Genomic DNA, 57,671 nt, shown 5'->3' with positions numbered 1-57,671 from the left:
GCACTTTTCGTCAAATGCAGCATTCGATCATACTCTTGGTGCAGCAAAGAGTTTTGAAATTTCACTTCAACATCAGTAGAACCGTTAACTGAAAGAGCCGCTGAACGCCGTTTAGAATCCTGCCCTGTTCCGGATTTTTTTTGATCAGATACTTGGGAGTCTTCAATATCTACCTGTTGAACCATGAAGGCGCGCAAAATATCCAAATCTCTCGGAAGCAAAACCTTTCCTTTTTGCAATAAAAGACCACCCAGCGGACTATATACGTTGTTAATCAATTTAAACCCAGGTTTTATTTCCGTGATTGAGATATTAGCCATCCTTCATTCTCTCCTCAATTCATACAACTGCGATCCAGAGTCTGCTTCCATTTTCTAGGAAGAAAGTACTAAGACTATCTAACTCCATTATAGTACGCTAACAAAAAAGCTAGCAATGCTATTCTTTGGTAGCACACTAAGTAAAAGAATAGAAAACGGACCTCCTTAAAGGAAGCCCGTTTTGTTACGCTGTGTTTACTCTTCCGTGTTATCGGAATCCGGCTCAACACCGGTATCCTCTTCCGTTAAGGAGTCTTCTGACACTTGACTATCCACGCTAGCATCTTCTGTGTCTTCCGTATCCTCATCCTCACTCTTATCGGAGCGGCATACCGTCGCCACGGAATCTTCATCGCGAATATTGATCAGCTTCACGCCTTGAGTATAACGGCCCATTGTCGAAATGCCCGACATACTCGTACGAATCAGCGTTCCGCTGCTAGTGATGATCATCAAATCTTCGTCGTCCTTAACGACCTTCAAGCTGACCACTTGACCATTCTTATCGGTCACATTAATCGTCTTTATCCCTTTACCGCCCCGGCTTTGGATACGATAATCGGACACTGGAGTCCGTTTGCCATAACCTTTTGCCGTTACGATCAGAATATCACGATCCGGTACAACAACATCCATACTAATCAGCTGATCATCTTCGCCCAAGGTAATCCCTTTAACCCCCGTTGCAGCTCTGCCCATCGACCGAACATCGCTTTCTGGGAACCGGATGGACATCCCCTGTGCCGTACCCATGATAAGTTCTTGGTTCCCATCCGTGAGTTTCACATCAATCAGGGTATCATCCTCACGAAGGTTAACGGCAATCAGGCCGCCTTTGCGAATGTTGATGTAGTCTTCGATCGGCGTTTTCTTCACAATGCCTTGCCGTGTAGCAAAGAACAAATATTTGTCTTCATCAAAACGCTCGACCGGAATGACCGCATTAACGGTTTCCCCTTGCTCGATTTGGATCAGATTAATGATTGGCGTCCCGCGAGCCGTCCGGCCAAGCTCTGGAATCTCATAAGCTTTGAGCCGATATGCTTTACCGCGGTCCGTGAAGAACATTAGATAATGGTGCGTATTCGTGACGAACAAGTGCTCCACGAAGTCATTATCTTTGGTGTCCATCCCGACGACACCGCGTCCGCCGCGTTTTTGGCTGCGGTACGTGGTAACCGGCAAACGTTTAATATAGCCGGTATGCGTAATAGTAATGACGACTTCTTCCTGTGGAATCAAGTCTTCATCCAGGATGCTTTCCTCCCCAACCGTAATTTCTGTACGGCGCGGATCTGCGTATTTTTCGCGGATTTCTTGAAGCTCTTCTCCAATGATATGGAGCACAAGAGATTCGTTAGCCAAAATCTCACGATACTCTGCAATCTTCTGCAGCAGTTCGTTATATTCGTTCTCAATCTTCTCGCGTTCTAATCCGGTCAAGCGGCGCAGTCTCATATCAAGAATAGCCTGAGCCTGCTCTGTGCTTAAGCCGAACCGCGACATCAGTCCATCGCGGGCTTCTTCATCGGATTTCGATGCGCGAATAAGAGCGATAACCTCATCGATATGATCCAAAGCAATACGCAGGCCTTCTAAAATATGCGCGCGAGCTTCTGCTTTTTTCAGATCAAATTCAGTACGCCGACGAATAACTTCAACCTGATGCTGCAAATAATGACTAAGAACTTCTTTCAGAGTCAAAATTTTAGGTTCATTGTTAACGATCGCCAGCATGTTAATTCCAAAAGAGCTTTGCATTGCGGTGTGCTTGTACAAATTGTTCAACACCACATTAGGATTTACGTCACGGCGAAGTTCGATGACGATGCGCATCCCCGTACGGTCTGATTCATCTCGTAAATCGGTAATGCCATCGATTCTCTTCTCCCGTACCAATTCAGCGATTTTCTCAACCAAACGGGCTTTATTGACCATGTATGGGAGCTCTTCGACGATAATGCGAGCCTTATTGTTATGTTCTTCAATGGACGTTCTGGCACGTGTCGTAACCGAACCCCGTCCAGTCGTATATGCTTGCCGGATACCTGTGCGGCCAATGACAAAACCCGCCGTTGGAAAATCCGGACCCTTAATATAATCCATCAATTCCAAAGAGGAAATATCCGGATTCTCGATCAAAGCATGGACCCCATCGATAACTTCCCCTAAATTATGAGGTGGAATGCTGGTAGCCATACCTACGGCAATACCCGACACCCCGTTTACGAGCAGGTTTGGAAAACGCGCCGGAAGCACTAAAGGCTCTTGCTCTTCACCGTCATAGTTCGGCATAAAGTCAATGGTCTCTTTATTGATATCGCGAAGCATCTCCATCGCGATTTTAGATAAACGCGCTTCCGTATACCGCATTGCCGCCGCCGAGTCACCATCAATTGAACCGAAGTTACCGTGTCCATCAACGAGCATATTGCGCATTGAGAAATCCTGAGCCATACGGACCATTGTTTCATACACTGCAGTATCCCCATGGGGATGATACTTACCAATGACTTCGCCGACGATTCTAGCCGATTTCTTATACGGCTTATCCGGATACATCCCCAGTTCAGACATCGCATATAAAATGCGGCGATGCACCGGCTTAAGACCATCCCTTACATCCGGCAAAGCACGGCTGACAATAATGCTCATGGCATAATCCATAAAAGATTCGCGCATCTCAACATTAATGTCCCGATCAACGATTTGCGAGAAATTTTCTTCCGCCATGCTGGACCTCCTTTAATAACTATCCACGCCCCAATGTATGGAAAAAGCCCGTAAAACCGCCACTTTCATTATATTTCTTTCACAAAACCAGCTTAATTAAACGTAGGGCTTTTGTCATCTTCCCCATATGGGCAGCAAAAAAATGGGGATGTGTCCACTCCCATTGAAACGTACGTACATACACTACGGATATAGGCATTATCTCTTTAATAACTGAAAAAGCCTATAAAATCCCCATATTTTATTATTATATCATTGTTTATCTCTTCTGTCCTATGTTTTTCACATCACCTTAATTTGCTTTTGACAAAGATGTGCAGAAAGGAAGGAACCCTAGTTGACGATTCAAAGAATTGCAAGCAAGTGGGAAAAAACGAAAGTCATTAGGCGGAAAGAATCCCTTCGGACCTATATTCCAGATACCCGCAAATATTCCTCTGATCATCTCCGTGAGATGCTGGAGACTTACGAAATGGTATATGTCAAACCGGACCATGGTACTTACGGCAACGGAGTGATGTGCGCCGAATACTGGATGGATGATTTTTTTCCAGATAGCCCCATACAACTAAAGTTAAGATACGGTATTGAATATGAACTGTTTCCAACGATTGAGGAGCTCCACAACGCTATATCTCTAAAAATCGGACAAAAGCCTTATCTCATACAAAAGGGGATCCATCTACTCACTTACCGACGTCGAAAATTCGATATTCGAGCTCTCGTTCAGTGCACTCCAAGCAATACGTGGGAAACAACGGGATTCATCGGCAGAGTGGCGGCACCGCAAAAGGTCATTACAAACTATCATGGAGGCGGCAATGTACTGCCGATTGAAGATTTACTCGGTCCCCATTTAACAGCCAGGGAATTCGCCGCTTTGTACAAAGAAATGAAATTGGTCGGTGTACAGGTCGCCGCACAATTAGCCCGTAAATTTCCTAATCTAAAAGAAATCGGCCTGGACATTGCCATAGATGATCAGCTTCAAATCTGGATTTTGGAAGTTAATACGCTTCCCGCTCTTTTCCCCTTTAAAATGCTGCAAAACAAAGACATCTACAAAAAAATACGACGCTACGCCATCGCTTATGGCCGGCTAAAAGCAAAGACGGCGAAATAGCAAAAAAAGGGTTATTTATCAAGTTCTATTATTTTAACTTCACCCGCAGGCATCATTATACGGATTTCACCACTTGTAACATCGATCGCACCAAAAGGGTCCTGCAAGCCATTCTCTAAAATGGCACTCTTATCACTGTGATCTTCCCTGCAAGTCGTCTCTCCATAAACGGCAGCAATAAGCAGGTGCCTACCCGTCTGAAGGTGAGCTCGCAATGTCGGTATCGCTGTCCGTGGATGCAGTACATTGGTGTTAGCATTCGGATAAATCAGCTCTGCTTGGCTATAACCATACTTACCAAGAACGGCGCTAGCTCCAAACGCATTGATGACCGCCGCTCCACCTTCCGGCAAAATATGTACCGTTTCCTGTTCCCGCCCCAGTCCTAAAGCAAACCCGCCCTCGGCAGCATCAAGCTCTCTCTCCGTCGTAACGAGGTGGATACGCAGATGCCAGGGCAACCCCACTATGATCCAGGTCTGAACACATACATCCATCCAAGGCATCCACCTGGCATAGATTATATTTGTCCCGATACAGGTCTCTTCGTTCTTTCTTCTCACCCGGTACAAGTTATCTCCCTCGCTCAAGGCGAGCATAGAATCAAAGGCGCCTTGTCCGAGCCCCCATTCCGCTCTCGGTACGCTGAATCCGAAGGCGGTCGAATATACGAATTTCTCATATTTTGCGGAGGTGTGCGTATGCTCGTTCGATGTAGGATGCCCGCTGTTAAAGGCTGCGACGTGCCCGGTCTTCTCCTGCCGGCAAATCACGAGATGAGGTGCCTTCTGCACTGTCATTCCCGGTATCGCAGGCAAAGCCTCCTCCTCTGCCTGCCAGAAGGGGTGATTTTCCGGAAAAGTGAGCGGAAGGAAGCTTTTGAGCGCCCAATAAGGCGATCCGGGAGAGTTATAGGTTTCGGCCATGACTAGGTTGGGATAGGCATAACCGACCGTTAATAAACCTCCGGAATCAAAAATCGGCTGTCCAAACCACCAGCGCAAATTACGCAGCACAAGCCCTTTGATGATCCCTGGGGAAAGCACCTGAACCTCGGCGTATGCCAAAGCGCACCAAAACGCCGATTGGGCAAACCGGTAAGTTAGACTTCTCCCGTAGGGCAGCGCGGAGCCGTCCGGCGAAAACCACTGCAGAAACTCCATGGCAAACTTTGCCGCCCGTTCCTTAAACCGGTCTGCGCGCTCCGGGTCTTCTTTTTCCATCAGCTTGGCATAGAGCAGTCCGTAGTAATGCAGCGCAAACGGAACATAATAATCGCTATGGCCTCCCGGTCCGTCACTATACCATCCATCGTCTAAGTAAAATTCGTCGATCCGGTTCAGGTTGCGTTCAAGCTGCTCCTGGTCATAAGGGAGCCCCACTTTGCGAAATCCGACATTCACGAGCACATGAAAAAACAGCCAGTTGCAATCGTGACAAGGGTGATGATTAATTTGGTCTAGCCAAGCGTACAGGTTATGCTTTTCCTGCGCGTTAAGCGGTTGCCAAATCCGCTCCGGAATCCATGCCAGCGCATACCCAAAGACCGCCATTTCTACAAGCCGCTGGTCATAATCGTTCACGGCACCCCAGTATTCCTCATGTTCAGGGTTGGTTCCGTTACGAATGCCTTCCAGGCACATCTCCCAAAGCGATGTCTCGCCCCCTCCCGCCAAAAAGGGTACCATCCCCCAAAAAACGCGTGAAAATCCCTCCATTTCTGCAATCTGAGCGGAATATCCCGCCCCCGCAGCCCCAAGCTGCAAACGAGCACGTCCCTTGCTGTAATGCTCTTTTAGCGGCTCGGTAAGCTGTAGGAAGGCAGCCTGTAGATCCTGTCGATTTTTTAGCGGATTGTTCGAAATGTTTTTCCCGTATGTAGCTATTGCATCCATCGCCTTGACTCCTTCCCGACTGCCAAATTCGCTTACTCCCAATAGAACGGCCCTTTCCCTAGCAGCCGAGCAAGCCCTTCGACATAGAAAAAATCACCATATATCAGCGGAACATCGACATTTTTTCTTTCCGGATAATGCCCCATTCCGTGCAAAAGCAATCCTTCTTGGCTTCCATCGGCCCAAGTTCCGTAATTATGATACAGCGACTCCAGTATACGGTTTGCCCAATTGCGATAAGTGGCAGCTTCCAAAGCATCGACCTTCTGTGCCAGCAGCAACAGACCGCTAGCCGCGCAGGCTCCTGCCGATGTATCCCGGAAATGCCGTACCTCGTAAGGTGCCCGAAAATCCCAATACGGAACATAATCCTCCGGCAGCTGGGCGAGGAAAAAGTGGGCTGCTCGCTTGGCCGCATCAAGATAGGCCTGTTTTTCGGTATGATGATATGCCAGTGTTAGCCCATAGACCGCCCAAGCCGTGCCTCTTGACCATGCAGACTCCGGAGCATAACCTTGCCCTCCAAGACCTTCCACACGTTCACCGGTTTCCGGGTCAAAGCGAACGATGTGATACACCGATCCGTCCGGCCGGATAAAATGCTCCAATACCGTATCCATATGCGCCGATGCAAAATGTTGATACCTGGGATCTCCGCTAACGGCCGATGCCCAAAACAATAGAGGCATGTTCATGCAGCAGTCGATGATGGCAAGCCCGGCATTTTGCTCCCCTTCAGTCCAAGGATTCCAGGCGCGAATGTATCTCCCTTGAAGGTTAAATCGGGCGGCCAAGTAATTGGCAGCTTTTAGCGCACGCACCCGGGACGCCCCCTTACCTAGAAGCTTATAGGCGGCAACACTCGTCAACGTCCACATGAAACCGAGGTCATGATCGAGACGGACGTATCCGTCCAGTACTGCATCCATCTTTTCCTCACATTGCTCTGCAAGCTCCTTAAAGCGTTCATCCCGGCTATCATTGTAAAAAAGCCAAAGCATCCCCGGCCAAAATCAACTCCCCTTGCATAGCTGTGGAAGGCTCAAGCTTCGTTACAATCCGTTCTACCAATCTTTGCGGCAGGAAGCTAAATTGATATTCGTCGCGCAGTTCCAGGATAGGAAGATCCGTCTTGTTCCATATCAGCGATCTCGTCAGCGTCTTTAATCCGGGGCAATCATAGGCAGCAGTTAAATCAAGACGCAGCACGTCAAGCGATTCACCAGGGACAGCCTCCAGAACCACGGCGGCATGCCGCTCCCCTTCTGCTTGGAAATTGCCGTCCACGATTGGTACCGAGTGTCCTTGAGAGCCATTACAATCGAACCGGTAACGTCCGGTTCCAAAATAATCGGCATTATACTCACCGCTGCCTAGGTCCGTAACAAAGGTCTCCCCGTTAAAGGCCAACATAAACTGCCCTATATCGTTATGATTGTGTGGCTCTCCGTTATGACCACCTTTGGCACAAAATCCATATACCCCCTCCGGACTGAGGTGCCTCGATACCATCCATTTCGCATCGGGTAAATAAAAGCTGGTCGGTCCCCAATCTTCCTTCGTTTCGATAAAGTTAATGCGATCTCTCCATAGCAGATTTCGAAAAGCATGCGCCCCGTTTTCGTATTCCATCCGGGATCCGGTCTTGCCAAATATCGAAAAGAGCGAATACGACAATTCCGGAATCCGGTTTTGCAGTAACCGTTCGCCTTCAGCCCGAATCTCGTTTAAATCTTGAGCATAGGCCGGGGATTCCCGGACTGTTTGCCAAAATAGATTTGAGTCCCCTCCCGGATAGTAAAGATGAGCATCTACCGGTTTCATCTTTCCAATCACCGCAATCCATTCTTTTATAAAGCTATCTGCAAAAAGTAACCGCTTACGATATACAACATACCATATTGGAAAATATATTTTTAAAAAGGACTCTCTAAATAAAAAAACCGCCAACGGTGAGCTGCATCCAACGGTTAGATGTTGTCTAACAATGGCGTGCTGTTCACGAATTGGCAGTTTTTTTATCGTGTCGAAGCTAATCTAATTTTCATGTAACCCTAAATATCCAGGTTTTTTACATACTTGGCATGCTCGTGAATAAACTCGCGGCGTGGTTCGACGTTATCGCCCATCAGCGTATCGAAAATAGCATCCGCCTGAATGGCGTCGGAAATCGATACCTGCTGCATAGTGCGGCTTTCCGGGTCCATCGTCGTTTCCCAAAGCTGCTCTGCATTCATTTCGCCTAGACCTTTATACCGTTGAATGTTGAGCTTCACACCTTCGCCAAATTCAGCGAGTATCTCGTCGCGTTCCTTCTCCGATCCGGCATAACGAATTACTTTGTTACGTTCGATTTTGAAGAGCGGCGGCTGAGCAATATAAACATAACCGGCTTCGATAATTTTCCGCATGTAACGGAAGAAGAATGTCAGCAGCAGCGTACGAATATGCGCACCGTCGACGTCGGCATCGGTCATGATGATGACTTTGTGATACCGAGCCTTCGTAATGTCAAACTCTTCACCGATCCCGGTCCCCAGGGCCGTAATAATCGCCCGAATTTCTGCGTTGCCCAGTATACGGTCCAATCTTGCCTTTTCCACGTTCAAAATTTTACCGCGCAGCGGCAAAATCGCTTGGAAGTGGCGATCCCGCCCTTGCTTCGCTGAACCGCCGGCAGAGTCACCTTCGACGATGTACAGTTCGCTGATCGAAGCGTCCTTGGATGAGCAGTCGGCAAGTTTACCCGGCAGAGCGCTGACATCCAGCGCACTTTTACGGCGCGTCAGCTCACGCGCTTTGCGAGCCGCTTCTCGCGCTCTTGAAGCCTGCAGCGATTTTTCCAGAACACGACGCGATACCGCCGGATTTTCCTCCATAAACTCCTGCAGCTTTTCCGCAAACAGCGATTCTACAATCCCGCGTACTTCACTGTTACCCAGCTTGGTTTTCGTTTGACCTTCAAACTGCGGTTCAGGGATTTTCACGGAAATGATCGCCGTTAAGCCTTCACGCACATCATCGCCGGTCAGATTGGAGTCATTATCCTTAATCATGCCGTTTTTACGGGCATAATCGTTAATAATACGGGTCAGTGCACTCTTAAACCCGGATTCATGCGTCCCGCCCTCATGGGTATGAATATTGTTCGCAAACGAAAAAATATTTTCCGTATAGCTGTCGTTATATTGCAGGGAAACCTCGACCTGAATCATGTCCCGCTTGCCTTCAACGTAGATCGGCTGCTCATGGAGCACCTCTCTATTTTGATTCAGAAACTTAACATACTCCCGAATGCCGCCTTCGTAATGAAAAGAGTCCGCTACACCGGTGCGTTCATCGGTCAGGGAAATATTAATACCCTTATTCAGAAAAGCAAGCTCGCGAATCCGCGTTAACAAGGTGTTATAGTCAAACACGGTCGTTTCCGTGAAAATTTCCGGGTCCGGATAAAATCTCGTTTTCGTTCCTGTTTCATCCGAATCTCCAATTTTCCGCACATCGTATTGCGGAGCACCGCGATGATATTCCTGCTGATAAATGTGACCATCCCGTTTAACTTCTACGATAACCTTCGTTGATAGTGCATTCACGACGGATACGCCGACACCATGTAAACCCCCGGACACTTTATATCCGCCTCCGCCAAACTTACCTCCGGCATGAAGCACAGTCATAACAACTTCCAATGTTGACTTTTGCAGCTTCTCATTTAGCCCGACCGGAATCCCCCGGCCGTTATCAATGACGGTTACGCTGTTATCCTCATGAACGATAACATCGATTTTGTTCGAAAAACCGGCGAGCGCTTCGTCTATACTGTTGTCTACGACTTCCCATACCAAATGGTGCAGACCCCGGACGCTGGTAGAACCGATGTACATGCCAGGACGTTTCCGGACTGCTTCCAGGCCTTCAAGCACCTGTATCTGGCTCTCATCATACGTTTGTTCGTTCATCGACAATGCCTTCACCTACTTCTATAGATTCAAATTCCGCTACGGTTAAGAATGGTATCGTTAATAAAATAATGATCTACCCCGCTAAAATGACGTTGGCCTTTTTCTTCAAGGTTGAGGAAGAAATCGGCGAGTAATAAATTTCATTTTGGGTCACCACGATCGATTTAGCTTCTTCCTCTCCAATGCGGACTATCTTTTTTTCTTCCAGTGCGTGGCCGATAAACTGCTTGGAAATTTTCGAGGATTTCTCGATGGTAATATCAAAAATCGCTATCAGTTCTGAAGAGAGAATGACTTTTTCTCCGCCCAAATGAATATACATGCTATACCTCCGCCCTTACCCGTGGACTTGTCCTTCCTGAACATGAAAAATGCTGGCGTTCTGCAGGCGGCTTGCATTGATGCTTTCAATGCCCGTTGCCGTGATGAACGTCTGCACTTTACTTTGAAACGTCTCGATCAACTGGGTTTGACGGTAAGGATCGAGCTCAGACAGCACATCATCCAATAATAGAATCGGATATTCTCCAATCTCCTCATGAATAAGCTCAATCTCCGCCAGCTTTAGCGACAACGCCGTCGTTCTTTGTTGGCCTTGGGAACCATACACCTGTGCTTCATTCCCATTGATAAAAAAGGACATGTCGTCACGATGCGGTCCACAAAGCGTCATACCGCGGCGAATTTCCTGATCTTTCATTTGTGATAACTTTATCATAAATTGCTCGATTAAGACAGCTTCATCTTCCTCATCGGCTTCTCCGAACGATGGCTGATAGGTGAGTTTTAGGGTTTCACCGCCACCGGTAATTCCCCCATGAATATGCTCCGCCCACTTCTGCAATTTTCTTATAAATTGTTTCCTCTTTTTTATGATTTTAACACCGTGCTCTACCAACTGCTCGTTCCATATTTCCAGCATCGTTCCTAGCTCCGGTCCCGCCCCCCAGGACTGCTTCAGCAAATTGTTTCGCTGGAGCAAAACCTTTTGATACTGCTGGAGGTGGAACAAATAGCTAGGCTGAACCTGACCGATCTCCATGTCAAGAAACCGGCGGCGAATCCCCGGTGTTCCCTTAACAATCTCCAAATCTTCTGGAGCGAACATAACGACATTCAGCGCACCGATGAAATCACTGAGCTTCCGCTGCTCCAGCCCATTAAGCTTCGCTTTCTTGCCCTGCGATGTAAGACGAAGCTCCAATTTTACGTTTCCGTACTTTTTCTCAACCTCTGCCGACACCATGGCAAAATCGCTGCCAAAAGAAATAAGCTCCTTATCTTTTCCGGTCCGATGTGATTTAGTGAGTGCCAGAACAAACATGGCTTCCAGCAAGTTTGTCTTGCCTTGGGCGTTACGGCCGATAATCAGATTGACTGAACCGAAAGAATTCAGCGAGAGTGCACCATAGTTCCGGTAGTTTTGCAGCTCTATTTGATTGACATACACGGTACCTTTAGCCCCCCATTTCCTGCCGACCATGACGGCCAGACATGATTGCAAAGCCGTTTAGGGAGCCTATTTTCCGGACACTTGGAAAGAACCTTCACCAGCTACCTCGACGATGTCGCCAGGGTACAGCTTGCGTCCGCGCCGTTCCTCCGGCTCACGATTCACTTTGACGGCCCCATCCTGAATGATCGCTTTGGCCATCCCGCCGGTCGGAACACAATCTGCCAGCTTCAAAAATTGATCCAACTTAATATATTCGCTCGAAATGGAGATTATTTTCATCGGTCGTTATTTCCTTTCAGATCAATTGGTTGTCCGGTATGGCAGAATCAGGTACAGGCTTTGGCTGTCATCAACCGGTTTAATGATGATCGGGCTCATCGCTCCCGTAAAGCCGATATGCAGCTGCTCGCTTTCCACCACTTTTAGCACGTCCAACATATATTTGGAGTTGAAGGAAATCCGCAACGGATCCCCGGTAAACTGGGATACATCGAGCTGCTCCGTTACTTTACCAAGCTCGGAGGAGCTGGAGGAAATTTCAATCGTGCCGTCCTCAAGCGTTTGCAGACGTACAATGTTCGTTTTCTCCTCACGGGACAGCAAGTATGCACGATCAATCGAATCGCTCAATTTTTTCGTGTCAAGTACGAGTTCTGTTTTGTAGCTTGTCGGAATAATTTTAGAAGTATCGGGATAAGTTCCGTCAAGTATACGTGAATAGAACAGAACACGGTCGATTTTGAACAGTACTTGGTTGTCAGCTACTACGATTTCAACGCGCGTATTCTGATCCGGGATAATTTTGCTCAGCTCATTGAGCGTTTTCCCGGAAATAACAATATTGCTAAAACGAACGCCATCGGCATCGTCCAAGCTTGCCGTGCGGCTGGCGAGACGGTGACGGTCGGTGGCAACGAATTTAAATTGGTTATCGCTCAAGTTCCAGAGCACCCCGGTCAAGATCGGAGAGGTTTCATTCGTTGAAATGGAAAACACCGTTTGCCGAATCATCGTCTTGAGCAGATCGCCCGGAATCGAAATCACTTGGTTTTCCTCAATGCTTGGAAGCACTGGAAACTCCTCAGGATCTAGGCCGACCATTTGAATATCGGTCGATCCGGAGCGGATCAGTGTTTGGAAACCGTCTTGGACTTCCATTTCAATTTCTTGGGAAGGAAGCTTTTTAATAATTTCAACGAAAAATTTAGCAGGCAACACTACGCTACCAGGACGCTCGACCTGGACAATCTGCTTCTCCTTATCTTCAGCAGGAATAAAGGCTTGAATGGAAATATCGGTGTCGCTTGCGGTTAACGTCATGCCCTGAAAATTCACATCAAGCTTAATCCCGGTCAAAATCGGAATTGTTGTGCGGCTGGATATCGCTTTGGATACGTGTTGGATCGATTCGTTCAATTCATTTTTTAAAATGCGGATTTTCATAAATTCAACTCCTAAAAGTTTTATGAAGCGTTACTTCTTCGATATTACTTCGCAATAAAACTTACTTCGAAAGCATCTGCTTAGTTTTATGAAGCGTTACTTCTTCGAAATCACATCGCAATAAAACTTGCTTCGTTTATGAAGCGTTGCTTCTTCGATATTCCTAAGCACGCTAGTATAAGGCATCTGCACCTGCAAAATTTAACTTGGCATAAATTTCACTTCGTCAGCATACCATTTTGATAAGTTATCAATTTCATAAATCGTGCGTTTTAAGCGGCCTCTAAGTTTGCTAAAGAGCCGCATGTTTTCTCTAAATAATGATTGCTGCCCGGACCACCGTTTATTAAGATGTGTATATCTTTTAATTAATAGAAGAAGTAGTAGGGGCCCTGAATATGTGGATAACAAAGCAAATAATATGAAATGAAGCCTATCCACATGTGAATATCATGTGCATAGGCTTATGCCTTATTCAGGTTGCACTTTTTATTTTTTCGGTAATGTTACTTACGATTTTGAATAGCTCCTGGTCGGTCTTGAGCTGCTGGGTTATTTTCTCGTGCGCGTGGATCACTGTCGTATGATCTCGGCCACCAAAGGCGTCACCAATCTTCGGAAGTGAAAAGTCCGTTAGCTCTCTAGCTAGATACATCGCAATCTGGCGGGGAAAGGCGATCGCTTTCGTTCGTTTCCTCGCTTTGAAATCGTCCAGCTTCAAATGGTAGTAATCGCCGACCTTCTGCTGGATGTCCTGAATCGTAATCATTTTCGGACGACTGGAAGGAATAATATCCTTGAGCGCCTCCGCGGCCAGGTGGGTCGTTATATCCTGGTTGATCAGCGAGGAGTAGGCCACAACGCGAATGAGCGCCCCCTCGAGCTCACGGATGTTCGTATCGATTTGATTGGCAATATACATCATTGCCTCATTGGGTATATCGAGATTTTCCGCCTTGGCCTTCTTCCGCAAAATGGCGATCCGTGTCTCCAAATCCGGCGGCTGTATGTCGGTAATCAGTCCCCACTCAAACCTCGATCGAAGTCTCTCCTCCAGCGTTGGTATCTCTTTTGGCGGTCTATCACTGGAAATGATGATCTGCTTGCGCTCTTCGTGCAGCGCATTAAATGTATGGAAGAATTCCTCCTGGGTCGACTCTTTCCCGGCGAGAAATTGAATATCGTCAATAAGCAAAATATCAATGTTGCGGTATTTATTACGAAAACTCTCCGCACGGTTGTCACGGATGGAGTTAATAAATTCGTTCGTAAATTTCTCAGAAGAAATGTATACGACCTTGCTGCTGGGGCTGTGTTCTAAAATATAATGGCCGATGGCATGCATCAAATGCGTTTTTCCAAGTCCCACGCCGCCGTATAGAAACAGCGGATTGTATGCCCGAGCCGGCGCCTCGGCGACGGCGAGAGAAGCCGCATGGGCAAAGCGGTTTCCGGAACCGATAACGAATGTGTCAAACGTATATTTAGGATTAAGCATATGGGAAACGCTTTCCTCGGTTTGGACAGGGGCGGGGGGTTCTTTGTAGACCAGTGTTTGCTCGGGCGGGGCGGATTCCTCAATGACAAAGGATACATCCACTTGCTTGCCGAGATATTCGAAAACGGTCGTTGCGACCAGTTTAGTGTAGCGGCTTTCCAGCCATTCAACGGCGAACGTCGTCGGTGCCGAAATGACAATGGCATGATCGGTTAAAGAGACGATCTTCGTGGCTTTAAACCAGGTGTCAAAGCTGGGCTTGCTCAGCTTCGTATTGATAATGGAAAGAATATGCTGCCATATTTCTGAAGTATGGCTGTCCACAGACTGTCACTCCTTTTAAATCTTCCAATTGTGGCTTAAGCCATGCAGAAAGAGTCGAAAAAACATAAATAAAGGGGAATTTTATCCCCATAGTTAAGTTCCGTATAATCATTATAAACAGGGTTAAAACTGAATTGTTCACAATGTTATCCACAGGTTGTTGATAAATAAGACGATAAACTTAGATATTCACAACAAAAAGCAATATAATCATAGCAAAAGAAGCCTTATATTTCAATGCGCAGTCGGTTTTTATCCACAAATTCAATAACTTGTGCATAATTCTCATTCACACCACTACATATTGTTTATAATTTGTTTAAAATTCGACAGCTAGAGTGAAAATCTCAAAAAAATTATGCACAGGTTGTTGTAGGAGGCCGTTTTTTGGCTTGTGCATAACTAAATCTTGAATCTTCACTTATAGCAGGAACCATCATGAATATAATTTTTGCATTTGCCACAATAGAAGCAGCTGCAAAATCGTATTTCAATCTTTTAACTTGGAGGGATCATGATGGTAATGAAGAAACAAGCTCATACGATGGAACTTTCCGGATCTAGTTATGACATCGGATATAGCCTTGGCAATATGGTCAGGGATAATACACAACTTAGAGCTCTGCATACCGCCGGCTTTGACAATTTTGATGAGAGTGAAGCGAAGAAGGCTAGCGAGATGTTTGCACGCTGGTGCCCAGGCCTGACCGATGAACTGCAGGGGTTTGCTGATGCACTTGAGGCATGTCCTGCGAAAATCATTTTTTATGCGATGACTTATCTGCGTCCCCGCTGTAGTCAAATCGCCCTGATGCCGGGGATTACGCGACACGGGAACCCTTTGCTGGCGCGAAGCTATGAATTCAGCCACGAAGCCGAGGATTTTACGCTGGTGAGAACCTCCGTTATCGGAAAATACACTCATCTTGGCACCAGTGTGCTATTTTTTGGGCGAGATGACGGGTTCAATGAGTGCGGGCTTGCCGTAACGATGAGCTCCTGCGGATTCCCGGTGGGGGCGATGCCTTACATGCGCAATCCGAAGTTGGTCGGTCTGCAGTTTTGGGCGGTGATCCGTGCCTTACTGGAGAACTGCAAGGATGTAGCAGAAGCGCTCGTCTTTATGAAGGATATGCCGATTGCTTACAACATGAATTTGATGCTTGTGGATAAGGGCGGCCATGCGGCATTGGTGGAAACGCTTGATGGACGAATGGGTGTGAAGCAAATCGACGCTTCCAGCGCTGAGAAGTTTCTTATTGCTACCAATCATCCTGTAATTCCGGAGCTTGTGCCGTACGAACCGCAGGCGATGCGCAATTCATTAGAGAGATATGAGTTTATCCGGCAATCACTTGAGGGGAAGTGGAGTATTACGGCGGAAGATTTGAAGGAGCTGCTGCTCGGCAAATACCCGGAGGGACTGTGCTGTCACTACTTTGAAGATTTTTTCGGCACCACTAAAAGCATGATCATCGATCCGGCGGGCGGTTCCATCGAGTTGTGCTGGGGCGGACGGAGTGAAAACGGCTGGCACCGTTATAACATTAACGAACCGCTTGCTAATGGCGCTCAGGACATTGAATTGAAGCTGGATAGAGCAAACCCGGCACTTTTCGAGTTTGTGCCTATAGTGTAAGTATAAAGCGGGGGAGGACTACCGTGGACAGTCTGAAGGCGATTGAAAAAGCGATCATGTATATCGAAAACCACCTGAGCGAGGATATCGGCGTGGAGGATGCCGCCAGAGCGGCGGGTTATTCCTACTACCACCTGACTCGGCAATTTACGGCGCTGCTGGGGGAGAGCATCGGCAGCTACATCAAAAAACGCCGGCTGGCAGATGGTGCCCAGAAGCTGCTTTATACCGACAAGCGGGTGATTGATATCGCCCTCGATCACGGTTTTGAATCCAGTGAGGCCTTCAGCCGCGCTTTCAAAGCGATGTACAAAATGAGTCCTCATACTTATCGTAAAAATCGGCTGGATTTGATGATCGGGGCAAAACAGAAAATGGAGCCAGAGCTGCTCAATCATTTAATCCACAACATAACCGTTCATCCGCAAATTGTTGAAATGCCGCAAACGAGGGTTGCTGGTCTACGTGGTCAAACGACGCTGCGTGATAATGTTCTACCTGAATTGTGGCAGCAGTTTAATGCCATATCTCAATCCATTCCTGAAGTGAAGCCGAGAGGGCGGGGGTTTGGAATCTGCGAGGCTTGTCAGGAGGATAACTCGCTGTACATGATGAACAACGATGTGTTGTTTTCAGAGGTGGTAGGGGTGGAGGTGGAGAATTTTGATCGTCTGCCAGAACCCTTTGTGGCGAAGTCTCTCCCTGGCGGACGGTACGCCGTGTTCACCCATACAGGGAGCCTTGCGCGTCTTCCGCGGACCTTTCAATATATATGGGGAACCTGGTTTTTCTCCACGAAAGAGGAGCTCGACGGCAGCCGAGAGGACTTTGAACTCTACGATGAGCGTTTTATCGGCTATCATCATCCCGAGTCGCAGATCGACATCTATATTCCAGTTAAGTGATGATACTATGCTCATTAGGCCCAACCTAAAACGAGTCATATTCGTGCCTGCCGGGCCGTACCCGTTCTAATGTACATCGGCAAGAATATGACTCGCACGGCGGGCCTTTTCTTTGTATGAACATAAGTTGATAAGGGTATTTTTGGACCTTATTTTGGAATTGCACTAAAAATTTAAAAAATAAGGGAATTTTGTGGACTTATTTCTTTAAGGAGATCCCCAAAGTAGCCATTTTTTCGGTTTCACTCCTAAATAGGTACATCAAATTCCCTTATTTACAACGAAAAGCTGCAAAACCACCGAATAGGACCATTTTTTACCCTTATCTTAAGTTTTATCGTTTAACCTTCCGTCAAATGTTTTTGAAACTCGGCAATCGCCTCATATTCCTCTTCCAGCTTGCGCGAAATGCGGATATATATCGGCAGCAGCTGCTTATAAATCGCGGCGTGCTCGGGGGTTGGCGTATGCTCGTAAGTGCCGCCGACCATCTCTTTGACGATGTCAAACGAGTCGATATCCCCCAGGGCGTACAGCCCAAGAACGACGGCCCCCAGACAGGAGCTTTCAAAGCTCTCCGGGATGATAACCTCCTGATCGAAAATATCCGCCATCATTTGCCGCCATAGCGGCGAACGGGCAAAGCCCCCGGTGGCTTTGATTTGGCGGGGACGGCCGATCTGCTCCTCCATCGCCAGCAGCACGGTGTAAAGGTTGTAAATAACACCTTCCAACACGGCGCGGATCATATGCTCCTTCTGATGATGCAGTGTCAGCCCGAAGAAGGAGCCCCGAGCATTCGGATTCCAAAGCGGAGCCCGCTCTCCGGCCAAATATGGGTGGAAAATAAGCCCATCGGCGCCGGGACGCACGCGTTCCCCGATTTTAGTCAGCACGTCGTACGGGCTAATTCCGAGACGTTTCGCCGTTTCTACCTCCGAGGCGGCGAATTCGTCCCGTACCCAGCGAAATATAACGCCGCCATTATTCACCGGCCCGCCGATGACCCAATGTTTATCCGTCAGCGCGTAGCAGAAAATTCGGCCCTTCGGATCGGTTCTAGGCTGATCTACGACGGTGCGGATCGCTCCGCTCGTTCCGATCGTCACGGCAACGACGCCTGGATCGATGGCGCCAACCCCGAGATTCGACAACACTCCGTCGCTCGCCCCGATAACAAACGGGGTAGAGTCTGACAAGCCCATTTCATCGGCATATTTTGGCGACATTCCTTGTAGCACATGCGTGGTCGGTACCAGCTCCGACAGATGATCCCGGGTTATTCCAGCGACTTTCAAGGCTTCCTCGTCCCAATCAAGCTGCTCCAAATTCATCAGTCCCGTGCAGGAGGCGATAGAGTAGTCGATGACATATTGTCCAAACAATTTGTGAAATACGTACTCTTTGATCGATATGAACTTATAAGCCTTCTCGAAAATATCTGAACGGTCATTCCTAAGCCATAGCAGCTTCGTGAGTGGAGACATCGGATGAATCGGCGTCCCGGTTCGTCTGTATATGTCGTGTCCGCCCAGCTCGTTCTTGAGCCGTTCGGACCATTCTGCACTTCGATTGTCCGCCCAGGTGAGACACCGCATAAGCGGCTGGCCGCTGCGATCTATCGGGATCACGCTATGCATCGCAGAGCTGAAGGAGGCGAACCGAACCTGCTCCGGCCGGGTCCCGCTCTCCTTCATGACGTGACGGACTGCAGCAATGACCGCTTCAAAAATTTCTTCAGGGTCCTGCTCGGCAACGGAAGGGGAAGGCGTGTATAAGGGATATTCCTGGTTTGCGTTCGCCATCACCTTGCCGTTTTCATCGAACAAAACTGCCTTGGTGCTCGTCGTTCCAATATCAATGCCTATCATATAAGTATGGGGTTTCATTCTCATACCTTCTCTCTATCGTTTCTCTTTAATTATTCTGTCTTAATATTTAGAAAATAACGCTGAGCATAAGGATCAAAGCCAGCCCGACGACGGACAGGATCGTTTCCATAACGGTCCAGGATTTCAAAGTTTGCGGAACGCTCATGTTGAAGAACTCTTTGACCATCCAAAAGCCGGCGTCGTTAACGTGAGATAGTACGATGGAACCTGCGCCGGTGGCCAGAACAGCGAGCTCAACGTTCGCGCCTGGCGTCATCGCCAGAACAGGAGCGACAATCCCTGCGGCCGTCGTCATTGCGACGGTAGCCGAACCGGTTGCTACGCGGATCAGCGCCGCCACAAGCCAGGCGAACAAAATGACGTTGATGTTTGCACCCGTGGCAACCTGGGCTATGGCGTCGCCTACGCCGCTGCTGATCAGTACTTGCTTGAACGCGCCACCTGCACCGATGATGAGTACAATTGTAGCGATTGGGGCAAGGCATTCGCTAGTGAATTTTGAAATTTCCTGCTTCGTGAATCCGCGGCTGAATCCAAGCGAGAAAAAGGAGAAGACGACGGCGATCAAAAGAGCAATAATTTCATGACCGATAAATTCACAGAATAGCGTTACCGAGCTGGTTGCTTCCGGGTCGATAATGTCGGCAATGGAGCCGGTAAGCATCAGAATGACAGGAAGCAGAATAGTGAACAGGGTAATTCCGAAGCCAGGAAGCTTGCGTTCCCCTTTTACAGCGAATTGCTCAGCCAGCTTGGCTGGCGGTTCAAGTACGATTTTTTTACCGATATATTTCCCGAACAATGGACCTGCAATAATAGCGACAGGCAGTCCGACGAGGAGCGAATATAAAATGGTTTTACCCAGATCGGCCCCATAAGCATCAATAGCGATCATCGGTGCCGGGTGCGGTGGGACAAGTCCGTGTACAGTGGACAATCCGGCAAGAATCGGGATACCGATTTGCAGCAAGGACATTTTCGTTTTCTTGGCGACCGTAAAGACGATCGGAATCAGCAAAATAACACCAACCTCAAAAAATACCGGAATCCCAACAATAAAACCTACGAGCATCATGGCCCAGTGAACTCTTTTTTCACCAAAGCGATTCACCAATGTAGTGGCGATTTGTTCAGCACCGCCGGATTCAGCCATCATCTTGCCCAGCATCGTGCCGAGCCCGATGACGATAGCAATTGTACCTAAAGTTCCACCTAGCCCGCCTGTAATAGATTTAACGACATCCAGGGGCTTCATGCCGGCAAACAGGCCAAGCATTAAAGCCGAAATCAAAAGGGTGACGAACGGATTCCATTTATATTTAGAAATCAGGACTACGAGAAAGACGATGGTAAGCAGCGTCCACAACAACAGTGTAGCATTATGGCTCATACCAAACAGTGTATCCACTTTATTTCCCCCTTAGATAAAAGCATAAGATGAATTTGCAACGCTTTCATAAGTGCATTTACTTAAAATCAGCCTTATTGTGACCAGTTTTGAAAATGTCTTTGATGTATACTTGTCGACAACAAAGAGAAAACAAACTTTTGCCCCAGCTTTTAAAAAAACAACCCATCATTGCAAGGAGCAAAAATCTATAGCGTCAACCTGCGTATTACTTAGGAATACTCGTATGGAGCGTGCGATGCGAATCGGCGAAGTATTCTTCAACGTTATGCAAAATGATATCATTATTTCTTGATTCCAAGCCTCGAAGCAGCTTGCGATGCTTATTGACGACGTATTTTATTTTTTGTTCGCCTTGGGACAGTACATCGTTGGTTGTAATAAGCATGACGGTCATCACAATTTGACGAATACTGGTCCACAGATGCAAAATTCTCGTATGCTTCGCCTCTGTAATGATGGATTCGTGAAAACACAAATCCTGATAGGCAAACTCCACTATATCGTGGTATTTACCGGCCAGCTCCATTTTGTCGACGATCTGCTCAAGCTGTGAAATCAGCTCAACCGGATCGGCGGCGACCCGCTGCCAGGCAAAGCTCTCAATGAGGTACCGGACATCGTAAAGTTCCTCAATATCTTGAAGACTGAGCCCGTTTACGACGGCTCCCATCCGTTGCAGTGTGATCAGGCCTTCGCCGGATAACGTTTTCAAAGCCTCTCGCACCGGGGAGCGGCTCGTTCCAAAATCCGCTGCGATGCGATTTTCGGACAGAACTACGCCCGGCTTAATAGTTCCATTTATAATTTGCAGCCGAAGTTCGGCGGCTATCGATTCACCTAAAGAACTACCTTTTAACCATGAAGATGGATACTGCATATCACTTGACCCCTATCCAGGAAATTCATTTACTATGAACATTTAGTTGTTGTAAATACTTAGATCATAGCATGAATCACTTTGGATTGGTAAGAGCGCAGCTTACTTTGTGGCTTGGACCGCATGTCCTCCAAATTCATTCCGCAAGGCGGCCACAACCTTCCCGTGGAACGTATCTTCCTCTAATGAACGATATCGCATGAATAGAGACATTGCGATTACAGGAGCGTTTGCCTGCAAATCGAGTGCGGTTTCTACGGTCCATTTGCCTTCACCGGATGAATTCATTACCCCGCGAATACTATCCAGTTTAGGGTCTTTGGAGAACGCATTTTGCATCAGATCCATGAGCCAGCCGCGAATGACCGAGCCGTTCGACCATACCTGGGCCACATGCTCAAAGTCGTAATCAAACGGACTTTTATCCAGCAGCTCGAAGCCTTCGGCAATGGACTGCATCATGCCGTACTCAATGCCGTTATGGACCATTTTTAGAAAATGTCCACTTCCTTGTTTTCCTGCATATAAATATCCATTATCAACGGCAATGTCACGGAAAAGTGGCTCGATGTGCTTGAATACTGCTTCATCGCCGCCGATCATAAAGCAGCCGCCTTGTTCGGCGCCGTCTACGCCCCCGGAGGTACCTACATCGAAAAACTGTATTCCCTGGGAGGACAACTGCTCACCAAGGGTAATCGAGTTTTTGTAATGGGAGTTGCCTCCGTCGATGATAATGTCTCCTTTATCCAGCAGTGGGGTTAGGCTATTAACCACGGACTGCAGGGCCTTACCCGCAGGAACCATAATCCAAATGATGCGCGGTTTCTCCAGCGCACTGACCAGCTCTTCCAAACTATAGGCAGCGGCAGCCCCCTGTTTAGCAGCATCGTCAATAAGTTCCCGGTTCATATCGTGGGCAACGACCTCATGCCCATGGTTCAGCAGATTTAAAGCGAGATTAAAACCCATTTTTCCGAGCCCAATCATGCCAAGTTTCATGGAAAACTGCACCTCTTTTCTCTACAAGTATACTTGTATACAACTTTCATTTCCCAATATACTCCGTTTCCATATCTCTGTAAACATTTTTCTTGTAAGCGCTTATCGGAAATTAACTTGCTACATCTAAATAGTTTTCCACATGTGTATAACTTATTATGCGAAGAATTTAGGGAGAAAGGACTGTGGAAAACTAGTTTTTGATCGCGGAGGGATGTGGACTGTGTATAAGTAAAAAGAGGAGAAAAGATATGCCAGGTTCAGTTGACTTTTTGAAGGGGTTATGATTTAATGTAAAAAGGCATTTTCTGTGGATATGAAAATGGTGAATAGACAGTGATTCCTTTAAGGGGGTGCAATAAATGAAACCGACTTTTAAACCGAACGTGAGCAAACGCAAAAAGGTTCATGGTTTCCGTAAAAGAATGAGCACGAAAAACGGCCGCAAGGTGCTCGCTGCTCGTCGTCTCAAAGGCAGAAAAGTATTGAGTGCGTAAAGCGTGCGTAAAGACCACTGCGGTGGTCTTTTTTTGTTACCAGCGGTAAAAGTAAGTATCTGTTTGCATGTTGGTTAATAATAATGGGAAAGTGTGCCCTTTGAAATAAAACAAGGAAGTTGACTAAGGAGATTGCTCGTGCACAAGAAACTTCGTTTAAGAAACCGAGCCGACTTCAACCGGATTTACCGGTTCGGAAAGTCTTTTGCCAACCGTCAGCTTGTCGTCTATTGGTCCAATAAGCCTGATATTGAACGGTTTCGGCTGGGGGTGTCCGCCAGTAAAAAGATTGGGAACGCCGTCGTCCGCAACCGGATGCGCCGAATGCTTAAAGAAATTGTTCGACTGCATGAGGCGGAAATTAGGGACCATGTGGATCTGATTTTAATTGTACGAAATGGTGCCGTCGGAATGCCCTATAAAGAGCTCGAAAAAAGCGTGCTTCATGTCCTGCGGAAAGCCGCGCTGCTAAGGTCTTCCGGGAGATAGGTGGTCTTGTTTCTTTGTCCCTTTAATTATGTTATGATTTACGATGAATGGATAGGTTAAGAGAGGGGTTTTGAAGTGTCGCGAATGATGACGAACAGAAGAAGGTGGCTTCTTCTCATAATGGCGATCGGGCTGGTAGTTTTATTGGCCGGATGCGGAACGCAGAGCACGAATTTGGCCACCACAACAGAAAGCATGAGAACAAGTAACTCGTGGTGGACAGCTAATGTAGTTTATTATTTCTCACTGGCGCTGGATACATTTGCTGATTGGTTTGGCGGGGCTTATGGTTTAGCCATTCTAATCATGGTGCTTATCGTGCGTACTTTGATCCTGCCGTTGACACTCAAGCAGGTCAAGAGTTCAAAGGCAATGCAAGCAATTCAACCTGAGCTTAATAAAATTAGAGAACAATATAAGGATAACCCGGAAAAACAACAGCAGGAAACGATGAAGCTGTTCCAGGAAAACAAGGTCAATCCAATGGCTGGATGTTTCCCGCTTATTATTCAAATGCCGGTGTTCATCGCCTTGTATAACTCAATTTATCATAATGCGGCGATCCGTGACCATTCATTCCTGTGGTTGCAGCTCGGTGAACCGGACAAGCTGTTTATTTTGCCGGCGATCGCGGCTTTAACAACGTTCATTCAAACGAAAATGATGTCTAGCATGAACCCATCCGGCATGCAAGGGCCAATGCAGTTCATGATGTTTGTTTATCCAATTTTGATTTTCATTATGGCATACAACTTCCCTGCCGCTTTGCCGTTGTACTGGATTTTCAGTAACCTGTACACGATTGGGCAGAACTACTTTATTTACCGCAAGAAAGAACCGGTTGCAGGGGTAGTAAACGGTGGACCAGGCGGTTCGTCTGGTAAATCGAAGCGGGGCGGTTCGAATTTAAAAGCCGGTCATCCCGGTAAAGGCGCCAAGGAGGCCAAAAAATCGAAATGAATAAAATTGTGACGTCGGGAAAAACCATTGAAGATGCTGTAAAACAAGGATTGGCCAAGCTCGGCACCACCGAGGATAAAGTTGCCGTGAATGTGTTGGAGCAGCCGTCAAAAGGATTCCTGGGGCTGATTGGGGTGAAGGAAGCAAAGGTAGAGCTTACCTTGCTTGAGGAGCCTGTGTCGGTTCCATCTCCGAAGGGGAGTGCTTTGGAATCCCGTATGCCTTCTCCGACTGAGGAGAAGGAGGAATACGGGGGGAAAGCCCCCTATGAAGAGGCGGCGTCATTTGTACGGGACGTCGGTGAAAACATGGGCCTCCATGTCGATGTTGAGGTGGTTCATGGGAAAGACCACACCGTATTAAACATTTCAGGTAATGATTTAGGGCTTATGATTGGGCGGAGAGGACAGACTCTCGATGCTTTGCAATATTTGGCGAATATTATCGCTAACCGTTATTCCGACAGCTTCATCCGAATCGTTCTGGACGCTGAAAATTTCCGCGAACGTCGGAAGAAGACATTGGAGGATCTCGCCGTACGGTTGGCCGGACGGGTCGTTCGTACACGTAAAGAGGTTACTCTTGAACCCATGTCGCCGCAGGAGCGCAAAGTGATTCATTCCAAACTTCAGGATCATCCGGAGGTTAAGACGTATAGTAAGGGCGAGGAGCCGAACCGGCGGGTCGTTATTTCACTGAAGCAAAGCAAATGAATGGAGACGCAATGACGTTTCTTCGGCAGTTGCCGGGGGAGGTTGTTGCGTTTTTTGTATCTCATCCCTCCCAAACCCTCCCTTACCGTAAGGGAGGGCCCCAAAGGGCCTGCCGCCCTTTGGAATCCCGCAAACTGGATTAACGTAGGATGGAGAGAGGCGCTCCTGCCGCTGTCCCCTTCGGGGATGCGCTTGGGCTACGTGCGGGGAACGCTTTTCCCCCTTCGGGTACGTCTTTCTTTTGGAGCACCTGGGTAACCTGAAAACATGCTGGGGACACTGCTGCTTTCGAAGGTATATAGCTGAGTGCGATGTTGGAGTCGCTTGTCGCCCCTTCGGGGCACGCTTTACTTTTTGCTCTCTCTACTTTGTGCATTTGGAGTTACTTCGTGCAAGGAGGACGCTGTTCCCTTCGGGAATGCGCTCGGCGTGGAGCGGGGCAAGGGCAATTCGTAAATAATTATTCAAAATAGATTAAAGAACAACGGTGTGAGGTGAGACTATATGTTAAGCGATACGATCGCAGCCATATCTACGGCGGTAGGTGAAAGCGGGATTGCGGTGATCCGTGTGAGCGGGCCGGAGTCAATTGGAGAGGTGGGGCGGTTGTTTCGCTCCAGAACGGCGCTGAACGATGCGGAGAGTCATACGGTGCATTACGGGTTTATTGTGGACCCGGAGTCGAATGAGAAGCTGGAAGAGGTGCTGGTGACGGTTTTTCGGGCGCCACGGTCGTTTACGACGGAGGATGTTGTAGAGATTAGCACGCACGGCGGGATTATTTCGGTGAAGCGGGTGATGGATTTGCTGCTTCAGCAGCCGGGGATTCGGCTGGCGGAGCCGGGAGAGTTTACGAAGCGAGCGTTTTTGAACGGGCGGATCGATTTGTCGCAGGCTGAGGCGGTGATTGACCTGATTCGGTCGAAGTCGGATCGGGCGTTTTCGGTAGCGCTGAAGCAGGTGGAAGGGGATTTGTCGCGGAGAATAAACAAGCTTCGTCATACGCTGGTGGAGACGCTGGCGCATATCGAAGTGAATATCGATTATCCGGAGCATGATGTAGAGTCGATGACGATGGATTTTATTAAGCGCAAATGCTCGGAGGTTTCTGAGGGGATCGATGGGCTGCTGAAGACGGCGAATCAGGGAAAAATACTGCGTGAAGGCATTACCACGGCGATTGTAGGACGGCCGAATGTTGGCAAATCATCGCTGATGAATGCCCTGGCCCGGGAAAATAAAGCGATCGTCACGGACATTCCCGGTACGACGCGGGATGTGATTGAGGAATACGTGACGATCAATAATATTCCGCTGAAGCTGCTGGATACAGCGGGGATTCGTGAGACGATGGATGTCGTCGAACGAATCGGGGTGGAACGCTCGAAGGCCGCGGTAAATGAAGCGGACCTGATTCTGCTCGTGCTCAACAGCGCGGAGGCGCTGAATGAGGACGAAATTGCACTGATGGAGCAGCTGAACGGCAGGTCCACGATTGTACTGCTCAATAAGATTGATTTACCGCAGCAGTTGGATCGAAAGGTAGTACGGCGTTATTTTTCCGAGGAATCGATTGTAGAGCTGTCGGTAAGAACGGAGGAAGGCTTGGATCATTTGGAGGAGGCCATCGCTCGTCTTTTCTTTGGCGGGGAGCTGGAATCCAATGATTTGACTTATGTCAGCAACGTGCGGCATATTGCCTTGCTGAAGAAAGCGAAGCAGTCGCTCAAGGATGCGTATGAGGCGGCGGATAGCGGCATACCGATCGATATTTTGCAGATTGATGTGCGTCTGGCCTGGGAGCAACTTGGTGAAGTGATCGGGGACTCTGCGCCGGATGCGTTGATCGATCAAATTTTCTCGCAGTTTTGCTTGGGTAAATAGACTGGTTTACGTATTGCGGGTTATCGTTCATGGTATGATGATACAGAAGAATTTAGCAATATATGCTAAGAGAATGATCTGGCGGAAAGGTTTTCGTTCTGCTTTGGATATAAGGAGGTCGTTGGGATGGGTTATGCTGGTGGAGACTATGACGTGATCGTCGTGGGCGCTGGCCATGCAGGCAGTGAAGCTTCTTTGGCTGCTGCGCGAATGGGCTGTCGCACGCTGATGATCACGATTAATTTGGATATGATCGCATTTATGCCGTGCAATCCTTCGATCGGAGGTCCGGCGAAAGGGCATGTGGTCCGGGAAATCGATGCGCTGGGCGGTGAAATGGGCCGCAATATCGATAAAACGTTTATTCAAATGCGGATGCTGAATACCGGGAAAGGGCCGGCAGTGCATGCGCTGCGGGCGCAGGCAGATAAGTTTGATTATCAGCATACGATGAAGGAAACGATGGAAAGAGAGCCGAATTTGACGATGCAGCAAGGCATGGTGGAAGAGCTGATCGTTGAGGATGGCCAGTGTGTGGGCGTCATCACCAAGACCGGTGCGGAATACCGTGCTAAAGCGGTGGTTCTCACGACAGGGACTTATCTTCGCGGCAAAATCATCATGGGTGAGCTGATGTATGAGAGCGGACCGAACAACCAGCAGCCATCTGTGCGGCTGTCTCACCATTTGAAGGAGCTCGGATTGGAACTCGTTCGGTTCAAGACCGGTACACCGCCGCGGGTGCATAAGGAAACGATCGATTTTTCGCAGACTGAAATTCAACCGGGAGACGAGCATCCGAAGTTTTTTTCCTATGAGACGAAAAGCTCGGATAATGAACAGCTTCCTTGCTGGTTAACATACACCTCTGCGGAAACGCATCAGATTATTACGGAGAATCTGCACCGTGCACCGATGTTTTCCGGAGTTATTGAAGGGACCGGTCCAAGATACTGTCCATCCATAGAGGACAAAATTGTGAGATTCAGTGACAAGCCGAAGCACCAGATATTCCTTGAACCTGAAGGGAAAAATACGTCAGAGTATTACGTGCAGGGGTTCTCTACCAGTATGCCAGAGGAAGTTCAGCTTCAAATGCTGCGTTCCGTACCAGGCCTGCAAAACGTAAAAATGATGCGTACCGGTTACGCCATTGAATATGATGCTGTCGTACCTACCCAGCTGTGGCCATCCCTGGAGACGAAACGTTTGCCAGGATTGTTTACGGCGGGACAAATCAACGGGACCTCTGGATATGAGGAAGCCGCTGGACAGGGCATTATGGCTGGGATCAATGCGGCACGTAAGGTGCAAGGACAAGAACCTGTCATCCTGGACCGCTCACAAGGGTACATTGGCGTGCTGATCGACGATCTGGTGACGAAGGGAACGAACGAACCGTATCGTTTGCTGACTTCCCGTGCGGAATACCGCTTGCTGCTTCGCCACGACAATGCGGATCTGCGTCTTACCCCAATCGGCTATGAAATCGGGCTTATTTCTCAAGAGAGATATGACCGCTTCTTAGATAAAAAGCATAAGGTTGAACAGGAAATTGAACGTTTGCGTATAACAAAGGTTAAGCCATCGGAGGTCAATGCACTGTTGGAGTCGCTGGGCTCTACACCAATTCAGGATGGCAGCAACTTATTGACTATTTTGAGACGTCCGGAAGTGAACTACTCACATATTAGCCAGGTATCACCTTCAGAGGTAGAACTGGACGAAGAAATGCAGGAGCAAGTGGAGATTCAAATTAAATATGCCGGATATATTGAAAAGCAATTGATGCATGTTGAAAGATTACAAAAAATGGAAAAGAAAAAGATTCCTGAACAAATCAGTTATGACGATATTCAAGGTCTTGCTATTGAGGCACGTCAAAAGCTTGCGAAAATACGTCCGATCTCCATCGGTCAGGCATCCCGAATTTCCGGGGTTACACCAGCGGATATTTCAATTCTGCTCGTGTATTTGGAACACTATAATCGGGTTACTGCAGCGGGAGGGTAAGCATTGGATTCTATACAAGCTCATTTTTGCTCCTTATTGTCTGAACACGGGATAGAACTCTCGGAGGAGCAGTTGCATCAATTTGAGGTATATTACGAAGAACTTGTAGCCTGGAACGAAAAAATGAATTTGACTGGAATTACCGAACGGGATCAGGTATACATCAAACACTTCTATGACTCGATTTCATTATCGTTTTATGTTCCGATGGAGGAGATAACAACACTTGCGGATATTGGGTCGGGAGCAGGTTTCCCGGGGATTCCGCTAAAGATTTGTTATCCTCATATCAAGCTTACGATCATCGACTCACTAAATAAACGGATCAACTTTCTGCAAAATGTAGCAGATAAGCTGCAGTTAAAGGATGTTAATCTGCTGCATGGTCGGGCAGAAGATATGGCTCGGAAGGATACGCTTAGAGATTCCTTTGATCTCGTCACTGCCAGGGCGGTCGCTCGTATGACAGTGCTTAATGAATTTTGCTTACCGTTTGTTAGAACCGGCGGTGTATTTGCCGCAATGAAAGGTAGTAATACAGAGGAGGAAGTGAAGGAAGCGGCTCGAAGCTTGTCTGAGTTGAAAGGAAAGCTGCTTAGCAATCCGCAATTCACTTTACCTATGGAAAATTCGGAGCGGCACATCGTCATTGTTAAGAAAACAGCCGCTACCCCTAAAAAGTATCCTCGTAAAGCGGGTACTCCTTTAAAATCACCTATCGTATAAACAATGAATCCCTCTTAGCAGATTGTTCCACGTGAAACATAATGCTGAGAGGGGTTTGCTTCTACAGCGACATTTCATTTTTTATTTGTGTTTTTATTTAAGTTATCAAAATAAGAGAATAGGATTATAGAGGAAAAAGTGGTAGAATAGATGTATCGGGATTTCGATGAATCAGTCATACGAATCAAATGGGTCGAAATAGGCGATCTCAACATTGTCTTGGCCTTTTTTTGTTGTTTTATCACCATTTCTATCATTTGTTCTAGTATGACGCTGGTTTATGGGTTCAGTTTTGCCCGTTTGTAGGGAAGATTTTACTTGCAGCTCATCCTTTCAACGGGGTGTTGCCCGTAAGGCATCAGCCTTATGTCACTTTGAAACTAGGTGGTAATTTACGGAATGAAAGAACAATTTTCTAAATTGTTTGGTTTGACTGAACGAAGCAGCGGAGACGAAGTGAAACAAATCCCGGTAGGGGAAATTGTCGGCAGTCCTTACCAACCTCGGACGATTTTTGATGATGAGAAGATTGATGAATTATGTCAGACGATAAAAACACATGGGGTTATCCAACCTATTGTTGTTCGCTACCGCAATGATAAGTATGAAATTATTGCTGGCGAGCGGCGCTGGCGTGCCGTCAAGAAGCTGGGATTAGAATCGATTCCTGCTATTCTTCGCGATTTTAATGATTCGCAGGCTGCATCAATTGCATTGATTGAAAATCTGCAGCGCGAAGGACTTACTTCGATTGAGGAAGCTTTAGCTTATCAGAATCTGATTGATTTGCATCAGTTGACGCAGGAAAGCCTAGCTCAAAGATTGGGGAAAAGTCAATCAACGATTGCGAACAAAATCAGATTGCTTCATTTGCCTGAACAAGTCAAAAATGCGCTTATGGAGCGTAAAATCACGGAGCGTCATGCCCGTGCTCTGTTGTCCCTTGACACAGAGGAACAGCAGCTCAAGGTATTAGAAGAAATTATCCATAAAGAATTGAACGTAAAACAAACGGAAGCACGGATCGCTTTTTACAAGGAAGTCAACAAAAATAAAAAAGCAAAATCGAAGCGAATTTCATTTACGAAGGACGTCAGACTTGCGCTAAATACGATTCGCCAATCGATTGATATGGTGTCCGGTTCCGGATTGCAAATCAAGACACAAGAGAAGGATCATGAGGATCATTACGAAATTGTGATTCAGATTCCTAAACGCTCATAACTATTCTCGCTGACCCTAACCGCGAGGTTTAAGGTCAGCTTCTTTTTCGCGAAAAATAGCGGATGCTCATCGGCTCACTGTTATGCTGCGTCCATATGCCAGCTCACAGTATCAGGAATCAAACCGCAAAGTTGATTCACCATGAAGTGCTTTTGCTCTTTTTGTAGCTGCAGCCTGAGTCCTATTACTATTCCAATAACTACAAGAAGATTCTTCTATTATATTGAGGTGAACTGGATTGTCTAAAATCATTGCCATAGCTAACCAAAAGGGGGGAGTCGGTAAAACGACGACTTCCGTTAATTTGGGAGCAGGACTTGCCGCGATCGGTAAAAAAGTGCTGCTTATTGATATTGATCCACAAGGGAATACAACTAGCGGAGTAGGAATTAATAAAGCAGATGTGCCTAACTGTATTTATGACGTGTTGATAAATGAAGTGCATCCAAAGGATGCAATTTATCATACGGAGATCGAAAATCTTGACATCATTCCGGCAACGATTCAGTTAGCTGGTGCTGAAATAGAACTTGTTCCGACGATATCTCGGGAAGTACGTTTGAAGAAGTCGCTCCAACTTGTCAAAAATTTATACGATTATATTTTGATTGATTGCCCGCCTTCTTTAGGCATTTTAACAATTAACTCGTTGACAGCGGCAGATTCTGTATTGATTCCAATTCAATGTGAATATTACGCGCTGGAAGGTCTTAGCCAGTTGTTAAATACAGTTCGACTTGTACAAAAACATTTGAACACAACGCTTCAAATCGAAGGTGTATTATTGACGATGTTTGATGCACGTACGAATTTGGGAATTCAAGTTATTGAAGAAGTGAAGAAATATTTTCAACAAAAAGTATATAAGACAGTTATTCCACGGAACGTTCGACTTAGTGAAGCTCCGTCCCACGGTCAATCGATTATTACGTATGATCCGCGCTCCAAGGGTGCAGAAGTTTATTTAGAGTTGGCAAAGGAAGTGGTCTCTTATGAGTAAACGATTGGGCAAAGGTCTGGATGCCTTAATTCCATCGCTTTCTATTCAAGAAGATGACAAGGTGATAGAAATCCCTTTAAGTCAACTTCGAGCCAACCCGTATCAACCGCGAAAGACATTTGATGAGGATGCTATACGGGAATTGGCTGAATCGATTCGCCAACATGGCATAATTCAGCCGATCATTGTTCGCAGTGTGCTTAAAGGTTATGAAATTATAGCAGGTGAACGTCGGTTTAGAGCTTCGCAATTTTGTGGAAACGCGACGATTCCTGCAGTAGTTAGATCATTTTCCGATCAGCAAGTAATGGAAATAGCCTTAATTGAAAATCTGCAGCGTGAAAATCTTAATGCGATGGAAGTAGCAGTGGCTTATCAGGGCCTGATGGATCAGTTCCAGTTGACGCAAGAGGAACTTTCACTTAAAGTAGGGAAATCTCGTTCGCACATTGCAAACTTTTTACGGCTTTTGTCTTTGCCGGAGGATGTGAAGGAATATGTTTCACGTGGAACATTGTCAATGGGACATGCGCGTGCTTTGGTCGGGTTGAAGGATGCAGCAACGATTAAACAGTTAGCCAAGCAGTGTATCGACCACGAATGGAGTGTCCGTGATCTGGAGGATGCCGTTCAACAGTTAGACCGTAAAAAACAGGAAAAACCGAAAACCACGAATAAAAAACGGGATCCATATATTGAGGAAGTGGAAGAGAGTTTACGGGAACGCTATAAAACGACGGTGAAAATTAAGGCCAATAAAGACAAAGGCAAAATCGAGATTAATTACTACAGTCAGCAGGACTTGCAAAGATTGCTCGATATGCTGGGTTAAGCAGGTGATGACATATTCATCTTTTTGACGGGATCGTTGTATGATCCGGATAAAAGAGGGGTATGTCATTCTTGATTGATTTGAACTTTGAGACGAAGCCGAAGGGGGAGAAAGTGTACGGATAAGAAAGCGATCATCTATCTGGATCATGCTGCCACATCCTGGCCAAAACCTCCTGGGGTAGGAGAAGCCATGATGGAAATACTAAACGGACCGGCTGCCAATGCAGGGCGTGGAAATCATAGCATGGCGCTGCAGGCAGGAAGGGTTCTGTTTAGAACACGCTCACAGCTTGCTAAATTGTTTAACATCTCTAATCCAAACAACATTGCTTTTACCTCTAATACGACTTCGGCTCTGAATTTGGCTATAAAAGGTTTTCTGAGGCCTGGAGATCATGTGATTGCAACGATGATTGAACACAATTCGGTAAGAAGGCCACTGGAATACTTGAGAAGAACACAAGGTATCTCTGTGGACTATGCTGCCGTAGATCGAGAAGGAAAGTTAAATCTTGAGGATTTGAAAACGAGGTTTAAACCGACGACTCGCTTAGTGGTTTGTTCTCATAGCTCTAATTTATTAGGGAGCATTTTGCCAATACATGATATTAGTGCGGTAGCGCATGAGCATGGAGCGACTTTGCTGGTGGATGCAGCTCAAACCGCGGGAACATATCCGATTGATGTACAGGATTTAAATATTGATTTGATGGCCTTTCCAGGTCATAAAGGTTTGCTTGGTCCGCAGGGGACTGGTGGGCTATATATTCGGCCAGAGATTGATTTAGAGCCATTGCTGCATGGAGGAACAGGTAGCCAATCAGAGGCTCCAGAACAGCCTGACGTAAGGCCCGATCGATTTGAAGCGGGAACGGCGAATGCGCCTGGAATTGCTGGCCTTGGGGCAGGGGTTTCCTTTGTGCTAAAGCAGGGTGTAGAGTATATTTACCAAAAGGAATGGGAGTTAACCCAGTTTATCATGGAGGAGCTGCAATCGATCGCTGGAATTTCCATCATAGGCCCTTCGTTAGGGGAATCGCGAACTGGCATTGTATCTTTTACTATGGCAGGTCGTGACGCATCAGAAGTAGCATTCGCCTTAGATCGCGATTATGGTATTGCCGTTCGAGCTGGGTATCACTGCACACCTCTTGGCCACCAAACAGCGGGAACGCTGGAGGGTGGGGCCGTAAGAGCGAGTGTGGGATACAATACGACTACCCAGGATGTTGAAGCATTAATCTTTGCCGTAAAAAGCTTGACCAAGTTATATTAGGCATAAGGAGTAGACTGAACATGCAGGAATTGAACGAACTCATCTCTGAACAGTTGGCGTTGATTATCTTTGGATTTTTAATTATATTTCTTTGGCTGCTCATCTGGAATTTTGTCCAAGGAAGCAAGCTGCGGAAGATGAGAAAGAAATACGAGCTTATGATGCAAGACACTGGCATAGACAATCTGGAAGCACTGCTTGTTGATTTAAAGGTCACACAGGAAAAAATTGAGGATGTCCAAGATGATCAACAACAGCAATTAAGGAAGCTGCAAAAGCTCATGCCTAAACAAAAGGCGAAAATCGGCATCAAGCGATATAACGCATTTAACGAAACGGGCAATGATCTTAGCTTCTCCATCGCTTTCATCAATGATGAACAAGACGGTGTAGTCATTACCGGCCTTTATAACCGAGACGGATCCTTTGTATATGCTAAATCCATCTCCAAAGGAGATTCGGCCCATGCACTATCTCCTGAGGAAAGGGAAGCTATTGCTCTCGCCTCGCTAGGGGAATAAGGTTCCGATTCCATTCTTTAATGGCACGATATAAACAACTGGAAATTATTTCCGATAATCTCATGACAAGACTTAAACGGGTGTTTTGCAATACGAAGTATTCCATAAAGCCGCCGACATTGACGATCCCAGTTAGATGGATATCGCCAACCGGCGGTAATTCTTTATTTACGCCTGCTCCAGGACGCAGGGGCCCTTGTACGACTTGAATGGAGCCTACACTGGTAGTTTGCCCAAGGCAAGCATCAATGCTGATGATATATGGGTTTATAAATCGGTCATTAATTTTCTCCAGTGTTTCTTTTAAATTCATCGCATGCACAGGTTCATCCAAGGTACCATAAAGGTGAAAGTGCGGACAGTTGTATTTAGCCAGTGCAGTACCAACCAGAGGTCCTAAACAATCACCGGTGGAGCGATCTGTCCCGATGCAAACGATTATGACATCTTGCCCTGGGGAAACTTTGGCAAAATGCAGCAGTAACCGGTGAATGATGGCTGAATGGATGCCAGGCTCACTGTGAGGGATTTTAAGATAAGGGATTTCGGGTCCTGGGATCGAAGGTTGGATCTGTGACATGGAATCTTCCTTTCTAAACATAGAATCGAATTTGATAGAATTGCTGGCCCCAGTTGCTTCTCGTAGATTTAGTAGATAGTATATGGAAGAAGTGAAAATTCTATACTCGGACTTAAGTCATAACTCTAAAAAAGGGAGGTAAAGCCTATGGATGGATGGTTGGTCATGGCTTTTGATTCGACGCAGCAGGCTTTACGTGCAGAGATGCTGTTGGAGTATGCCGAAGTGGACATTGATTTGTGTCCGACGCCGAAGGAGATTACGGCAGGGTGTGCGTTATCCATTCGTTTTCCGGGGCATGCACTAGGAGCTGTACGTGAAATTATTGTCTCTGAGACAGTAGAAATTCGGGGGATTTACTCGCCAAGTGCGATGGGCTATGATAACATCAAGCTCTAGTCTTTTCTCTAAAGAGGTCTAGAGATTGTCATTATTTTTGCGAAGAAAAGGATGGTATATATATGTTAATGGCGACGGATACAGACAGTGTGTTGCATGCCGCCAATACCTGGAAGGATCGGGTATGGACTTGGTTTACAGATATGAATATGTGGGAACATGTGTTATTATCCGGTATAAAAATTCTGCTGATTTTTGCTTTAACCCGCGTGGTTATTAGATTGGTATACCGAATCATAGACCGGTCCTTGGAACGACGGGAGAAGAGTCGTCTGCAAATGAATCCTCGCCGCATTGTGACGGTAGGGGAGCTGTTAAAAAACATAACGTCGATCACAAGCAATTTTATAATGGTGATGCTCGTTCTGGGGGAGCTTGGGTTTAATGTAGCGCCGCTGCTTGCAGGGGCCAGTGTACTTGGACTTGCGATTGGTTTTGGCGCTCAGAGCTTGGTCAAGGATGTGATTACTGGCTTTTTCATCATTCTAGAGGATCAATTTGCGGTAGGCGACGTCATTCAAACGGGTAATTTGAAAGGAACGGTAGAAATTATCGGGCTCAGATCGACACGCTTGGTAAGCTCGACTGGGGAAGTCCATATTATTCCGAACGGACTGATCACGAATGTGACGAATTTTTCGATAGGGACAGCCCTTGCCGTTGTTGATTTGCCGTTTAGCAATACACGCAAGCTGGAAGACAGCATAGAGCTGCTTCAACATGCGATGGAAAAGCTGAAGGAGAACAGTAAAATTGTTCCTCAGGTGCCTAATGTATTGGGCATACAATCACTAACGGCTAGTGAGTACGTCATCCGCATTGCGGTAGAATGTGTCCCTGGTGTTCGGGCAGACGTTGAGCGTCAAATCCAAACGTACGCCAAAGAGGCGTTGGAGGAGGCTGAAATGGCCGCACTGAAGCTTCCTATTGAATAGTAGGGGGGGAATATCCCCCCTACCTTCCCAAGATGCGTTACAAGGGTAAGTAGAAGGAAAGTCTGCTGAGAGGTACATATGATTCATTAAGAATAGGAGAAGAGATATGGAACGGAAGGAATTTCAATTAGGCGATATCGTCTTGATGAAGAAAAACCACCCGTGCGGTTGTAATGAGATGGAAATTATTCGCATGGGGATGGACATTCGCATCAAATGTGTTGGATGTAAGCATAGTGTGCTTATTCCACGTGCTAAATTTGAAAAGAACATGCGAAAGGTATTGCGGTCTTCGGAAGAGCAGAATGTGGAGGCAAAAGATCAAACTGATATATAAATGTTGAGATAGGACATACCCCAAACGTTGATATATGGGGGCTTTTAGGTTATGATGTGCCACGTTTTGGGTATTGCTGAAGCAAGGTGAGCACCCTCTATTGCAAAGCTTTTGGATTCATGGTACAATCATTCTTGCTTGCTGTGGAGAGGTACCCAAGAGGCCCAAGGGGGTTGACTCGAAATCAATTAGGCGTCGCAAGGCGTGCGTGGGTTCGAATCCCACCCTCTCCGCCATTCAAACTTAACACTTATTTAAGTACATGAACCTTTACGAATCGTCGTAAGGTTTTTTTTATTTTATACAGCAAAAATTAGAAGGACCCTTAACAGGGTCCTTCCTCTGGTTGACGGCATGCTGGATTTTGGAATTCTTTTCTCACAAGCACGAAACGTTCGACATTTGCCTTAGCAAGCACACGCTAGCGAAGAGGGGTCCTCACTAACCTGCGTTCTTAGCTTCTGCAATCGTGGACAAGACTCCTAACGGTTTGTTTCTCGCTGAACCCTCCAACGGAACCACACCTCTCTTGCATCGCCGTCTGAGTGTATTATGCGCAGGATGCCTATTTATATACATCCGTTGCAGCACAATTTTTTTCTTTTAGTGAACACGAGCCTTCTCCGCTTTTTTCCACTTTCGATTTTTGTTCTTGGGTTCAGGGAATATGTCACCCTTGTTCATCGTAATTCGCTGTGGATCCTCGATTTGTGTGTGGAAGCTGCGTGCCTCACCAACCTCAACATAGACGCCGGGATTAGGAGCACGGTCTCCTTCTTCAAATTCCGTTCGTTCACCCATGGGAATAGCCTCCTTTGAGGGAATGTGATTATGATGTACGAAATACGTTCCTATTGTTTGCGGGCGACTGTGGTTTCATGTAAATGAACGGGCTTTACAAATAATGGTCGTGAACGTAAGATGAGTGATAGGAAACTGAAAATTAATTTTGAGTTTCCATTATCAAAGAAGGGGGAGCAGGAATGCAAGAGAGTATTTTAAAAGAGGCTTCTCTATTGATCGGAAAGCACGGATTGCGTAAGTTTTCGCTTGACGACTTGGCCGCGGGGCTCGGCATGAGCAAGAAAACCATATATAAGTATTTTAGCGGTAAGGATGCCATTATTGCTGGGTATTTTGATGAGGTGCTTGGTACGGACCGGGCTAACACCCTAGGGGAGATGCATAAGGCCGTAGGCTGGCGTGACAAGTTTCAGGCGGTCGTTTTTTCATACCACAAATATAAACTCCCCTTACGCGTGATTGAGGAAGCTCATAAGTTTTACATACAGGAATGGGAAAAGGTCGAAGCTTACCGGAAGTTTAAGGTTGGGCTGCTTACCGATCTCTTACACGAGGCTGTAGAGCAGGGGGGCTGCAGACCTACAATTCGTCCGGAAATTTTAATCTATATGATCGAAAAATCGAGCTTTATTATCTACGAGTCCGAGTTCCTCCGTAAGCACGGACTAACGTTAAGACAGGCATGGGAAGAAGTGTATCGGGTTTTAGTAGAGGGTATTTTTGAAAAAAAATGACTGCCTACATGGGAGATGTAGTAAGGATGAACAGGGTACCTCAACAACAAGCGGATCGGTTTACGAAAACGGAGTTCGCTTTACTCGCCATTTTGAGCTTGGCGTTAAGCATTCGGCAAGTGGCTATGACGATGGTTATGCCGTTTATCTCGGTATATTCACAATCATTAAGCGGCTATACGCCGGCTTTGGCTGGTATGGCACTTGGCATTTTTGGCCTGACGCAGGCTTTGTTCCAAATTCCATTTGGCTTATGGAGCGATAAGATCGGCAATAAAAAAGTTGTGCTCGTTGGATTGCTGCAGGTAATCATAGGACTCGTCATGGCTTACTACGCCAGCAGCATCTATTGGCTGATCTTTGCACGAGCACTGCAGGGGAGCGGAGCGGTCATCGCAGTCGTATTCTCATGGATTTCATCTGGGCTGGACGGAAGGCGTCGTCTGCGCGCCATGAGCGTCATGAGCTCCTGTATTGGCCTTGCAGCCGCTTCTTCCTTTGCGTTTGGGCCTTTAGTACACCATGTGCTGCCAGTCAATCAGATGTTTCTCGTATGCGCCTGTATTATCGGGGCGAGTTGGCTGCTTATTTTGACCTTATTAAGGGACAAGAGGGAAGACCAAGCTATAACGGTGCAGGTGTCACAAGTGGATCTGACAGACGGGAGCGGGTTAAAAACATTGTTTCAGGGGCTTCTGCACAACATGTCCTTTGTTAAGTTAAACGCCGCTGCCTTTTTTAATAATTATGTCATGGTTGCCGTCTTTTTTATCGTACCCCAGCAGCTTCAATCGGTCACGGGAATGGATGGGATGTGGAAGGTGTTTATGCCAGCGGTCATTGCCGCTTTGCTAACGCTGAAGCTATCTGGCCGGCTCGCTGCAAAGGGATACCGTTGTGTTTTGATTCAACTGTCATTTTTGGTGTGCGCGGTCGGGCTCGGTATGTTTTATAGACCAACCTTTGGGTTCATCCTGGCAGGGTGTATTTTGTTTATGGTGAGCTATATTGCCGTATCAACGTTTACGCAAACTCTGGTGAATGATATAGCGGATAGCGGCTATCGGGGAACAGTTAATGGCGTATTTAACAGTATACAGTATCTTGGTTCATTTGCCGGTTCACTCATTACAGGGGCTTTGTGGGGAAACAGTCATGTTTTGGCCTTGGGGTTTACCTTGGCAGCTGGTTTGTTGGGGGTGGCTATAATGCATGGAACCTACAGCTTTGAGGCGGATAGCTTTAAGGATGCAATAGAAGGGGGAACTAGGTAAAAAAGTGACGGAAGGTTCGTACTTGCAGTTCATCCGCCAATTTGATATATTAATATGGTGCGAGTTTACGCTCGCTCCTTGCTCCCAAGGTCATGAATTTGGGGGCCATAGTCCAAGAGGAGGTGAATCAGATGCGCAAATATGAAGTGATGTACATTATTCGTCCTGACATTGAACAAGAAGCTGTTCAAGCTACAGTCGACAAATTCCAAGGCATCATCCAAAACGGCGGTGAAGTTACTAAACAAGACGTATTGGGCAAACGCCGGCTTGCGTATGAGATTAACAAAGTTCGTGATGGAATTTACGTGCTCGTAAATTTCACAGCAACTCCTGACGTTGTTGCTGAACTTGAACGGATTTTGAAGATTTCCGACGAGGTTATCCGTTATCTCATTACGAAAGACGTAGCCTAATCTTCAAGTTAGTAAAACATTTGCCTGAAGGAGGGGATTTGATTGTTGAACCGTGTCATTCTGATTGGACGTCTTACCCGAGATCCGGAGCTGCGTTACACACCTTCCGGCGTTGCGGTTACTCAGTTCACGCTTGCTGTGGACAGACCGTTTACTTCGCAGGGCGGAGAGCGCGAAGCGGATTTCATTCCGGTTGTAACCTGGAGACAGCTTGCTGAAACTTGCGCAAATTATTTGCGTAAAGGACGGTTAACGGCTGTGGAAGGACGCATTCAAGTGCGGAACTACGAGAATAACGAAGGAAAACGTGTTTACGTGACTGAAGTTATTGCCGATAACGTCCGTTTCTTGGAATCAAACCGCGAAGGCGGGTCTGGCGGCGGTGGCATGAGAGAGGAAGCTCCATTTGGAGGAGCTGGCGGCGGCAATAGCCAACGCGGCGGAAACTTCTCACGCAGCAATCAAGACGATCCTTTCTCCGACGACGGGAAACCGATCGATATTTCGGATGACGATTTGCCATTTTAATTACGGAAAGGACTGAAAAGCATGAGCTTCAAACAAAGAGAAGGCGGAGACGACAAGAGACCGGCTCGCCGTGGCGGCCGTAACAAACGTCGTAAAGTGTGCTACTTCACTGTGAACAAAATTACTCACATTGACTATAAAGACACTGAGCTGCTGAAGAAATTCATCAGCGAACGCGGTAAAATTTTGCCTCGTCGTGTTACTGGCACTAGCGCGAAATACCAACGCCTTTTGACGATTGCCATCAAACGTGCTCGTCAAATCGCATTGCTTCCTTACACCACCGAGTAATCAATTTTTAAAGAAACAGTCGGATCAAATGATCCGGCTGTTTTTTGTTGGACATTTGTGTCAGTAAATGGGCCATAGATAAAAGTCGAACAATGCCATTTCTAATCGATTTATGTTATTTGCATGTAATGTCAGTTATACTCATGTCATTAAACATTACATTACATTTTATTGAAAGCGTTTAATTAGGAATTAAATGATAGGTATAGGTCATATAATACATAAAAATTAACTTAAAACTTGAATAAAAAAATATTGACGTAACATATTTTTACATGTATTATGAACAAAAATAAAAATGTAATATTTTCCCCTTTCTTCAAAAAGATTTAGTCCATTGTCTTATTAACCATTGGTTATTAACGTGTTGATGCTTTATTCATTACCAAAGGCATAATAAGCTGCTGCAATTCCCTCCTGGGTGATTTACCAAACTCACATCATGAACCGTAAGTGAACCATCTCGATCTAAAATTCTCCTACTACAAGAACATTCAAAAGCTAGCCATGGTTAATAAGGTGGTAAGTAAGGCTCTAATTGGTCTAAGGACGATTTATGTGTCTTATGAAGCAAAGGGGCAGACTTCTGCACTGCAGAAAGTTAATACTTTAAAGGGAGGCAGAAAATAGAGAGGACACAGAAAACACAGAAAACTTACCACGAGTCACTATCAGTGAAGGCTTTGGCTACATAATAAACTCCCAGAATACACAATGAGGATGCTTTGTACAAGTGAGGCCCGAATCGTTAAGCTTCAAAAACTAAGGAGGAAATGATAAATGAGAAAAACAATGTGGGGGTTTTTATCTTTAGTACTAGTGTTCACGCTTATTTTAAGTGCATGCTCCGGTGGGGAAAAGAATAAAAACGCGGAAACTCCAAAGGAAACGAACAGCACCAATAAAACGAAAGAGACTTCGGGAGAAAAACCGAAAGAGGCTGAAAAGTCTACCGCGACGGAGGGGCTAATCGAAGCTGCAGATATGTCGCTTGCGCCGCAGGCTGCTGCAAACCGGAAGGATACGATGATTATCGGAATGACGGATCCTAAGGGGATCTTTAACCCGCTGTTTATGGAAACGACCTATGATTACTATGTGAACTATGCCTTATTCGATTCGTTTATTGCGGTAAAACCGGATGGGACTTACGAGAACAGCTTGGCGGACAAAGTGGATGTCTCGGAAGATGGACTCAAGTATACGTATCATTTGAAACCAGGTATTACGTTTACGGACGGCACGCCGATGACGGTAAAGGATTATTATTTTACGTTGAAAATGTACATGGATAAGAGCTACGACGGACAATCCGATCCGCTGAGCTGGAATATTAAAGGCGCTAAAGAATATAACGAAGGAAAATCCAAGGAAATTTCCGGTGTCAAAATCATTGATGATCAGACGGTAGAAGTTAATTTAACGGAGTTTACAGCGCTAACCCCGGTTGAGCTAGGTGGGGTATATATTTTACCGGAGCATTATTACGGCAAGGAGTATAAGCAGGGCAGCCTTGACGGAGTCAAGAAATTGAACGCAAAACCGTTAGGTAGCGGACAATACAAGCTGGTCAGCTATAGCCCAGGTCAGGAGGTAGTATTTGAAGCAAACGATAAATATTTCCTCGGCGCACCAAAAGTGAAAAACCTGATTTACAAAACGACGACCGATACGACGAATATGCCGATGCTGCAGCAAGGTGAGACCGATATGGAGGAAGGCATTTCCGTTTCGGAGGATAACGTAGAAGCTTTGAAAGAAATGGGCTTTGTAGATATAAATCTGCTCCCGAACAACGGGTACGGCTATATCGCCTTTAATCATAAATTGAAAAAATTCCAGGATGTTAAAGTGCGTCAAGCGCTGACTTATGGGTTAAACCGCAAAGAAATCGTAGAGGGCATTTACGGACCATACGCTAATGTCATCAATATTCCGGAATCCACGGTATCCTGGGCGCATACGGATGAAAACATTGAAAAATACGATTTCGACTTGGAAAAGGCTAAAAGCCTACTTGATGAGGCGGGATGGAAGGTTGGAAAGGACGGAATTCGTGAGAAGGATGGAGAGAAATTCAAAATTAACTTCTCGGCAACGGCTGATAATCCGGTAGTCGATGCGCTGTTACCGATTATGACGCAAAACTATAAAGAATTAGGCATAGATATTGTCGCTGAAACGCTCGACTTCAACGCGGTTATGGATAAATCTAACACAGGAGATTTCGAAATGTACTTTGCGGCTTGGGGCTTGACGCCAGATCCAGACAATACCGTATACATTACGAAGGGTTCACAAAACGATTATGGCTACTCCAATCCTAAAGTCGATGAATTAATGGCTAAAGGCAAGAAAACGATGGAAGTTGAACAACGTAAACAAATTTATAAAGAAATGTACCAAGAAATGAATAAGGATTTGCCGGTTATCTTTATGTACCAAAGAAAAAATATGCTCGCCATCAACGGTCGTCTAGACGGGTTCGATATTTCCCCTTATAAAGATTTTCCGTTCAGCTTGTACCAAGTGCAAGTCGCACAATAATTTAAGCTGAAATGATAGGTAAATGTACCCGGCTGTTGAGCCGGGTACACCTGCATTCTTAATCAGGGGGAATTCGATGAGAACGTATATTATCCGAAGACTGCTGCAAATGATCCCCACTTTGATCGGTATTTCCATTATCGTATATGCGATTTCCGCCATGATTCCAGGGGATTACATCACAGCTCTGAACAACCCGAACATGACACAAGAGCGGGCCGATCAGCTTAGAGCGATTTATGGTCTGGATCAACCGGAATACTTACGATATTTTACCTGGGTCAAAAGCATGCTGATGGGAGACATGGGGGATTCATTTCAGCATAAAAAGCCTGTCATGGCCGTGGTTAACGATTACGTATGGAACTCCTTTATAATCGCATTTGCCGTACTTATTCTAAGCTGGACGATCGCGGTGTTTACGGGGGTTTTTTCAGCTAAATTTCAGTACTCCTTCTTTGATAAAGTCATCACTTTAATTGTTTTTATCTGTATGTCATTACCATCGTTTTTTATAGGTCTACTCCTTATTCGTTTTTTTGCGCTGATACTGGGTTGGTTCCCGGTAGGCGGGATGGTGGATGCAGGCTCGAAAGCGATGGGATGGGATCATATTGTTGATGTACTTAGGCACAGCTTCCTTCCGATCTTAGTGCTGACCATGCTTAGTACTGGAAGCTTGACTCGCTATTTCCGAACCAGCATGTTAGAAGTGATTCGTCAGGATTATATTCGAACAGCTCGTGCCAAAGGGCTTAAGGAGAGAACGGTAATTTTCAAGCACGCCTTGCGAAACGCAATGATACCAGCTATTACTTTACTTGGCTTTGAACTACCGGCTCTTTTCAGCGGTGCGATAATTACGGAGAAAATTTTTGCGTGGCCTGGGGTCGGTCATATCTACCTGAATGCCATTACTATGCGCGACTATCCGTTTATGCTGGGATTTACCGTGATTTTGGCAGTGCTGACCCTGCTGGGGAACCTGCTGTCGGATGTTTTGTACGGCCTAGCTGATCCGCGAATTCGCTTAAAATAGGGGGGATAATATTGGCCACTGAAATCTCAATGATGAAAAAAAATACAGCTGCTTCGGCCATAGTACCCGAGTCGCCTTGGCGAATGGCGATGCGGCGGTTTGGTCGTAACAAACTGGCTTTAGGCGGACTGTTGATTTTGCTGGTCATGTTTCTGGCATGCTTTATCGGTCCATTTTTGTCACCTTATCAACTATACGATTATTCGATAGCCAACAAAAATTTGCCGCCTTCATCCAGCCACTGGTTTGGCACCGATAAACTAGGACGTGATATTTTGCTGCGCGTCATGCTAGCCGGGAGAATTTCGCTTTTGGTGGGAATTGTAGCTACGGTCATTACAGTGATTATTGGCGGAATACTCGGGGCTTTGGCTGGCTTTTATCGCAAAAGCGTTGACAGTATAATTATGCGGGTTACTGATATATTTATGTCTCTTCCGACGCTGCCGATTTTAATTATTCTCGGTGCGGTGATGTCAGATTTGAAGGTACCTCCCGATACGCGTATTTACTATTTGATGCTGATCATTGGTCTGCTGAGTTGGACGACGCTAGCGAGGCTTGTACGCGGACAAATATTAACCTTGCGAGAACAGGAATTTATGGTAGCTACGGATGCACTGGGTTTAAAGGATCGCCGAAAAATATTCCGTCACCTGCTACCAAACACGATTCCAATCATTATTGTAACAGCAACCTTAAGCGTTGCCGGCGCAATATTGTATGAATCGTCAATGAGTTTTCTCGGGCTTGGCGTGATACCGCCAACGCCGTCTTGGGGCAACTTGATTTCCGACGCCAACAATTTGATCGATTTTCGCAAGCGCCCATGGCTGTGGATTCCGCCGGGCATGTGTATTTTGATTACGACTGTAGCGATTAATCTGATTGGCGATGGGCTGCGCGACGCTTTTGATCCCAAGATGAAGAGATAAAACTCGGGACACGAATAAGGAGATGCGACTATGTCTAAAAATCTTGTGGAATTCCGCAATTTGGAAACCCATTTTCATACTTCGGCAGGTGTAGTGAAAGCCGTTGATAAAGTTAGCTTCTCGATCCGTGAAGGAGAGACGATAGGCGTCGTTGGAGAGTCCGGCTGCGGGAAGAGTGTGACTGCGATGTCACTCATGCAGCTGGTTGAGGCTCCGCACGGCGTTATCGCCGGGGGAGAGATATTCTACCAGGAAAAAGACCTGCTAAAGTTAAGCAAACGCGAAATGGGGCGTATTCGGGGGAAGGAAATCTCGATCATTTTCCAAGAGCCAATGTCATCCTTAAACCCGGTTCTAACGATTGGAGATCAAATCACCGAGCCACTAAAGATGCACTTGCTGTTAGATCGTAAAGAGGCCAAGAAGCGGGCGATCGAACTCATTAATCTGGTCGGGATTCCGCGGGCCGAGAAGATTTTCGATTCCTATCCGCATGAGCTTAGCGGCGGGATGCGTCAGCGGGTCATGATTGCCATCGCCCTAAGCTGTGATCCCAAGCTGCTGATTGCCGATGAGCCAACGACGGCGCTTGATGTAACGATACAGGCGCAAATTCTTGATTTGATGCGCGAGATCAAAAAGAAGCTTAATACGGCAATTATGCTTATTACGCACGATCTTGGAGTTGTGGCGGAAATGGCCGATTATGTTGTCGTCATGTATGCAGGCAAGATTATCGAGGAAGCTCCGGTGCATGAACTATTTAAGAATCCCCAGCATCCGTATACTAAGGGATTGCTAAAGGCAAAGCCGGTGATCGGACAAAACCAGGAGCGGTTGTATTCCATTCCAGGTCAGGTACCTAACCCGATTGAACTTGGGGATAACTGCCATTTCCACGATCGCTGCGAATTTTGCATGGATATTTGCCGGCAGAAGCAGCCGGAGTTTCGTTCCCATGGTAACAAGTTACATAAGACTGCATGCTGGCTGTATGAGGAAGCGAGGGGAGTCTAATGGGTGCGTTAATCGAAGTAGAGGGCCTCAAAAAGTATTTTCCCATTACAGGAGGCGTATTTCAGCGGACGGTCGGATACGTAAAAGCTGTAGACGATGTATCTTTTCAAATTGAACGAGGGGAATCCTTTGGTTTGGTTGGAGAGTCTGGATGCGGCAAGAGTACGATCGGACGGACGCTGCTGCGGCTTCATGATAAGACAAGTGGGCGGGTGACTTATAAGGGCCAAGAAATATATGAATTGTCTAAGGAGGATCTGCGTCGTCTGAGGCCAAAAATGCAAATTGTATTTCAGGATCCGTTTAGTTCTTTGAACCCACGCATCAAAGTAGGGGATGCTATCGGAGAAGCCCTGTATGATCATGGACTGACTGATCGGAAGGAAGTAAAGAAGCGGGTCATCGAAACGATGCAAATTTGCGGCTTGGCCAGCTATCACTACGATCGTTACCCGCATGAGTTCTCTGGCGGACAGCGGCAACGGATCGGTATTGCTCGTGCTCTAATCATGAATCCGGATTTTATCGTTGCCGATGAGCCGGTTTCCGCGCTCGATGTTTCGATTCAAGCACAGATCATTAATTTGCTGAGTGACTTAAGACGGGACAAACAAATTACATATTTGTTCATTTCCCATGATCTAAGTGTTGTGGAGCATTTATGTGACAGGGTTGGCGTGATGTACCTGGGCTCTATGGTCGAGATGACTAGCAAGGAGGAGTTATTCCGAAATCCTTTGCATCCTTATACCAAAGCCTTGATGTCAGCCATTCCGATCCCCGACCCAACCTTGAAAAGAGAGCGGATTGTACTTCAAGGGGATATCCCGAGTCCGGCCAATCCTCCTTCAGGGTGCAAGTTTCATACACGTTGTCCCATCGCTTCAGATATCTGTAAGCAGCAAGTGCCGGAGTATCGAAACGTAGGCGATAACCATTTTGTTTCTTGCCATTTTGTTTAATAATAGATGGATACGGGGATGAATCATCCCCAATAACATAGTGTATTCATGAAACAGTCGGACTTAAAAACCGGCTGTTTTTTTCGCCAAAAACGAGATATATCAAAAGAATGTGATAAAAATGCAGCATTTCGACGGTAATCATCACAATAATACAAAGTTTCAGTCGAAAAGTATAAAATTATTGCTAAATATATCCATAAATATTCACTGTATAGGGACGTCCAAGTCATAAAACATGACATCAAAAAAGGTGTAAGCGATTTATATTGTAAATAGTCTGTTCTTTTTTTCATTTCCTGAAAAAAAGTGAACTTTATCACGCTTAAAAATGTATTGACGTGAGATATTTTCACATGTATTATGTACAATAATTCAATTGGAATTTTCACCCTTTCCTAGAGGACCCGCTTAAAGCATTATTAACCGTTGGTTTATATTTTTTCTTCATGAAATTCAATTTTTAGTGAATGATTATGCAATTTCATGTCGATAAATTTTCTATTTCCAACCAGTGGTAATTATGATTATCCCTCATGATTTTTTCTGGGGTTAAGAGTTGTCGCTTAAGGTTAGTCCTTTGAGAAAGGGTAGAAAATTTTTCTGGAATTCCGAGTCATAGCGTGACATTTTCGTGCTTTACCGGAGTCCAGAACGTATCTAGAAAACAGGAGCAGTGCTACAGTACATGTTGTCTGTATTAAAGGGGGCGTCAGTTACCAGAGTCTTACTAGACTGACCGGTGCAATTGTATTTCTAGTTATGAAACTACATATTTATGAGGAGGAGTCAAGAAATGATGGTAAGGAAAAGAAAACTGTGGTCCATCTTGCTGATTTTATCGCTGGTCGGAATTTTATTTGCTGGTTGCAGCACCAACGATTCCGCTTCCACGAAAACAACTCCATCGAACTCAGGTACTGACAGCACGAAAACGAATGCCGAAGCAACAGCCGGTCAACCGGTTGACGGCGGCACACTGACAATGAGCTCATTTTCTGACATCGTAAACATTAACCCAATCTTTATTAACGATACTTCCTCTGGCGACTTGGAACAATTCTTGTTCGCTAAGCTGTATGATTTGAACCGCAACGGTGACGTAACTGCTGAACCATGGTCCCTCGCTGCTGAGGCTCCGAAAATTTCGGAGGACGGCAAGACCTACACTGTGAAATTGAAAGATTCGGCTAAATGGAGTGACGGTCAACCGGTCACTGCGGATGACATTATCTTTACAATTAATACAATTCGCAACCCGGAAGCCGGGGCTCCTGGGATCAGCCTTTATGATAAAGTAGATAAAATCGAGAAAGTCGACGATAAGACGGTTAACATTAAACTGAAACAAGTTCATGCTCCTTTCCAATACGCGCTCGTAGCGGAAATGGTCCCGGCTCATGTATTGAAAGACGTTCCAGTTAAAGAGCTGCAAAAGAATGCATTTGGTACAGATCCTGCTAAGACGGTAACGAGCGGTCCTTGGAAATGGACTTCATGGAAACAAGGAGACAGCCACGTACTGGATACAAACCCTAATTATTGGGGCGAAGTCAAACCACACATTTCGCAAATTATCTACAAAATTTACGCCGATCAAAATACGGAAGTTCAAGCGCTGCTGAAAGGCGATACAGACCACATCAGTGCTATTCCGGTAACGCAAGTAAAAGCTGTTGAAGCCAAAGGCGAAATCAATATTATTGAAAAACCGGGTGCTCAATACGAATATTTGCAATTCAACTTTAACAAGAAAAACTTCCCGGATAATTATGGATTGTTTGATGGTCAAAAAACAAGACAGGCACTTGCTTATGCAATTAATCGTCAAGGATTGGTTGATAACGTTCTGAAGGGCGTCGGCAAAATTATGAACGCTCCGTTCCTGCCGGATACTTGGGCAGACCCGAAAGAAGCTGCAGTGAACTATGAATATAGTGCTGATAAAGCTAAGCAACTGCTTGCTGAAGATGGATGGGTTGCTGGTAAAGACGGCATCCTTGAAAAAGACGGACATCGCTTCTCCTTTGAACTGCAATACAATGCAGGTAACAGCCGCCGCGAACAAGTAGCCGCAGTTATTCAGCAAAACCTGAAAGATGTAGGTATTGAAGTTAAGCCAAAAGCAATCGACTTTGCTGCTTGGATTGATCAAAACGTTACTCCTGGTAAGTACCAAGCCCTCTTGCTGGCATGGTCCTTGAATACACCGGATCCGGATTCGGAGAGCGTCTTCTCTTCCAAGTACTTCCCGCCGAATGGTCAAAACAGCGGCTGGTATAAAAATGAGAAACTCGACAAATTGTGGGTAGATGGTTATTCCACAGTCGATCAAGAAAAACGTAAAGAAATCTACAAAGAAGTAGCAAAAGAGATTTCCACTGACCTGCCTTACGTATTCCTTTATCAATACGGTCAAGCGATCGGTACGGGGCCAAGAGTTCATTGGGCTGATGAAGATAAGCCGGAGCCATCAATTGGTTACGGGCAATACTTCCATATTATTAAATGGTGGGTAGCCGATAAGTAAGTAACGGATACAGGAAAATAGAATCGCCAGAGGGGAAAGAGAGTATTCTCTTTCTCCTTATTCCTTTGAGTAAAACAATACTGGCGATTGTATACCTAGCTAACAGTAGGAGGAAATAAGATGACAGAATATCTGATCCGTCGCTTGCTACAATCGGTGCTGGTCATTTTTTTGATTACAGTGTTAACTTTCTTGCTCATTCATGCAGCTCCCGGCGGTCCAACGCAGGTCATGCTGGGGCCTGGCCTCTCGCCAGAGGCGTTTGAACAGCAGAAGCATAACCTGGGACTTGACCAGCCTATCCCGGTTCAATATGTGAAGTGGGTTAGTAACATTGTGAAAGGCGACTTTGGTTATACCTTTAAAAACCATATCCCGGTTGCAGATTTGCTGTGGCCTCGATTGGCTAACACAGTAATTTTAATGGGTGCAGCCTGGCTGCTTACTCTCATTATTGCTCTACCTTGGGGGATCTATAACAGTACGAAAGAATACGGTCTATCCGATCAGACGGCATCGTTCATTTCCTATTTAGGATTTGCGATGCCTACGTTCTGGTTCGGGATTTTGCTGCAGCAATGGCTATCTCTGGGCCTAGACTGGTTCCCTCTGTCGGACATGCACTCTCGAGGAAATGAAGGAAGTATTACTGATTTATTCATGCACATGGTGCTTCCAGTTTCAGTGCTGTCTCTCGGGTTTTTAGCTTCATATATTAAATATGCTCGCGCCAGTATGCTCGAAGTTCTGGACCAGGATTTTATTCGGACAGCTCGTGCCAAAGGTGTGAAGGAAAGAAAAGTAGTATTCAAACATGCCTTGCGGAACGCTTTAATCCCGATTATTACGATTCTTGGATTGGACTTGCCAATTTTGGTTGGTGGGGCAGCGCTCACCGAAAATGTGTTTAACTGGCCGGGGATGGGACGGTTTTATGTTGAGGCGGCTAACTCGAGAGAATATTCCGTGCTGATGGCCATAACGGTCGTAACCGCTCTCGTCGTTATTATTGGTAACCTGTTGGCGGATATTTTATATGCGATTGTGGATCCACGGGTAAAATTGGGCCAAAAAGGAGGAAAAGCGGCATGAGTGATTTGAAAGTAGCCGGTTCGTCTCCGGAAACGTTGACCCCGAACCCGCCTGCGCCCGCCTTGGATAAAGCTTCGGTTTCCACCAAGAAACCTCCCGGACCATGGCGGATGTTATGGAAGAAGTTCTCACATAATCCCTATGCCATGACCGGTTTGGGTGTATTGCTATTTTTTGTTGTGATGGCGGCTTTGGCTCCATTAATTACAAAATACGACCCTGCCAAAATTGATTTGATGTTTGCGAATCTTCCCGCTGGATCTCCAGATCATCTTCTTGGGACAGACGAGCTGGGCCGTGATATTTTTACTAGATTGCTATTTAGTGCACGTATTTCGCTGTTAATTGGGTTCTCCGTGGCCTTGGCCTCGGTAGTCATCGGGTCTATTATCGGGGCTATTTCCGGATTTTTCGGCGGATGGGTCGATACTGTATTTATGCGGATCGTTGACGTAATGAACTCGGTGCCAACACTGTTTCTTAACATTTTGGTACTGGCCATTTTCGGATCGAAAATGGAATATATGATTATGATCTTGGCTTTGACGAGCTGGATGAGTATCGCACGGCTAGTCAGAGGGAATTTCCTGCAGCTCCGCGAAATGCAATATGTGGAGGCGGCGAGGGCAATCGGGGTATCCAACTCAGGGATCATCTTCCGTCACTTGCTTCGCAATTCCGCGTTTCCAATCATTGTTAATGCCACCCTTATGGTTGGGGCAGCAATTTTGAGTGAGTCCGCATTGTCTTATCTTGGTCTCGGAATCCAAGCTCCAGATACGAGCTGGGGGCTGATGCTGAGCAATGCGCAGGAATTCATGCTGATTGATAAATGGCAAGCCGTATACCCTGGTCTTTGCATTTTGATCGTTGTGCTGGCAGTAAACTTTATCGGGGACGGTATTCGTGACGCGCTCGATCCTAAACAGAGCTTATCCAAATCCCGGAGGAGGATCGAAAAATGGCGGAAAAACTACTCGAAATCCGGAAACTAAGCGCCGGTTTTATTACCGAGAAGGGGCTAGTCAAAGCAACTGACCAAATCTCTCTGGCTTTGGACAAAGGGCAAACTGTCTGTTTGGTCGGCGAATCGGGCAGTGGCAAAAGTGTAACATCCCTGGCCATTATGCGCTTAATTGACTATGCCGGCGGCGTTATTATAGAAGGAAACATTAATTTTCATGGCGAGGATTTAACGGAGAAGAAACAGGAAGAAATGCGTAAAATTCGCGGTGACCGAATCGCGATGATCTTTCAGGACCCGATGTCCTCATTAAATCCCGTATTTACGATCGGGAATCAAATTGCCGAAAGTATTCTGCTTCATCAGAACAAGAGCAAGGAAGAAGCATGGAACATGGCGGTTGAAATGCTGCGGCTCGTTGGCATTCCGGCACCGGAAATTCGGGCGAAGCAATATCCGCATGAGCTTTCAGGCGGTATGTGTCAGCGCGTCGTTATTGCCATCGCTTTGGCTTGTAATCCTGAACTGCTAATCGCCGATGAACCGACGACAGCACTCGACGTTACGGTGCAGGCGCAAATTCTGGATCTTCTTCGCAAGCTCCAAGCTGAGCTGGGCATGTCCATTTTGATGATTACACATGATATGGGCGTTGCTGCAGAAATGGCTGATCGAGTTGCGGTTATGTACGCAGGGGCGATTGTGGAAGAAGGGACGGTTCAAGAAATTTTTGACCATCCGAGTCATCCTTATACCGTAGGCTTGCTTCAATCCATTCCTGGCTTTGAAGGGGAACGTGGAGGAGAGCTTTATACGATCCAGGGAACAATTCCTCCGCTTGGGCAGCTGCCAGGCGGATGCCGGTTCCATCCTCGTTGCCCTCATGCTACAGATATTTGCAGACAGAAGGAACCTCACGAATTTCTGGTCGGCGAAGACCATCGCGCTTCCTGTTGGCTGTATGAAGATAAGCCGGTATACAAGGAAACAGCGAGTAGCAGCAGAGATGGGGTGAAATCGGTATGACGACAGAAACAACAAGTATGCAAACGTCGGCACCCGTCCAAACGAACGAGGATATCCTCGTAGATGTTCGTGGACTCAAAAAATATTTCCCGATTCACAAAGGTCTGCTGAGCCGGGTGGTAGGTCAGGTTAAAGCTGTTGATGATGTATCCCTTGCGATTCGCAAAGGTGAAACGTTCGGTCTTGTAGGCGAATCCGGGTGCGGTAAATCTACGTTTGGGCGCGTTCTTCTGCGCCTTCAAGGTGCGACGGAAGGTCAGGTCCTGTATCAGGGCCGGGACATTCAACAGCTCGGCAAGAAGGATATGCGCGGGCTGCGCGAAGAAATGCAGATTATTTTCCAGGATCCGTTCGGTTCGCTAAATCCGCGGTTCCTGGTGAAGGATATTATTGGGGAGCCGCTGCGTGTTCACCGCAACATGACGGCCAAGCAGATCGATGATCGCGTGGTCGAGCTGATGGAGCTGGTCGGCCTTGACGCATCGCGGCGCAACCGCTACCCTCACGAATTTTCGGGTGGACAACGGCAGCGGATCGGCATCGCCCGTGCGATTGCGCTCAACCCGAAATTTATCGTTGCGGACGAAGCGGTATCCGCGCTCGACGTTTCCGTTCAATCGCAGGTTATCAACCTGCTGATGCAGCTGCAGCGTGAACTTGGCTTAACGTTCTTATTCATCGCTCACGGCTTGAATGTCGTTCGGCATATTTCTGACCGTGTGGGGGTTATGTATCTTGGCAAGCTGGTGGAAGTAGGGGAGACAGAGACGTTGTTCGCAGCTCCTTTGCATCCATATACGGCTGCTTTATTGTCGGCTATTCCTAAGCCTTCACCGGGACGCGTCAGAGAACGGATTGTCCTTCAGGGCGATGTGCCTTCTCCGGCAAATCCGCCAACAGGCTGCCGCTTCCATACCCGCTGTCCGTTTGCCGCAGAGAAATGCTCTCAGGTAGAGCCGATCCTTACGGAAGTAGCCCCTGGCCGTCAGGTGGCCTGCCACTTCCCGCTTAAGGTAGAATCAGAGTTGCTATAAGCGGCGGCATTATAGAATAGTAGGGTTTTATGCACAAACTCATAGAGGTCCGCATTCTCCTTAGGGGAGAGCCGGGCCTCTTGTTTTTTCATAGGATTTCCGAGTTATGTACTTATTGAAGTAGCGGACCATCATCTGGTATGCGGGACAATGTTGTATCGAATTTCTCCAATGTGTTATAGTACGAAACGACAGAGTATTTTAACAGAGTCGAAATTGAGAGAAATGTGCATATAACAAAATGGAGGCACAGTAAAATGAGAGCTAGAACAAGACGGCGAAATGTGAAAAAAAAGAATAAAGGTAAAATAGCACTGATAACGCTCCTCGTCATTGTACTCATTGGAGCAGGTGGTTATGTATTCCGCAAGCCGCTGACCGTAATGGCATTTGATTTGTTCCTGTCCGGTCAAGTGGAAGAGAAGCTTCAGAAGTCTTATGCCCCGCTCGAAGGTGAGCAGCCAAAGCCGGTGGTGAAGGAGCAGGATTTTAAGCCTTTTAGTACCTTGCTGCTCGGTGTCGATCAACGGAAAAATGAACCAGCTCGTTCGGACACAATGATTTATGCAGTCGTACGTCCGAAGGATTCCAGAGTGCTGCTCATTTCGATCCCGCGTGATACGTATACGGAAATTGTGGGTAAAGGTAAAGAGGATAAGATCAACCATGCGTATGCGTTCGGCGGCGAGAAAATGGCGAAGGACACCGTAGAGAATCTGATCGGTGCACCGGCTGATTATTATGCGGCTATTAACTTCCAGGGACTGCGCGAAGTCGTCGATGCGTTGGACGGTGTGAAGCTTCCGATTACCGAAGATATCGTAAACAAGCAGAAGGACCATGAGAAGTTTACGATTAAAGCCAATAAGCCGCTTTATGACGGCCAAGAGGCCCTGAATTTCGTCAGATACCGCGAGGATAGCGATTTTAACCGGACCAAACGGCATCAGATTTTTCTAAGTGCGCTCGTGGATCGTATGCTGGAGCTGGGTCAAGTTTCGAAAATTCCTGATTTGATGGATATGCTCGGAGATAATTTTAAGACGGATATGATGCCAAGCATGATTATTGATTTATCGAAGGAGATTCTGCTTAACCAGGCGCCGGCCATCAATGGCTTTACCATTATGGGAGAAGGCATGAGAAAGCATGGCATCTATTATGATAAGGCTAACGAAGAGGATATTGCATTTGCCAAACAGATGATCGACAGCTGGATGAATCCGGATACCCCGGCCGACCAATTGCTCGTACCGGCATCCCGGGACGCTGCCTCCAAGAAAGATAGCGACGGAACTTCGGGTACTCAGAAACAGAACAATTCTAATTCGACACCTGGGGAGACGGCTGCGGCGCGATAAGCTCGATAAAAATTATTGCCCCGGTAATAAAACCTTAGGATAGCTGAGCCGCCTGGGCATGAGTGTAATAAAGTCATCATATTTTATAGGGTAAGTAATTGAAAAGTCTATAGCTAACGATTCGGCAGTCCGGTTTCCGGCTGCCGATTTCTCGCCGCGGGCCGGAACAAATCTCGTTTTGAAACGTACAAATTAGGGGAGTCTTTAGAAGGACGAGGAGGATTTTGTTCTCATGAATATTGCGTTTTTTTTACTGCCGAAAAGCGATGTGGTTACGGTGACGCTCGATTCCACACTACGGCAGACGCTGGAGCGAATGGAGTTTCACCGATACACCGCCGTACCGATCATTAGCCAAGACGGGGCTTATGTAGGTACCGTGACGGAAGGCGACCTGCTCTGGCATATGAAAAATTCTGGCGGTAAAATCAATTTTGAGACCGCTTCTAAATTTTTGCTGAAGGATGTTCCTTTGAAGATGGACATCAAGCCTGTTTTTATCGATGCGGATATGGAGGATCTCATCAATTTGGCCAAGGTTCAGAACTTTGTGCCGGTCGTTGACGACCGAGGGCGGTTCATTGGCATCGTACGCCGGAGTCAAATCATTGAATACTGCGAAAAATTCGTAACCAGGGATGTTCTGGAACCCAAGAAATAGTATGGGGTTTGCGTCCCTTGGAGCATTTGCTATATGCTATAATGAAGAATAAAGCTTTTTGATAGTGCTTCCGAAGCGAGTTTTGTGCGAAGCTCTATCGTGGAAGTATTGCTCACAAAACTTTTAGGAGGGTGGAAGCTGTCCGCCATGCAAAGGGAAATGGATGTGGCCAAACGAGCCAAAGTGATTGAATGGCTCAAAACCGAAGTAGTCGATCACGTATCCCGTTTGTTTAAGGCACTATGGGAAGGCAGCACATCGCGGGTAACGGACAGTCTTGCCAGTCTGATCGTCAGCAGTTATATTTTGGGGCGCAGACTTGGGGTTTCCTATCGGGATCTGGATGACAGTATCCTGGAGAAGTTGAAAAAACATCAACAGGAGGGTCATCAGCTCGAGGATTGGTATCAGGATATTTCCACACTTGAAGAACATATGCGTAAGAGGTGAACCCATTTGAAGCTGCGCTGGACATCGGTCGCATGGAGCTTCGCTTACTTGCTGCTCCTGCTATCTTTAGCAACACCACTTGCCGTCATCACGGTCTTTTTTCTGATGGTGCCGGTTGTTTTGCTTTATACGACCCTTTCGACTAGGGCATTTATCCTGCACGTTGCTCCGGTTTGGCTGGTGGCATCGCTGATATTCGGACCGTTTATTCTGGTCCAGGCCACGTTTTTTATCATACCGGCGCTCGTGATGGGTTACTTATATAAGAAAAGGGGCCCAGCCTTCCGGACCGTCGTGGCTGGAGCCGGGACGATTCTTGTGGAGTTTTTGCTGCTGCTGTTAATCACCACGGTGGTTTTTAAGTTCAATTTAGCCTCAGCTATTGAGGATATGCTGAATACGGCTTTTGCACCGCTGCAAAATATGACCGACGGTTCACTCGCAGGCGGATTTACCTGGTCTGCGGAGATGAGCCGCCAGTTTTCCAGTCTTACCGTTCGGATGATTCCGTTTACGATGATCGTCTGTTCACTAATTGTTGGGGTGGTAACGCATGCGATTTCCCGGCCGACCCTGGCAAGCATGGGGCATGCCGTACCGAAAATGGCTCCGATCCGCGAATGGCGCTTGCCCCGCTCGTTGATTTGGTACTATCTGATTTGCCTGCTCGTTCAGCTATTTGGCGGTGAAGCGATACAGGATGGTTTCATGGGCACGATTCTGCTGAATTTAGTGCCGATGTTGCAATTCCTCTTCATGATACAAACGGCAAGTCTATTCTTCTTTGCGGCTTATCACCGTAAATGGAATCCGGTCATTCCCGTGCTGCTTGTTGTGGCGATGGTTTTCTTCCCGCCGCTGCGCGTTGCTGGGATCTTGGACATTGCTTTTCCGCTGCGTGATATGATTACTAGATCAAGACGATAGGGTGAGAAGGCATGCCAAACTTACTGCAAAAGCGCTGGTACGGTTATCAAACCGTATGGATGTTCATGCTCCAGCTGCTGCTCGTCATCTTCGTCTCCTATTACAACTGGATTCTCGGGCTCGTCTGTATGTGCCTGGTTGGCGTATTGACTTACAGTATGATGCAGGCGGAACGAAACTTCCGCAAGGAATTGGTGCGTTACGTTACCGA

Annotated in this window: 54 protein-coding genes, 1 tRNA gene and 1 pseudogene (2 of these 56 running past the window's edge); 39 read left to right on the top strand and 17 right to left on the bottom strand. The window is 46.6% G+C overall.

Features of this window, described 5'->3' with window-relative positions:
* On the bottom strand, positions 1-320 hold the beginning of the coding sequence (locus ACFQ3W_RS09880) for an HD-GYP domain-containing protein (protein ID WP_379319051.1). The gene continues 784 nt to the left of window position 1, outside the view; the window shows 320 of its 1,104 coding nt (coding positions 1-320); it begins with the start codon at positions 318-320; its stop codon lies beyond the left edge, outside the window.
* Between the two features lie 195 nt (positions 321-515).
* Positions 516-3,053 carry a DNA gyrase subunit A gene (gene gyrA / locus ACFQ3W_RS09875; RefSeq protein ID WP_379319050.1) on the bottom strand — a complete coding sequence of 846 codons (2,538 nt, stop codon included), beginning with the start codon at positions 3,051-3,053 and terminating at the stop codon, positions 516-518.
* Between the two features lie 337 nt (positions 3,054-3,390).
* Between gyrA and ACFQ3W_RS09870 the strand changes: the two genes are divergently transcribed.
* A complete protein-coding gene (locus ACFQ3W_RS09870; protein WP_379319049.1) occupies positions 3,391-4,176 on the top strand; it encodes a YheC/YheD family protein in 786 nt (261 codons plus the stop codon).
* Between the two features lie 11 nt (positions 4,177-4,187).
* Here the strand turns inward: ACFQ3W_RS09870 and ACFQ3W_RS09865 are convergent, their stop codons facing one another.
* The 9 genes and pseudogenes from ACFQ3W_RS09865 to dnaA all read right to left on the bottom strand — a co-directional run bounded on the left by ACFQ3W_RS09865 (position 4,188) and on the right by dnaA (position 14,754).
* Positions 4,188-6,071 (bottom strand): DUF2264 domain-containing protein, encoded by a 1,884-nt coding sequence (locus ACFQ3W_RS09865; RefSeq protein ID WP_379319066.1) that lies wholly within the window; start codon positions 6,069-6,071, stop codon positions 4,188-4,190.
* Positions 6,072-6,103: 32 nt separating this feature from the next.
* Positions 6,104-7,084 (bottom strand): annotated as a pseudogene (locus ACFQ3W_RS09860) (glycoside hydrolase family 88 protein); the annotation flags it as partial.
* Positions 7,050-7,895, bottom strand: coding sequence for a hypothetical protein (locus tag ACFQ3W_RS09855; RefSeq protein WP_379319048.1), 846 nt, complete (start codon positions 7,893-7,895; stop codon positions 7,050-7,052). The gene ACFQ3W_RS09855 and the pseudogene ACFQ3W_RS09860, both read right to left, overlap by 35 nt.
* A 230-nt stretch (positions 7,896-8,125) precedes the next feature.
* Positions 8,126-10,030 carry a DNA topoisomerase (ATP-hydrolyzing) subunit B gene (gene gyrB, locus ACFQ3W_RS09850; RefSeq protein WP_379319047.1) on the bottom strand — a complete coding sequence of 635 codons (1,905 nt, stop codon included), beginning with the start codon at positions 10,028-10,030 and terminating at the stop codon, positions 8,126-8,128.
* A 76-nt stretch (positions 10,031-10,106) separates the two neighbouring features.
* Complete coding sequence (gene remB / locus ACFQ3W_RS09845) at positions 10,107-10,355, bottom strand: extracellular matrix regulator RemB (RefSeq protein ID WP_379319046.1); 249 nt, start codon at positions 10,353-10,355, stop codon at positions 10,107-10,109.
* Positions 10,356-10,370: 15 nt separating this feature from the next.
* Positions 10,371-11,483: a DNA replication/repair protein RecF gene (gene recF / locus ACFQ3W_RS09840; protein ID WP_379319045.1), complete on the bottom strand. Its 1,113-nt coding sequence runs from the start codon at positions 11,481-11,483 to the stop codon at positions 10,371-10,373.
* Between the two features lie 69 nt (positions 11,484-11,552).
* On the bottom strand, positions 11,553-11,768 hold the full coding sequence (gene yaaA, locus ACFQ3W_RS09835; protein WP_379319044.1) for a S4 domain-containing protein YaaA: 216 nt from the start codon (positions 11,766-11,768) through the stop codon (positions 11,553-11,555).
* A gap of 21 nt (positions 11,769-11,789) precedes the next feature.
* Complete coding sequence (gene dnaN, locus ACFQ3W_RS09830; RefSeq protein WP_379319043.1) at positions 11,790-12,932, bottom strand: DNA polymerase III subunit beta; 1,143 nt, start codon at positions 12,930-12,932, stop codon at positions 11,790-11,792.
* A gap of 475 nt (positions 12,933-13,407) precedes the next feature.
* On the bottom strand, positions 13,408-14,754 hold the full coding sequence (gene dnaA / locus ACFQ3W_RS09825) for a chromosomal replication initiator protein DnaA (protein ID WP_379319042.1): 1,347 nt from the start codon (positions 14,752-14,754) through the stop codon (positions 13,408-13,410).
* A gap of 514 nt (positions 14,755-15,268) precedes the next feature.
* Here dnaA and ACFQ3W_RS09820 point away from each other — a divergent pair.
* On the top strand, positions 15,269-16,393 hold the full coding sequence (locus ACFQ3W_RS09820; protein WP_379319041.1) for a C45 family autoproteolytic acyltransferase/hydolase: 1,125 nt from the start codon (positions 15,269-15,271) through the stop codon (positions 16,391-16,393).
* Between the two features lie 23 nt (positions 16,394-16,416).
* The gene (locus tag ACFQ3W_RS09815; RefSeq protein WP_379319040.1) at positions 16,417-17,298 is read left to right on the top strand and encodes an AraC family transcriptional regulator; all 882 of its coding nucleotides are present in this window, start codon (positions 16,417-16,419) and stop codon (positions 17,296-17,298) included.
* Between the two features lie 341 nt (positions 17,299-17,639).
* On the opposite strand, the gene gntK is transcribed toward ACFQ3W_RS09815, so the two are convergent.
* From gntK to gnd, 4 genes are all read right to left on the bottom strand, one after another.
* A complete protein-coding gene (gntK, locus tag ACFQ3W_RS09810; RefSeq protein ID WP_379319039.1) occupies positions 17,640-19,187 on the bottom strand; it encodes a gluconokinase in 1,548 nt (515 codons plus the stop codon).
* Positions 19,188-19,236: 49 nt separating this feature from the next.
* Positions 19,237-20,598, bottom strand: a complete 1,362-nt coding sequence (locus ACFQ3W_RS09805; protein WP_379319038.1) for a GntP family permease — start codon at positions 20,596-20,598, stop codon at positions 19,237-19,239.
* 208 nt (positions 20,599-20,806) lie between these two features.
* Positions 20,807-21,478 carry a GntR family transcriptional regulator gene (locus tag ACFQ3W_RS09800; RefSeq protein WP_379319037.1) on the bottom strand — a complete coding sequence of 224 codons (672 nt, stop codon included), beginning with the start codon at positions 21,476-21,478 and terminating at the stop codon, positions 20,807-20,809.
* Positions 21,479-21,580: 102 nt separating this feature from the next.
* Positions 21,581-22,480, bottom strand: coding sequence for a phosphogluconate dehydrogenase (NAD(+)-dependent, decarboxylating) (gene gnd / locus ACFQ3W_RS09795; RefSeq protein WP_379319036.1), 900 nt, complete (start codon positions 22,478-22,480; stop codon positions 21,581-21,583).
* Positions 22,481-22,842: 362 nt separating this feature from the next.
* On the opposite strand from gnd, the gene rpmH reads away from it, so the two are divergent.
* The 12 genes from rpmH to ACFQ3W_RS09735 all read left to right on the top strand — a co-directional run bounded on the left by rpmH (position 22,843) and on the right by ACFQ3W_RS09735 (position 34,617).
* The gene (rpmH, locus tag ACFQ3W_RS09790; protein WP_009223341.1) at positions 22,843-22,977 is read left to right on the top strand and encodes a 50S ribosomal protein L34; all 135 of its coding nucleotides are present in this window, start codon (positions 22,843-22,845) and stop codon (positions 22,975-22,977) included.
* Between the two features lie 138 nt (positions 22,978-23,115).
* Positions 23,116-23,466: a ribonuclease P protein component gene (gene rnpA / locus ACFQ3W_RS09785; RefSeq protein ID WP_379319035.1), complete on the top strand. Its 351-nt coding sequence runs from the start codon at positions 23,116-23,118 to the stop codon at positions 23,464-23,466.
* A 75-nt stretch (positions 23,467-23,541) separates the two neighbouring features.
* The gene (locus tag ACFQ3W_RS09780) at positions 23,542-24,426 is read left to right on the top strand and encodes a YidC/Oxa1 family membrane protein insertase (protein ID WP_379319034.1); all 885 of its coding nucleotides are present in this window, start codon (positions 23,542-23,544) and stop codon (positions 24,424-24,426) included.
* The gene (gene jag, locus ACFQ3W_RS09775; RefSeq protein ID WP_379319033.1) at positions 24,423-25,139 is read left to right on the top strand and encodes an RNA-binding cell elongation regulator Jag/EloR; all 717 of its coding nucleotides are present in this window, start codon (positions 24,423-24,425) and stop codon (positions 25,137-25,139) included. Before ACFQ3W_RS09780 ends, jag begins: the two co-directional genes overlap by 4 nt.
* Before the next feature lie 504 nt (positions 25,140-25,643).
* Positions 25,644-27,023, top strand: a complete 1,380-nt coding sequence (gene mnmE, locus ACFQ3W_RS09770) for a tRNA uridine-5-carboxymethylaminomethyl(34) synthesis GTPase MnmE (protein ID WP_379319032.1) — start codon at positions 25,644-25,646, stop codon at positions 27,021-27,023.
* Between the two features lie 126 nt (positions 27,024-27,149).
* Positions 27,150-29,036 (top strand): tRNA uridine-5-carboxymethylaminomethyl(34) synthesis enzyme MnmG, encoded by a 1,887-nt coding sequence (gene mnmG, locus ACFQ3W_RS09765; RefSeq protein WP_379319031.1) that lies wholly within the window; start codon positions 27,150-27,152, stop codon positions 29,034-29,036.
* 3 nt (positions 29,037-29,039) lie between these two features.
* A complete protein-coding gene (gene rsmG / locus ACFQ3W_RS09760; protein WP_379319030.1) occupies positions 29,040-29,762 on the top strand; it encodes a 16S rRNA (guanine(527)-N(7))-methyltransferase RsmG in 723 nt (240 codons plus the stop codon).
* Positions 29,763-30,161: 399 nt separating this feature from the next.
* Positions 30,162-30,986, top strand: a complete 825-nt coding sequence (gene noc, locus ACFQ3W_RS09755; RefSeq protein WP_379319029.1) for a nucleoid occlusion protein — start codon at positions 30,162-30,164, stop codon at positions 30,984-30,986.
* A 238-nt stretch (positions 30,987-31,224) separates the two neighbouring features.
* The gene (locus tag ACFQ3W_RS09750; RefSeq protein ID WP_379319028.1) at positions 31,225-31,986 is read left to right on the top strand and encodes a ParA family protein; all 762 of its coding nucleotides are present in this window, start codon (positions 31,225-31,227) and stop codon (positions 31,984-31,986) included.
* Positions 31,979-32,818, top strand: a complete 840-nt coding sequence (locus tag ACFQ3W_RS09745; protein ID WP_379319027.1) for a ParB/RepB/Spo0J family partition protein — start codon at positions 31,979-31,981, stop codon at positions 32,816-32,818. Before ACFQ3W_RS09750 ends, ACFQ3W_RS09745 begins: the two co-directional genes overlap by 8 nt.
* A gap of 87 nt (positions 32,819-32,905) precedes the next feature.
* The gene (locus ACFQ3W_RS09740) at positions 32,906-34,096 is read left to right on the top strand and encodes an aminotransferase class V-fold PLP-dependent enzyme (protein WP_379319026.1); all 1,191 of its coding nucleotides are present in this window, start codon (positions 32,906-32,908) and stop codon (positions 34,094-34,096) included.
* Between the two features lie 20 nt (positions 34,097-34,116).
* On the top strand, positions 34,117-34,617 hold the full coding sequence (locus ACFQ3W_RS09735; protein ID WP_379319025.1) for a DUF4446 family protein: 501 nt from the start codon (positions 34,117-34,119) through the stop codon (positions 34,615-34,617).
* Here ACFQ3W_RS09735 and yyaC read toward each other — a convergent pair.
* On the bottom strand, positions 34,589-35,197 hold the full coding sequence (gene yyaC / locus ACFQ3W_RS09730; protein WP_379319024.1) for a spore protease YyaC: 609 nt from the start codon (positions 35,195-35,197) through the stop codon (positions 34,589-34,591). The genes ACFQ3W_RS09735 and yyaC overlap by 29 nt on opposite strands.
* A gap of 147 nt (positions 35,198-35,344) precedes the next feature.
* On the opposite strand from yyaC, the gene ACFQ3W_RS09725 reads away from it, so the two are divergent.
* The 4 genes from ACFQ3W_RS09725 to ACFQ3W_RS09710 all read left to right on the top strand — a co-directional run bounded on the left by ACFQ3W_RS09725 (position 35,345) and on the right by ACFQ3W_RS09710 (position 37,104).
* The gene (locus ACFQ3W_RS09725) at positions 35,345-35,596 is read left to right on the top strand and encodes a DUF3343 domain-containing protein (protein WP_379319023.1); all 252 of its coding nucleotides are present in this window, start codon (positions 35,345-35,347) and stop codon (positions 35,594-35,596) included.
* Between the two features lie 62 nt (positions 35,597-35,658).
* A complete protein-coding gene (locus tag ACFQ3W_RS09720; RefSeq protein WP_379319022.1) occupies positions 35,659-36,531 on the top strand; it encodes a mechanosensitive ion channel family protein in 873 nt (290 codons plus the stop codon).
* A 106-nt stretch (positions 36,532-36,637) separates the two neighbouring features.
* A complete protein-coding gene (locus ACFQ3W_RS09715; RefSeq protein ID WP_379319021.1) occupies positions 36,638-36,868 on the top strand; it encodes a DUF951 domain-containing protein in 231 nt (76 codons plus the stop codon).
* 145 nt (positions 36,869-37,013) lie between these two features.
* Positions 37,014-37,104, top strand: a tRNA-Ser gene (locus ACFQ3W_RS09710).
* A gap of 367 nt (positions 37,105-37,471) precedes the next feature.
* Here the strand turns inward: ACFQ3W_RS09710 and ACFQ3W_RS09705 are convergent.
* Positions 37,472-37,669, bottom strand: a complete 198-nt coding sequence (locus ACFQ3W_RS09705) for a YjzC family protein (RefSeq protein WP_379319020.1) — start codon at positions 37,667-37,669, stop codon at positions 37,472-37,474.
* Between the two features lie 182 nt (positions 37,670-37,851).
* Between ACFQ3W_RS09705 and ACFQ3W_RS09700 the strand changes: the two genes are divergently transcribed.
* The 20 genes from ACFQ3W_RS09700 to ACFQ3W_RS09605 all read left to right on the top strand — a co-directional run.
* Positions 37,852-38,406: a TetR/AcrR family transcriptional regulator gene (locus ACFQ3W_RS09700; RefSeq protein WP_379319019.1), complete on the top strand. Its 555-nt coding sequence runs from the start codon at positions 37,852-37,854 to the stop codon at positions 38,404-38,406.
* A 26-nt stretch (positions 38,407-38,432) separates the two neighbouring features.
* Positions 38,433-39,680, top strand: coding sequence for an MFS transporter (locus tag ACFQ3W_RS09695; RefSeq protein ID WP_379319018.1), 1,248 nt, complete (start codon positions 38,433-38,435; stop codon positions 39,678-39,680).
* 131 nt (positions 39,681-39,811) lie between these two features.
* Positions 39,812-40,096 carry a 30S ribosomal protein S6 gene (gene rpsF, locus ACFQ3W_RS09690; protein WP_379319017.1) on the top strand — a complete coding sequence of 95 codons (285 nt, stop codon included), beginning with the start codon at positions 39,812-39,814 and terminating at the stop codon, positions 40,094-40,096.
* 42 nt (positions 40,097-40,138) lie between these two features.
* Positions 40,139-40,624: a single-stranded DNA-binding protein gene (gene ssb, locus ACFQ3W_RS09685; protein WP_379319016.1), complete on the top strand. Its 486-nt coding sequence runs from the start codon at positions 40,139-40,141 to the stop codon at positions 40,622-40,624.
* A 21-nt stretch (positions 40,625-40,645) separates the two neighbouring features.
* Positions 40,646-40,915 (top strand): 30S ribosomal protein S18, encoded by a 270-nt coding sequence (gene rpsR / locus ACFQ3W_RS09680; protein ID WP_379319015.1) that lies wholly within the window; start codon positions 40,646-40,648, stop codon positions 40,913-40,915.
* Between the two features lie 780 nt (positions 40,916-41,695).
* Positions 41,696-43,462 carry an ABC transporter substrate-binding protein gene (locus tag ACFQ3W_RS09675; RefSeq protein ID WP_379319014.1) on the top strand — a complete coding sequence of 589 codons (1,767 nt, stop codon included), beginning with the start codon at positions 41,696-41,698 and terminating at the stop codon, positions 43,460-43,462.
* Positions 43,463-43,538: 76 nt separating this feature from the next.
* Complete coding sequence (locus ACFQ3W_RS09670; protein WP_379319013.1) at positions 43,539-44,501, top strand: ABC transporter permease; 963 nt, start codon at positions 43,539-43,541, stop codon at positions 44,499-44,501.
* 29 nt (positions 44,502-44,530) lie between these two features.
* Positions 44,531-45,436: an oligopeptide ABC transporter permease gene (opp4C, locus tag ACFQ3W_RS09665; RefSeq protein ID WP_379319012.1), complete on the top strand. Its 906-nt coding sequence runs from the start codon at positions 44,531-44,533 to the stop codon at positions 45,434-45,436.
* A gap of 30 nt (positions 45,437-45,466) precedes the next feature.
* Complete coding sequence (locus ACFQ3W_RS09660; RefSeq protein ID WP_379319011.1) at positions 45,467-46,453, top strand: ABC transporter ATP-binding protein; 987 nt, start codon at positions 45,467-45,469, stop codon at positions 46,451-46,453.
* Entirely contained in the window at positions 46,453-47,415 is a 963-nt protein-coding gene (locus ACFQ3W_RS09655; protein WP_379319010.1) for an ABC transporter ATP-binding protein, read from the top strand. The genes ACFQ3W_RS09660 and ACFQ3W_RS09655 overlap by 1 nt, the downstream gene beginning before the upstream one ends.
* Before the next feature lie 799 nt (positions 47,416-48,214).
* Positions 48,215-49,945 (top strand): peptide-binding protein, encoded by a 1,731-nt coding sequence (locus ACFQ3W_RS09650; protein ID WP_379319065.1) that lies wholly within the window; start codon positions 48,215-48,217, stop codon positions 49,943-49,945.
* A gap of 120 nt (positions 49,946-50,065) precedes the next feature.
* The gene (locus ACFQ3W_RS09645; RefSeq protein WP_379319009.1) at positions 50,066-51,037 is read left to right on the top strand and encodes an ABC transporter permease; all 972 of its coding nucleotides are present in this window, start codon (positions 50,066-50,068) and stop codon (positions 51,035-51,037) included.
* A complete protein-coding gene (locus ACFQ3W_RS09640; RefSeq protein WP_379319008.1) occupies positions 51,034-52,032 on the top strand; it encodes an ABC transporter permease in 999 nt (332 codons plus the stop codon). The genes ACFQ3W_RS09645 and ACFQ3W_RS09640 overlap by 4 nt, the downstream gene beginning before the upstream one ends.
* On the top strand, positions 51,999-53,027 hold the full coding sequence (locus ACFQ3W_RS09635; RefSeq protein WP_379319007.1) for an ABC transporter ATP-binding protein: 1,029 nt from the start codon (positions 51,999-52,001) through the stop codon (positions 53,025-53,027). The genes ACFQ3W_RS09640 and ACFQ3W_RS09635 overlap by 34 nt, the downstream gene beginning before the upstream one ends.
* Complete coding sequence (locus ACFQ3W_RS09630) at positions 53,024-54,061, top strand: ABC transporter ATP-binding protein (RefSeq protein ID WP_379319006.1); 1,038 nt, start codon at positions 53,024-53,026, stop codon at positions 54,059-54,061. The genes ACFQ3W_RS09635 and ACFQ3W_RS09630 overlap by 4 nt, the downstream gene beginning before the upstream one ends.
* A 257-nt stretch (positions 54,062-54,318) precedes the next feature.
* On the top strand, positions 54,319-55,422 hold the full coding sequence (locus tag ACFQ3W_RS09625; protein ID WP_379319005.1) for an LCP family protein: 1,104 nt from the start codon (positions 54,319-54,321) through the stop codon (positions 55,420-55,422).
* A 232-nt stretch (positions 55,423-55,654) separates the two neighbouring features.
* A complete protein-coding gene (locus ACFQ3W_RS09620; protein WP_379319004.1) occupies positions 55,655-56,083 on the top strand; it encodes a CBS domain-containing protein in 429 nt (142 codons plus the stop codon).
* A 147-nt stretch (positions 56,084-56,230) separates the two neighbouring features.
* Positions 56,231-56,533, top strand: coding sequence for a MazG-like family protein (locus tag ACFQ3W_RS09615; RefSeq protein WP_379319003.1), 303 nt, complete (start codon positions 56,231-56,233; stop codon positions 56,531-56,533).
* Positions 56,534-56,539: 6 nt separating this feature from the next.
* Entirely contained in the window at positions 56,540-57,460 is a 921-nt protein-coding gene (locus tag ACFQ3W_RS09610; RefSeq protein WP_379319002.1) for a DUF2232 domain-containing protein, read from the top strand.
* Positions 57,461-57,471: 11 nt separating this feature from the next.
* On the top strand, positions 57,472-57,671 hold the beginning of the coding sequence (locus tag ACFQ3W_RS09605) for a DHH family phosphoesterase (protein ID WP_379319001.1). It continues 1,783 nt past the right edge of the window; 200 of the gene's 1,983 nt are visible here — the first part of the coding sequence; it begins with the start codon at positions 57,472-57,474; its stop codon lies beyond the right edge, outside the window.

This window comes from Paenibacillus puldeungensis (assembly GCF_042678945.1).
GTDB lineage: Bacteria > Bacillota > Bacilli > Paenibacillales > Paenibacillaceae > Fontibacillus > Fontibacillus puldeungensis.
This window is presented reverse-complemented; position numbering and strand designations above follow the sequence as displayed.

What these genes read in the sequence shown, in the direction of transcription:
- gyrA (WP_379319050.1), bottom strand. Translation starts at nt 3,053, where the DNA reads ATGGCGGAAGAAAATTTCTCGCAAATCGTTGATCGGGACATTAATGTT.
- ACFQ3W_RS09865 (WP_379319066.1), bottom strand. Translation starts at nt 6,071, where the DNA reads ATGGATGCAATAGCTACATACGGGAAAAACATTTCGAACAATCCGCTA.
- ACFQ3W_RS09855 (WP_379319048.1), bottom strand. Translation starts at nt 7,895, where the DNA reads ATGAAACCGGTAGATGCTCATCTTTACTATCCGGGAGGGGACTCAAAT.
- gyrB (WP_379319047.1), bottom strand. Translation starts at nt 10,030, where the DNA reads ATGAACGAACAAACGTATGATGAGAGCCAGATACAGGTGCTTGAAGGC.
- remB (WP_379319046.1), bottom strand. Translation starts at nt 10,355, where the DNA reads ATGTATATTCATTTGGGCGGAGAAAAAGTCATTCTCTCTTCAGAACTG.
- yaaA (WP_379319044.1), bottom strand. Translation starts at nt 11,768, where the DNA reads ATGAAAATAATCTCCATTTCGAGCGAATATATTAAGTTGGATCAATTT.
- dnaN (WP_379319043.1), bottom strand. Translation starts at nt 12,932, where the DNA reads ATGAAAATCCGCATTTTAAAAAATGAATTGAACGAATCGATCCAACAC.
- ACFQ3W_RS09820 (WP_379319041.1), top strand. Translation starts at nt 15,269, where the DNA reads ATGATGGTAATGAAGAAACAAGCTCATACGATGGAACTTTCCGGATCT.
- gntK (WP_379319039.1), bottom strand. Translation starts at nt 19,187, where the DNA reads ATGAAACCCCATACTTATATGATAGGCATTGATATTGGAACGACGAGC.
- ACFQ3W_RS09800 (WP_379319037.1), bottom strand. Translation starts at nt 21,478, where the DNA reads ATGCAGTATCCATCTTCATGGTTAAAAGGTAGTTCTTTAGGTGAATCG.
- gnd (WP_379319036.1), bottom strand. Translation starts at nt 22,480, where the DNA reads ATGAAACTTGGCATGATTGGGCTCGGAAAAATGGGTTTTAATCTCGCT.
- rpmH (WP_009223341.1), top strand. Translation starts at nt 22,843, where the DNA reads ATGAAACCGACTTTTAAACCGAACGTGAGCAAACGCAAAAAGGTTCAT.
- jag (WP_379319033.1), top strand. Translation starts at nt 24,423, where the DNA reads ATGAATAAAATTGTGACGTCGGGAAAAACCATTGAAGATGCTGTAAAA.
- mnmE (WP_379319032.1), top strand. Translation starts at nt 25,644, where the DNA reads ATGTTAAGCGATACGATCGCAGCCATATCTACGGCGGTAGGTGAAAGC.
- mnmG (WP_379319031.1), top strand. Translation starts at nt 27,150, where the DNA reads ATGGGTTATGCTGGTGGAGACTATGACGTGATCGTCGTGGGCGCTGGC.
- noc (WP_379319029.1), top strand. Translation starts at nt 30,162, where the DNA reads ATGAAAGAACAATTTTCTAAATTGTTTGGTTTGACTGAACGAAGCAGC.
- ACFQ3W_RS09745 (WP_379319027.1), top strand. Translation starts at nt 31,979, where the DNA reads ATGAGTAAACGATTGGGCAAAGGTCTGGATGCCTTAATTCCATCGCTT.
- ACFQ3W_RS09735 (WP_379319025.1), top strand. Translation starts at nt 34,117, where the DNA reads ATGCAGGAATTGAACGAACTCATCTCTGAACAGTTGGCGTTGATTATC.
- yyaC (WP_379319024.1), bottom strand. Translation starts at nt 35,197, where the DNA reads ATGTCACAGATCCAACCTTCGATCCCAGGACCCGAAATCCCTTATCTT.
- ACFQ3W_RS09725 (WP_379319023.1), top strand. Translation starts at nt 35,345, where the DNA reads ATGGATGGATGGTTGGTCATGGCTTTTGATTCGACGCAGCAGGCTTTA.
- ACFQ3W_RS09720 (WP_379319022.1), top strand. Translation starts at nt 35,659, where the DNA reads ATGTTAATGGCGACGGATACAGACAGTGTGTTGCATGCCGCCAATACC.
- ACFQ3W_RS09715 (WP_379319021.1), top strand. Translation starts at nt 36,638, where the DNA reads ATGGAACGGAAGGAATTTCAATTAGGCGATATCGTCTTGATGAAGAAA.
- ACFQ3W_RS09705 (WP_379319020.1), bottom strand. Translation starts at nt 37,669, where the DNA reads ATGGGTGAACGAACGGAATTTGAAGAAGGAGACCGTGCTCCTAATCCC.
- ACFQ3W_RS09700 (WP_379319019.1), top strand. Translation starts at nt 37,852, where the DNA reads ATGCAAGAGAGTATTTTAAAAGAGGCTTCTCTATTGATCGGAAAGCAC.
- ACFQ3W_RS09695 (WP_379319018.1), top strand. Translation starts at nt 38,433, where the DNA reads ATGAACAGGGTACCTCAACAACAAGCGGATCGGTTTACGAAAACGGAG.
- rpsF (WP_379319017.1), top strand. Translation starts at nt 39,812, where the DNA reads ATGCGCAAATATGAAGTGATGTACATTATTCGTCCTGACATTGAACAA.
- rpsR (WP_379319015.1), top strand. Translation starts at nt 40,646, where the DNA reads ATGAGCTTCAAACAAAGAGAAGGCGGAGACGACAAGAGACCGGCTCGC.
- ACFQ3W_RS09675 (WP_379319014.1), top strand. Translation starts at nt 41,696, where the DNA reads ATGAGAAAAACAATGTGGGGGTTTTTATCTTTAGTACTAGTGTTCACG.
- ACFQ3W_RS09670 (WP_379319013.1), top strand. Translation starts at nt 43,539, where the DNA reads ATGAGAACGTATATTATCCGAAGACTGCTGCAAATGATCCCCACTTTG.
- opp4C (WP_379319012.1), top strand. Translation starts at nt 44,531, where the DNA reads ATGATGAAAAAAAATACAGCTGCTTCGGCCATAGTACCCGAGTCGCCT.
- ACFQ3W_RS09660 (WP_379319011.1), top strand. Translation starts at nt 45,467, where the DNA reads ATGTCTAAAAATCTTGTGGAATTCCGCAATTTGGAAACCCATTTTCAT.
- ACFQ3W_RS09655 (WP_379319010.1), top strand. Translation starts at nt 46,453, where the DNA reads ATGGGTGCGTTAATCGAAGTAGAGGGCCTCAAAAAGTATTTTCCCATT.
- ACFQ3W_RS09650 (WP_379319065.1), top strand. Translation starts at nt 48,215, where the DNA reads ATGGTAAGGAAAAGAAAACTGTGGTCCATCTTGCTGATTTTATCGCTG.
- ACFQ3W_RS09645 (WP_379319009.1), top strand. Translation starts at nt 50,066, where the DNA reads ATGACAGAATATCTGATCCGTCGCTTGCTACAATCGGTGCTGGTCATT.
- ACFQ3W_RS09640 (WP_379319008.1), top strand. Translation starts at nt 51,034, where the DNA reads ATGAGTGATTTGAAAGTAGCCGGTTCGTCTCCGGAAACGTTGACCCCG.
- ACFQ3W_RS09635 (WP_379319007.1), top strand. Translation starts at nt 51,999, where the DNA reads ATGGCGGAAAAACTACTCGAAATCCGGAAACTAAGCGCCGGTTTTATT.
- ACFQ3W_RS09630 (WP_379319006.1), top strand. Translation starts at nt 53,024, where the DNA reads ATGACGACAGAAACAACAAGTATGCAAACGTCGGCACCCGTCCAAACG.
- ACFQ3W_RS09625 (WP_379319005.1), top strand. Translation starts at nt 54,319, where the DNA reads ATGAGAGCTAGAACAAGACGGCGAAATGTGAAAAAAAAGAATAAAGGT.
- ACFQ3W_RS09620 (WP_379319004.1), top strand. Translation starts at nt 55,655, where the DNA reads ATGAATATTGCGTTTTTTTTACTGCCGAAAAGCGATGTGGTTACGGTG.
- ACFQ3W_RS09615 (WP_379319003.1), top strand. Translation starts at nt 56,231, where the DNA reads ATGCAAAGGGAAATGGATGTGGCCAAACGAGCCAAAGTGATTGAATGG.